The organism is Methylosinus sp. LW3 (genome assembly GCF_000527115.1).
In the GTDB taxonomy this organism is placed as follows: domain Bacteria; phylum Pseudomonadota; class Alphaproteobacteria; order Rhizobiales; family Beijerinckiaceae; genus Methylosinus.
Genome location: NZ_AZUO01000001.1, coordinates 2,133,929 through 2,190,418 on the forward strand (window position 1 = coordinate 2,133,929; position 56,490 = coordinate 2,190,418).

A 56,490-nucleotide genomic window follows, 5' to 3' on the forward strand; every position below is an offset into this window, starting at 1 on the left:
GGGCTTTCTGCGCCGCCGGCCGATCTGGCTGACCCGCAATCTCTCGCTCGAGACGATCCGCAAGGAAGCGGAGGTCATGGAATATGAGAGCGCGCTCTTCTATCAGCGCGCGGCGGAACGGGCGACCGACGTCGGCGTGCGCAAGCTGCTCGGCGATCTCGCCGCGGCGGAGCAGGGGCACGAGACTCTCGCCATGCGTCTCGGCTCGCAAATCCTCACGCCCGGCGCGAAAAAGGAGGAGGATCTCGCCTATCGGCGCTTCTTCATCCTGCAATATGTGCAGCCGGGCCTCGCCGGGCTCATGGACGGCTCGGTCTCGACTCTGGCGCCGCTGTTCGCCGCCGCCTTCGCCACCCATAATAATTGGGAGACCTTTCTCGTCGGCCTCGCCGCCTCCATCGGCGCCGGCATCAGCATGGGCTTCGCCGAGGCGCTCTCGGACGATGGCTCGCTGACCGGCCGTGGCTCGCCGATCCTGCGGGGAAGCGTCTGCGGGCTGATGACGACGCTCGGCGGCCTCGGCCATACGCTGCCTTATCTCGTGCCGGATGCGATCCCCGACAGTTTCGCCATAGCGACGACCATCGCCGGCGCGGTCGTCTTCTTCGAGCTGTGGGCGATCGCCTTCATCCGCGCGCGCTATATGGACACGCCTTTCCTGCAGGCGGTGTTTCAGATCGTGCTCGGCGGCGCGATCGTGCTCGCGGCCGGCATACTCATCGGCGGCGCGTGAGGCTAGCCAATGGCGTTTCTGCTCGCTCATCTCTCCGACGCCCATATCGGGCCGATCCCGCGGCCGAGCCTGCGCGAGCTCGCCGGCAAGCGGCTCACCGGCTACGCCAATTGGATCAATAAGCGGGCGGAGGCGCATGACATGGGCCTGCTCGGCCGGCTCGTCGCGGATATGGAAGCGCAAAAGCCCGACCATGTCGTGATGACCGGCGATATCGTCAATATCGGGCTCGACGCCGAGATAGAGGCGGCGCGGCTCTGGCTCTCGGGCCTCGGCAGCCCGGAGCATGTGAGCTTCACCCCCGGCAATCACGACGCCTATGTTCCCGCCGCCGTGCCCCGTATCGCCGAGACCTTCGCGCCTTGGACGACATCGGAGGAGGGCGCCGGCTTCCCCTATCTGCGGCGGCGCGGCGGGGTGGCGCTCATCGGTCTCGATTCGGCCGTGCCGACGGCGCCTTTCGTGGCCTCCGGTCGGCTCGGCGCCGAGCAGCGCGAGAAATTGGCGGCGCTGCTCGACAAGACCAAGGCCGAAGGGCTGGCGCGGATCGTGCTGCTGCATCATCCGCCGCATCGCGGCGGCGCCAAGCTTTTGCGCGGTCTCGATGACGCCGCCGAGCTGGAGGCGATCATCGCCCGTCACGGCGCCGAGCTGATCCTGCACGGCCATAATCACAAGATCAGCCTGCATCGCCTGCCCGGCGCGCATGGGGAGACGCCGGTCATCGGCGTGGCCTCCGCCTCGGCCAAGGCGGGCGCGCATTATCCTCGCGCCGCTTATAATCTCTATTCCATCGAGCGCGAGGCCGACAAAATCTCCATCGCCGCCCGCTCTCGCGGATTGGGCGCGGACGGCGAGACGATAGAGGAGTTGGACGCGCTCGCTCTTTGAAGCCTCAACGCGGCAAATAGGGGATGGCGTGAACGCCGAGCTGCCACAGCAGAAAGAAGAACGCCGCCGCGCCCGCGCCCTGCGCCAGGAACAAAACCGCACGATAGAGCTTTTCGCCGATTCCGCCCGGGCGGGGCAGGACGGGCAGGCTCGCCTTGGGGGCCGCCAGCTGCTTTTTCTTCGCCGCCTCCTCGGTGAAGGCGCGGGCGCCGCCTTGTCCGGCGAAATCGAAAGCCAGCGCTTTTTCCCGCTCTATCAGCCGATGCGCCATATATTCGGTGATCGCCTCCACCACCGTCGCGATATTTTCGCTTTCGCCTATGGTGACGCGGCCGTTGCGCGTGTCCTGCAGGAAACGATAGGTGCGGCGGTCGCGGCCCATCTCGACGAAGCCGACATGATCGATGAAGAGCCGCGGCCGATCGCCATGTGAGACGCCTATGTCGAAGAGATCGCAATCCTTCGGCGCCTGGGCGAGGACGGGCTCCAAATGGTCCCGCAAAATCTCGAGCCGGGCGATCTCGGCGTCGCGAAGATCGGCGAGAACGCCCGAGCGCTCGGCGTTGGCGAGCCGCGCCCGCCGCATCGCGCCGGTCAGATTGGCGACGCGGGTCTCCTTGGTCTCAACGGCCAGCGCGCGCTGGCCGGAGCCCCGCTCGCCGGGCCGCCTGTCCGTCACCAGCGCCGTCGGGGCGGGCGCATCGCCCGTCGTCGCCGGCTGGCCCTCCCTTTTGGATTCGTCCATCTCACTCATTCGCACGAAAGACCGCATGGCCATCTCATCCATTATACCTTCTCGCGACCGAGTTTCGACCGGAAAGAGCCGCTCACAGCGAAGCTTCGGCCGGGGCTTCGCTCTCATGTAACGAGCCATTATCGGAGGCGAGCGCGTCCTGGTTAGACCGCAAAGGCGGATAAAGCATGGCCGTCGTTACGAACGCGCCAATAGGATATCGGGAATAATACTGATAATTCGACACGAATATTAGACGGCGGCGCCTGTGTTCTGACGATGTTCCTTGCGAGGCGTCTCTCTGGCCGCGACAGTCGCAGCGGCCGCGTCGACGGCCGAGCTTGCGGAAGAGTCGACATTTGCGCCGCCATCCGGCAAATCTCCGGCCGACGAGAGCGGGCGCCCGCAGATTCGCGCGCAGGAGGAGGCCACAGCCCGCTGCTGGCCGCGCGCAAGCTGGAGACCCCTATGGCGCCTCATGAAGCCGGCCTGCCGACGGCAGGCGCGCGATTTGGGCGGGTCGCATTCGGCGCGATCTGCTCGCTCGTTTCGGCCATGGAGGCGGGCGGCGGCCGCGAGCATATGCTCGTCGCCGGCTTTTTCGCCGCGACGGCGCTGCTCCTTTTGCGGCCGGCGCAGGGGCGCATCCGCCAGGGCGTCGATTTCGCCATTGATTTTGCCGCCATAGGCGCGCTGGCCTTGCTCTGCGATCCAGCGGGCGTGCTCTGGCGCGCTCCAGAGACGCTTTCGAGCCTCTTCACGCTGACGCCGATCGGCGCGGGCTCCGCGGTCGGCCTCTATCTCCTCGGCGTCGCCATCCTGCCCGGCTCGCCTTTCGCGCTGCGCGGGGCGCTATTCCTCCTGCCCTTCCTGTTCTGCCTTCTGGTCGCGCTCGGCTCGCGGGTCATCGGCGAATTGGGCGGGCTGCTCTTCCTCGGCCTCGAAGTTCCGCAGACGGCGCGCGTCATCGCGGCGCGGACGATCATCGTTTTTCTCTTGAACGAGGCCGTCATCATCGGCGCGCCGCTGGCGCTCGGCCGCTATCTGCCGCAGCAATGGCGCCCGCATGGCGTGCTGATCCTCGCCGCTCTGATCGCCGCCGTCACGCCGGAGATCGCCAGCCTCGGCGCGCATCCCCATGTCGCCTTGCTGCCGGCGCCGGTCGCGATCGTGATCGCCGCGCTGCTCGCCGCAGCCGCCCAGGCCGGCCTTTGGGGGGAGACCTATCTCGTCACCCAGGCTATGGCGGGAATGCTGCGCGGGACGCCGTCTCTGCCCGTCATCGTGCTCAACGATTGGAAGACGGGCGCCGCCAAGGGCGCCGTCTATGGCTTCGTCTTCATGGCGCTGCTGCTGGTCGCCGGGCTCATCGTGAGCTTCCCTCCGGCGCTCGGACTCGTCGTCGCTGCCGGGCCGGTCGGCGGCGCGCTGATCGGCGCGGGAATTTTTCCGCTGCTGCGCGCCATCGTCGAAAGCACGGATTCGACGCCGCCCTTCTATGCCCGGCTGCGGCACGAATATAAGCGGACCGCCAATTTCCCGCGCGGCCTCGTCGCCGGCGCGGCGGTCGGTCTCGCGCTGCTCTTCGGCCTGCCGGGCGAGGACGGCGGCGCGCGCTTCCTCTTCGGCGCCGGGGCGGGTCTTCTCGCCTATGCGGGCGTCGACATGGGCTTCGACCTCTATGCTCTGCAGCAGAAACGCCGCCAGCATTTGCGCAGCTGGCGCGTCTATGCGCTGGGCGCGTTGCTGGGCGGCCTCGTCGGCGGCGCCGTCGCCTGGTATCTCGACGCCGGCCAGCTCGAGACGATCGCCAAGAAATTCTTCGCCTATATCTCGCTGAGCTACGCCGCCGACGGAAGGCCGGTCGCCGATTATGTGATCCGCCCGCTCTTCTCCAAATGGGGCGCGACAAATCTCGGCTTCGTCGATGGCGGCGTTCGCCTCTTCTTCGACGAGTCGCTGTCGGGCGTCATTCAATGGGTGTTCGCCGCGCCCTTGTTCTCGATCAATCTCTTCTTCCTGACGGCGCTGGTGCGCCGCAGCCTCGCGCCTTTGCGCCAGCTCGCGAGCTGGGAAGGTCTCGACATGCTGGTCGAGAACGCCGTGCGCGTGCTGCGCTGGGGCCTGTGGATGGCGCCAGTCATCTATTCCTTCCTGAAGGCTTCGCCCGATCCCGCTTGGTACAATCAGGACGGTCTCATCCGCACCGGCGTCGCCATATGGATGAATCACGCGCTGCCGGACCAGGATTTCCGCGCCTGGAGCCTCGACATCTTCACGGCTCTGCTCGCCTATGACGCCATCCGCGTGCTGATCTGGTTCGACCATATGGGTCTGCGCGTCGCGACGCTGGTGAATCTCTCCTTCGTGGGCGGCGATGTCGCCGATGAGAAAGCCGCGCGCTTCATCGGCAAGGCGCAGAAAAGCCGCGCCATACCGGAAGGCCTGCGCCGCTTCGCGACCTGGGCGCCGCTGCTGCTGCCCTTCTACATCCCACGCGGCGCGGAATGGGATCAGGCCTGGGGCGCCGCCGAGCGCATGGCGCATCTGCGGCCGCCGTCCTATTCCTATCTCATAGGCGGCTATATGGCCTATGCGGGCGCGCTCTCCATCGCGCTCGTGATCTTCCTGCTGATACAGCTCGCCAAGGCCGGCAAGCTGCCGCTGGAAGGCATTACCGGCGCTGGCGGCGCGCCCGGCTCCAAGCCCTTCGAGCTGACCAATGGCCTCGTCACCAGCCAATGGTTCGAGGATGGGCAAGGCGCGATGCGCGTCGAGGGCGTCGCGCGCGGCGGGCCGCCGATCGACCTAACCCGCCGGCCGGACGATCACGCCCATCCGCGCGGACGCTTTCTGTTCTTCCGCGAGGAGGGCCGCGATCTCTGGTCGCTCGGCTCCGCGCCGACCTGCGTTCGCTGCGAGAAGGTCTCGCTGGAGAGCGAGGGCTGCACTTTCCTCTATTTCCTGATGGAGCAAGGCGGCTTCGCCATAGAGGCGAAGATCGCGCTCGCGCCGGATGAAGCTGTCGAGATCACGCGTCTGCGCCTCGTCGATCTCGAGCAGCGCCCGCGCAAGATCATGCTCGCGACCCTGCGCGAATGGGTGCTGAACGAGACCGGCGTCGAGCAGCGCGACGCCGCCTATAACGCCATTCACATCGGCACATGGTTCGTCGGCGGTCTCAACGCCATCATCGCGCAGAACCGCCTGCTGAAGGGCGGCGCGCGCCGCGACGTCGATCGGCGCCTGTCGCCCGAGGTCGGCTTCCATGCGATCGGCGCCAGCGAAGGAACGCGGCTTCGCCTCATCGGCTATGAGGATGTGAAGGCGCGCTTCTACGGCCTCGGCGCCGCTGGCGCGCCGGACAGTCTCCGAGACGGGGACAAGCCGCGCGATCCGTCCGACGAAGGCCTGCTGTTCGGCTTCGAGCCGATCGCGAGCCTGCGCGCCGAGCTGGAGATCGCGGCCGGCGGTGCGGCGGAGATCATCATCGTCGACGGCTGGGCGCGCGATCTTTCGAGCGCGACACGGACGATCGCCAAGCATCTCTCCCGCGACTTCGATTTCGCGAGCGTGGAAACGGCGCTGGCGCGCAAGCGCACGCTGCTGCACCCACCAGCGCCGACCGAGCATCGCTACGCCTTCGCCGAGGACGGCCGCAGCCTGACGCTACGTCCGGAAACGCCGCGGCTCTACGCCCATGTGATCGCCAATGCAGTGGGGCAGGGCGCCGTGCTCGGCAATCATGGCGATATTTATTCCTTCCACGGCAATTCGCGGCTCAACAGCCTGACGCCCTTCCGCATGGGCGAGGGCCGCATGACGCCGGCGGGCCAGGCCATCTATGTCTACGACCTCGCCCGTCAGGACGCGCATTCGGCGACTTTCGCGCCGCTGCGCCGGCGCGACGCCGAGCATTCCGTCGAATATGGCCTCGGCTATGCGATCTATCGCTCGAGCCGCGACGATCTCGATCTGGAGCTGACCGTCTTCGTCCCGCCGGACCAGCCGGTCGAAATCAAGCTGCTGCGCATCATCAATCGGCGCGATCACGAGCGCCTGCTGCAGATCACGCCAGCGATGGAGATCGTCCTCGCAGAGACGCCGAACGAAAGCCTCGGCCGTGTCGAGGCGGTCGCGGGCGAGAATGACCGCGCGCTCTACTTCCGCAATCCCGATAATAATTTCGTCCAGGGCTGGGCCTTCGTCTCCACCTCGGTTCCGGCGGAATTCGCCGAGACCTCGCGGCGGCGCTTCCTCGGCCATGAGAGCCGCGATCCGGCGCTTCCCTATATGGTGGAGCACGGCCATCCGGACGCCGGCGCGCCGGAGCATCAGCGCAAGGTCGCGAGCTTCTCCGGCGCGATCGACGTTCCCGCCAATGGCGAGTCGCTCGTCGTCGTCTCCATGGGGCAGACGCCGACGCTCGAAAGCTCCAAGATACTCGCCGCCCTCGCCAGCGACCCGGCCTATGCCGCGCGCGCGCTGGAAGAGACCAAGCGCGATTGGGAGCAGCGCCTCGGCGTGCTGCGGGTGAAGACCAATCGGCCGGAGTTCGACCGGCTGGTGAACGACTGGCTGCCCTATCAGCTGCTCGTCTCGCGGCTTTGGGGTCGTTCCGGCCCGGCGCAGCGCTCGGGAGCGACCGGCTATCGCGATCAGCTGCAGGATGTGCTGCCGCTGATTCATCTCGCGCCGGAACTCGCTCGCGCGCAGATTTTGAAGCACGCCGCGCATCAGTTCATCGAGGGCGACGCCGTCAAATGGTGGCATGACGCGCCGGACGGCGGCTGCGGCATCGCCGACCGCACCCACGCCTCCGACCCGCATCTGTGGCTGCCCTATCTGACGATCCGCTATGTGAAGGGAACGGGCGACGACGCCATTCTCGATGCGATCGAGCCTTTCCTCGAGGCCGAGCTGACGCCACCCGACCGGGAAGGAAACGCCAGCGTCCCGCTGACCTCGCGCGACAAGGACAGCCTGCTCGGCCATTGCGCGCGAGCGATCGACTATTCGCTCGAGCGCTTCGGCGTCCACGGCCTGCCGCTGATGGGCACGGGCGATTGGGACGACGGCCTCAATCTGCTCGGCGCGCAAGGGCGCGGCGAGAGCGTCTGGGTCGGCTTCTTCCTGCATGGAATTCTGGCCGATATCGCGCCTTTGTTCGAGGCGCGCGGCGACGCCGAAAGGGCGGTCCGCTATCGCGCGCGCGCCGAGGCGCTGCGCGCCGCGCTCGATTCCTGCTGGCGCGGCGACCGCTTCCTGCGCGCCTACGCGGACGATGGCAGCGAGGTGGCGCCGATGAGCGCCATGACCGCCTCCTGGCCGATCCTCTCCGGCGCGGTGGATTTTTCGCGCGGCAAGGAGACGCTCGACAATGCGCTGGCGGCGCTCGCGCGGCCGGATCGCATATTGCTGGTGACGCCTTTCTTCGACGAGAATTCGCGTCCCTATCCCGGCCGCAGCGCCGAATATCCGCCGGGCGTGCGCGAGAATGGCGGCCAATATTCGCATGGCGTCTCCTGGCTCGTGGACGCGCTGACTCGCCTCGCGCTGCAGGCCGCCGAGCGCGGCGATCGCGCCGAGGCCGATGCGCTGTTCGCGCGCGCCTTCGAGGCTTGGTTCGCCATCTCGCCGTTGTCGCGTCTCACGACGCCGGAGCAGGCCGATATCTACGGCCTCGCGCCGCATCAGCAGCCGGCCGATGTCTATGAGGGCGATGGCTATGAAGGCCGCGGCGGCTGGAGTTGGTACACGGGCGCCGCCGCGCGCATGCTCTCGGCCGCCTATGGGCTTTTGGGGCTGGAGATGAGCGACGGCGAGCTGCGCCTGCGTCCCGACGCCTTCGAGGCCAAGGGCGATCTGAAGCTCGAGAGCGTGAGCTGGCGCGGAAAGACATTCTCGGCCTGATGCGCAGTGGTTCACCATGAATCGGCGCGCGGAGCGGGCGCCGCTTGTGGACAAAGTGATTTCAATTTAGCTTTTCGTAGCTCGAACTGCGCCTTGCGCTCGAGCGTCGATGCGGCGTTTCCTTCATGCGTTTTTCATGGGCGCGTTTCTGCTGCTGCGCCGCGGCTCTGTCGTTTCTGCATTCGACGACGTGCCGCGCCGGCGCATTTCTACAAAAGCCGGGCGAGGGGATCGTTATCCTCTCGACCAGCTTCGCCGACGCCCATAAGGCCTATGACTCGCGCGGCAAGCTCGTCGCCGCGCCCTCCTATGCAAAATTCGAGACGCAAGCCTATGTCGAATATGGCCTCATCGACGAGATCACCTTCGTCGCAGAGTCGAGCTACATGCGCTTCCGCGGCTCGGGCGAGCAGCGCCAGCTCGAGCAATTGCAATATCTGACGGCCGAAGCGATCGCCGGCGCGCCGCTCTATCTGCCGCCCGGCCTCGGCGGCGGCGCACGCTACGAGGGGCTCGGCGCTGGCTGGATCGGCGCCCGCCTGCGGCTGCTCGAATGGGGGGCGACGATTCTCTCCGTGCAAGGGAGCCTGCGCGCCGCGACGCCCGCCGCGCAGACCTATCTCGACATGAAGCGGCGATTGCAGGAGGATGTGCGTCTGCAATTGGGCTGGCCAATCGAGATTTTCGGTCTTTCCGGCTTCAGCGACATGCAGCTCGGCTATCGCTCTCTCGGCCAGAGCGGCGATGAGATACGCGGCGAGATGACCTTCGGTCTGCGGCCGTTCGACGGCGTGCTGCTGCTGGCGCAGAGCTTTCTATCCGTTTCCCCTTGGAATGGCTCCGCGCCCTTCATGTCCTCGCAAAAGGCTCAAGTGAGCGCGGTTTACGACCTCACCCGCGAGGTCGCCGTGCAGCTCGGCGTTCGCGCCTCGCTGCGCGGCGTCAATGATTCCGCCGAGCGCGGCCTGCTCGGCGCCCTATGGTATAGGTTCTGAGGCGGGCCGCTGGGCGAGGGGAAGATGACACGCTGTTTCGGACTCATTCTGGCCGGCGGCCAGGCGCGGCGCATGGGCGGCGTCGCCAAGCCGCTGATATCCGTCGGCGGCGCGCCCATCCTCGAGCATCTCCTCCGCCGGCTCGCGCCGCAATGCGCGCGACTCGCGCTCAATGCCAATGGCGATCCGGCGCGCTACGCCGCCTTCCATCTGCCGATCGTGCCGGACGAGGTGGAGGGGTTTGCAGGGCCGCTCGCCGGCGTGCTCGCCGGGCTCGATCATGTCGCCGCGCATTTACCGGATATTCCACTCATGCTGAGCGTTCCGGCGGATACGCCTTTCGTTCCGCTCGATCTCGCCCAGCGTCTCGCCAGCGGGCGCGCGGAGGCGAAGGCGGAGATCGCCGTCGCCACATCCGGCGATCGCGTGCATCACGCCGTCGCTCTATGGCCGGTCGCGCTGCGCGAGGAACTGCGCCATGCGCTGGTGAAAGAGGATTTGCGCAAAGTCTCGGGCTTCATCGAGCGCTACGCCAATACGCAGGTCGAGTGGAGCGATACGCCCTATGATCCGTTCTTCAACGTCAACCGGCCGGAGGATATAGAGCAGGCCGAGCGTATCGCGGCCGGCCTTGAGACTGCGCGGTCATAAGGGATTGTCGCAGGCGGAAAATCGTCGGCGCAGAGCGAATCTTATGGCTTACAAAGCGCGCGCGCCTCGTCACACGAACCCCGGATCGATCGTCCCCGTCCGCTCGAGCCAAGCCGGCGTCGGCAGATTCTGTCCGCGCAGGAAATCGAGATTGTAGAGCTTGGAGGCGTAGCGCGTGCCGAGATCGGCGAGGATGGTCACGATCGTATGGCCCGGCCCGAGTTCCTTGGCGAGGCGGATCGCGCCCGCCACATTGACGCCCGAGGAGCCGCCGAGAAGCAGGCCTTCATTCTCGGCGAGATCGAAGAGAATGGGCAGCGCCTCAGTGTCCGGGATCTGATAGGCGAGATCGATCGGCGCGCCCTCGAGATTGGCGGTGATGCGCCCTTGGCCGATGCCCTCGGTGATGGAGGAGCCCGAGGCCTTCAGCTCGCCGCTCGTGTAATAGGAATAGAGCGCCGCGCCGAGCGGATCGGCGATGGCGATTTTCACGGAAGGCTTGCGCTCCTTCAACGCAATGCCGATGCCGGCGAGCGTGCCGCCCGTGCCCACCGCGCAGACGAAACCGTCGATCTCGCCCTCCGTCTCGGCGAAAATCTCCGGCCCGGTGCCGCGAATATGGGCGTCGCGATTGGCCACATTGTCGAATTGATTGGCCCAGATCGCCCCTTCCGGCGTCTCCTTCGCCAACCGCTCCGCGAGGCGGCCGGAGAGCTTCACATAATTATTGGGATTGGCGTAGGGGACGGCCGGCACCTCGACCAGCTGTGCGCCTTGAAGGCGCAGCGTGTCCTTCTTCTCCTGGCTCTGTGTCTGCGGAATCACGATGACGGTGCGAAAGCCCAGCGCATTGGCGACCAGCGCGAGGCCGATGCCGGTATTGCCGGCCGTGCCCTCGACGATGGTTCCGCCCGGCTTCAACGAGCCTTCCGCAATAGCGGCCTGGACGATGGAGAGCGCGGCGCGATCCTTCACCGAGCCGCCCGGATTCATGAATTCCGCCTTGCCGAGAATGCGGCAGCCCGTGGCCTTGGACGCCGCCTTCAATTCGATGAGCGGAGTATTGCCGATCGCTTCGATGACATTGGCGGCGAATTTCATGTCGGACCCGTCCTTTACGCGCGAATAATCCGCGCTAGCCGATAGAGTGTGAGGAAGCAAGGATTATTCCTATTCGCTCGCCCGCCGTCTCTCCAAGCGGAATGTAGCGGCATGGGTCGCCCGCTCGCCCGGCGCGAGGATTCGCATGGACGGCTTCTCATAGAGATCGCCTGAAAAATCTTCGGGGTCGCCATGGCCGGTCCAGGCCTCTATGCAGAGGAAAGGGGCCGGAGGTCGCGCCCATAGCGCGATATGAGGAAAATCCTCGAGCTCGACGCAAAGCGCGAGCCCGTCGCCATTGTCGTAAAGGAGACGCCGGCTCGCCGCGTGCAGGAAGCACAGCGCCTCCTGCTCGAGAAGCGCGGCGGAAAGCGGAAGCCGCCGCTCCTCCAGTGGGACGGCGCGGCGGCGGGCGGAGAATAGCCCGCCCGGCGCGATGACCGGGACCTCGCCGCTCTCTTCTGTCTCGAAATGGATCGCATGCGGCTCCGCCGAGCCGTCCAATGGCCAGCGGAACCCCGGATGCAACCCGCAGGCGTAGGGTAGGGGTCGGGCGTCCCGATTGGCGGCGGCGAGGGAGACGCGCAGCTCACCCGGCCGCAGCGCGAAATGCGCCTCGAGGCGGAAGGCGAAGGGAAAAAGCGCGCGGCTCTCCTCGTCCTCCTCGAGGCTCAAAGAAACCGCCGCCTCCGACCGCTCCACCAGAGTGAAGCGCTTGTGGCGCGCGAAACCATGCAGGCCGAGCGGAAAACGGGCGCCGTCGACGCGGATTCCGTCCCGCGTCCAGCCCACCACCGGAAACAGCAGCGGCGCCGTCTGCGGCCAGACATCCGGCTGCGGCTCCCAGACGAGATCGACGCCGCCGGCGCGCCAGGAGACCAGCTCGGCGCCGAGCAGAGAGATTTCGGCCGTATCGCCGGAGCCGGCCGTGAGGCGAATCGTTTCGGTCATGCGCCGATCGTAGCGAGCGCGACCCTGGCCGGGGAGGGCGCAGCCGCCTTTGCGCGAGGGGGAGACCGGAACTGCGAGGGAAACAACGTAAAGACGGGGGACGGCTTCTGCGCCGCATTGACCGGCCGGACCGTGGCCGCGATGCTTTTCCTCCACGATTCGCTTCTCGTCGCCGGACCTTCGATGCTGGACAAAATCGCCGGGAGCGACCGACCGCTGTTTCTAGGGGTTGAGCGCTCGATCGCAGGCCGCGCCTGGCGCGCCCGGCTGCGCCCGCATGACGAGGCCCAGGCGGCGGCCATCGCGCAGATTCACGGCCATGGCGACGCGCTCTCGCGAGTCTTGGCGGGGCGGGGGGTGACGCAGGAGACCGCCGCCGCCTTCCTCGATCCGACGCTACGCGCGCTCATGCCCGATCCGCTGCTGCTGCAGGATATGGAGGCCGCCGTCGAGCGCCTGGCGCGGGCGGTCGAGGCGGGCGAGCAGATCGCGGTCTTCGGCGATTATGACGTGGACGGCGCGACCTCCTCCGCGCTTTTCGTCGAATTTCTGGAGGCGGCGGGCTGCCCGCGGCCATTTCTCCATATTCCCGACCGCATCCTCGAGGGCTATGGCCCCAACGCCGAGGCGATCGCCGAGCTGAGGGCGCGTGGCGCGAGCCTGCTGGTGACGCTCGATTGCGGCACGACCAGCCATGCCGCGCTCGCCTCGGCCCGGGCCTCGGGGCTCGACGTCATCGTCATCGATCATCATCAGGCGCCGGAGGTCCTGCCGGACGCCATCGTCGTCAATCCCAATCGGGCCGACGATCTCTCCGGCCTCGGCCATCTCTGCGCGGCCGGCGTAGCCTTTCTCGCCCTCGCGGCGCTGGCCCGCGAGCTGCGCCGGCGCGGACATTGGACCGACGCGCGGCCGCAGCCCGATCTGCTCGCCGGACTCGATCTCGTCGCTCTGGCGACGATCGCCGATGTCGCGCGGCTGCATGGCCTCAACCGCGCCTTTGTGGTGAAGGGCCTCGCGGTCATGCGGGGCCGCGCGCGCATCGGCCTTTCGGCGCTGCTGGACGCCGCCCGGGTGGACGGACCGCCGCGCGCCTATCACCTCGGCTTCGTGCTGGGGCCGCGCATAAACGCCGGCGGCCGCATCGGCGACGCAGCGCTGGGCGCGCGTCTGCTGACCTTGCGTGATCCCGTCGAGGCAGCGCGCATCGCCGCCGAGCTCGACCGGCTGAACGTCGAACGGCAGGCGCTGGAGAAGGCCACTCTGGAGGAGGCGGAGGCCGAGGCGGACCGCCAGCTCATGCGCTCCAATCGCCTTTCCTGCCTCGTGGTCGCCGGCGAAGGATGGCATCCCGGCATTGTCGGAATCGTCGCCTCGAGGCTAAAGGACAAGTTTAAGATTCCGGCCTTTGTCATTGCGAAGACGGGGGAAATTTGCTCAGGCTCAGGTAGAGGCTCGAGTGGCGTCGATCTCGGCCGCACGGTGCGGCTGGCCGTCGAGGAGGGCCTGCTGCAAAAGGGCGGCGGCCATGCGATGGCGGCCGGCGTCACGGTCGCGAGCGAGCGAATCGACGCCTTCCGCACCTTTATGAACGACGCGCTGGAGGAGGATGTCGAGCGCGCCCGCGACGCCGATGCGCTGCTCGTCGATGGCGCGCTGACGGCGCGCGGCGCGAGCGTCGAATTCATCCGCGCGCTCGAGCGGGCAGGACCTTTCGGCGCCGGCAATCCAGAGCCGCTCTTCGTCCTGCCGGATCAGCGCATCGTCGATGCAGGAGTGGTCGGCTCCGCCCATGTGCGGGCGCGGATCCAATCCGGCGATGGAACGAGGCTCGACGCCATCGCCTTTCGCGCCGTGGGAACGCCGGTCGGCGACGCGCTGCTGGACTGCCGCGGGCGTGTGCTGCATGTCGCCGCGCGGCTGGGCGCCAATGTGTTTCGCGGCTCCGAGCGGGTGGAGACCCGCATCGTCGATCTCGCCCGGCCGGATCGCGAAACATGGTGAATGCGCGAATAATCGTGAAGATATCGGCGCATCTCACGATTCCGGCGCACGGGCGCATTGGGCGAATGTGTGGCGGACGGCGAAGCTCTCGTCGCAATTTGGTCGCAATCGCCCTTTCTCATGGCGAAGCTCGAGGATGCGGGAGAGGGAGCGCGACGCGCGTTAACTCCCGAGTAATTCGGGCGCGAGACATTGAGGCGTGCGGTCGCGCCGAAGCAGCGTGGTTTTCGGGGCTCCCGCATGCGCGGCTCCTCCTGGCCGCGCGAACGAAGCGAACCGTCCCCCATTTCGAGCGAATGCGCGCCTGACATGAGATCGAGATCGAGACTGCCGGAACTTCGCTACTCCTTCGCGCTTCTCGGCCTTTGCGCGCTCGCGGGCTGCTCGTCCGCCCCGCCGGCGGCGCACAATAAGATCGCGCGCTCGCAGGTCGACCCGCGCTATGGCGTCGCGCCGAGCCCGCGCGTTGTCGCCGATGGCGAGGAGGTGCCGCGCGGCGGCGGCTATTACATGGTCGGCAAGCCCTATCAGATCGCCGGCAAGACCTATTACCCGAGCGAGAGAGCCTATACGGCCACAGGCCTCGCCTCCTGGTACGGATCGGATTTTCACGGACGCAAGACGGCCAATGGCGAGGTGTTCGACAGCGCCTCGATCAGCGCCGCGCATCCGACCATGCCGCTGCCGAGCTATGCGCGTGTGACCAATCTGCGCAATCACCGCTCGATGATCGTGCGCGTCAATGATCGTGGCCCCTATCATGGCGGCCGCGTGATGGATGTCTCGCAACGCGTCGCCGAGGCGCTGGAATTCTATCGCGTCGGCACGGCGCGGGTGAAGGTCGATTTCGTCGGCCGCGCCGCGCTTCAGGGCTCGGACGACGCCAAGCTGCTGGCGACGCTGCGCGAGGACGGCCGCCCCGCGACTCTGCCGGGCGGGGCGCCGATCATGGTGGCGACCAATCTGCGCGAGACGCCGAGCCGCGTCGCGCGGCTCGAGCGCTCCGAGGAGACGCCGCAGACGGAACGCGCGTCCTCCGCCCGTGCCGAGGCGCGCGAGGAGGAGAGCGCATCACGGGCGGAAGCGCAGAGCGTAGCGCGCGAGGAGAGGGCGATTTCTCGCGCCGAAGCGCGCGAGGTCCAGAGCCCGCGCCGGGCCGAGGCGCGCGCTATCGAGAAGGAGCCGGTCTCCACCATTCCGACGCCGATCTCTGCCAAGGCGCAGGCCATGGCCAAGAGCGCGCCGCTGCCGCCCTCGCGGCCTTTCGATCTCGGAACGGCGTCGCCGCGCAATCTGCGCTTGCGGCAAGCGCTCAATTAACCTCGACGGCGCTCTGGACGGCCGCGCGCCGCGCGAGGCCGTTGCTTTCTGCGGCCCAACGCGCCACATTTCAGCGGAACTCATTGCGTGAGGCCGTCGACGCGCTTCGACGGCGTATCGAACGAAGGCGAAAGACGCGTGCCTGTCTCCCTTCCCAAAACCCTCGCCAAATCCCTCGCCCGCTTCGGCTTCGTCCTGGCGGCCTCCTTCATCGCGCCGACGGCGGCTTTCGCCGAAGGCTTCCAGACCACCGCGCCGCGCGCCATTCTGGTGGACGCCGGCACCCATACGGTGCTGCTGGAGAAAGCCGCCGACGAATATGTGACGCCGGCCTCCACCGTGAAGATCATGACCGCGGAGGTCGTGTTCCACGAGATCGCCGAAGGACGGCTGAAGCTCGACGACGAATTCACCGTTTCCGAGCACGCCTGGCGGGCCGGCGGCGCGCCGGCCGGCGGCTCGGCAATGTTCCTCGCCGTCAACAGCAAGGTGCGGGTCGAGGATCTGATCCGCGGCCTGGTGATCGATTCCGGCAATGACGCCGCGATCACGCTCGCCGAAGGCGTCGCCGGATCGGAGGAGGCTTTCGTCGGCCGCATGAACAAGCGGGCGTCCGAGCTCGGCCTCACCCGGTCGATCTTCGGCAATCCCTGGGGCCAGGCCGGGCCGGACCAGAAGGTGACGCCGCGCGAGATGGTCCAGCTCTCCGCGCATATCATCAAGACCTATCCGGACCTCTATCGCTATTTCGGCGAGAAGGAGTTCACCTGGAACAAGATCAAGCAGCAGAACCGCAATCCGCTGCTCACCATGAGCATTGGCGCGGATGGGCTGAAGACCGGCAATATCGACGATTCCGGCTTCGGCATGGTCGGCTCCGCCGTGCAGGACGATCGCCGCCTCATCGTGGCCGTCTATGGGCTGCGCACGGCCAAGGACCGCGCCGAGGAGGCGCGCAAGATCCTGCAATGGGGCTTCCGCAATTTCGAGGAGAAATCGCTGTTCAAGGCCAATGAGACCGTCGGTTCGGCGCAGGTCTACGGCGGAACCGCCGGCTCGGTGCCGCTGAGCGCGTCGAGCGACATCAAGGTGCTGCTACAGCGCGGCGGCTCGGAGAAGCTCACCGGCAAGATCGTCTATGAGGGACCGCTGATCGCGCCGGTCGAGGCGGGGACCAAGGTCGCCAAGCTCGAGATCCGCCGCGGCTCGACCGTCGTGCTCGAGCAGCCGCTCGAGGCCGCCGAGACGGTCGACAAGGGCTCGCTCCCGAGCCGCGCCTTCGACGCGGCCTATGAATATGCGGCCGGCGCCATTCACAACAAGCTGTCGAAGAAGCAATGAGCGCAGAGCCGCCGCTCGGCCCGGCGCGTGGGCAGGACAAGGGCCGCGCCGGCAAGTTCATAACGCTGGAGGGCGGCGAGGGGGCCGGCAAGTCGACGCAGATGCGCCGCCTGCAGGAGCGCCTCGCGCAGAGGGGCGTGGAGGCGATCGCGACGCGCGAGCCCGGCGGCTCGCCCCATGCCGAGGCTTTGCGAGAGGCGCTGCTCGGCGGCAAGGCGGCTTCGCTCGGCCCGCTCGGCGAGGCGATCTTGTTCTCGGCAGCGCGCATCGATCATCTCGACCGGCTGATCAAGCCGGCGCTAGCCCGCGGCGCCTGGGTGATCTGCGACCGTTTCGCCGATTCCACCCGAGCCTATCAGGGCGCGCGCGGCGGCGTCGATCCGCGGCTCATCGCCCTGCTCGAGCGCGTCGCGCTGATGGGCTCGGCTCCCGATCTGACCATCATCCTCGATCTGCCGCCCGAGATCGGCCTGGATCGCGCGCATCGGCGCCGACCGCCGAACGAGGCGGCCGATCGTTTCGAGCGCGAGGGGCTGGAGTTTCACCTCGGCCTGCGTCAAGCCTATCTCGACATAGCCGCGAGCGAGCCCGGCCGCTGCTGCGTCGTCGATGCGCTGGCGCCGGAGCAGGAGGTGGCCGAGGCCATCTGGCATGTCGTCGAAGCGCGCTTTTTTCGGCCCGAGATCGTCATTCCCTTGAAGAGCGTGGTGGCGTGAAGCGCGACGCCGAGGCCCCGCCGGAAAGCGATCGTTTCGCCGATTTCCCGCATCCCCGCGAGACCCATGCGCTGCTCGGCCATGACGCCGCGCAGAACGAGCTGCTCGACGCCTTTCGCCGCGGCAAGCTGCCCCAGGCCATTCTCATCGGCGGGCCGGAGGGCATAGGCAAGGCGACGCTGGCCTGGCGGCTCGCGCGATTCCTGCTCGCCCATCCGGACGCCAGCGCGCCCGAGGCGGCGAGCGCACAGTCGCTTTTCGTCGCAGAGGAGAGCTTCGTCAGCCGGCGCATAGCGGCGCTGGCGCTGCCCGATCTCTTCCTGCTGCGCCGCGAGTGGAATGAGAAGACCAAGAAGCACTTCACCGAAATCCGCATCGAGGATGTGCGGCGGCTGATCCATCTCTTTCACCAGAGCTCGGGCGAGGGCGGCTGGCGCGTCGCCATCGTCGACAGCGTGGACGATCTCAACCGCTCCAGCGCCAATGCGCTGCTGAAGCTGATCGAGGAGCCGCCGGCGCGCTCGCTGTTTCTGCTCGTCGCGCACCAGCCGGGCCGGGTGCTGCCGACCATCCGCTCGCGCTGCCGCAAGCTCAATCTCACGCCCTTGGCCGAGCCGGACGTCATCGCCGCGATCCGCGCATTGGGCGCGCCCTGGAGCTCAGCGCAGCAGGAGGCTCTGGCCGGCGCCGCGGCGGGGGCGGAAGGCTCTGTGCGCGAGGCGCTGCGTCTGCTGGACGGCGACGGCGTCGCCTTCGATACGGCGCTGCGGGCGATGTTCGCGCGTCTGCCGCAAGTGGATTGGCTCGCCGTGCATTCGCTGGCCGACCGGCTCGCCGGACGCGACAATGAGCAGGCCTATGAGACCTTCATGAGCGGGCTCTATCGCTTCCTCGATTCCACAGTGCGGACCAAGGCCGGCGAAGGCGCGAGCGCGACGAGCCTCGCCCCTTATGCGCGCGCCTGGGAGCGCATCGGCGAAGCGGCGCGCGAGACGGAAGTGTTCAATTTCGACAAGCGCGGGCTCATTCTGCAGGTGTTCGCCGATCTCGAAGAGGCGGCGCGCCGATAGAGGCTTTCCTTGGACGTCATTCCGACCTCGAAAGGCTTCCCGCCGGTCTCCCGCGCCGACGCGCGCGTGCTGATCCTCGGCTCTTTGCCCGGGCAGGTCTCGCTGGCGCGCGTCCAGTATTATGCGCAGCCGCGCAACGCCTTCTGGCCGATCATGGGGCGGCTGTTCGGCGTCGCGCCGGAACTGCCCTATGAGGAGCGGCTCGCGCAGCTGACGGAGAGGGGTGTCGCTTTGTGGGATGTCTGCGCCGAGGGGCGGCGGCCGGGCAGCCTCGACCAGAAGATCGACGTCGCCAGCGTCGTCGTCAACGACATAGCCGGCTTTCTAGCCGCGCATCCGCAGACCGCTCTCGTCTGCCTCAATGGCGGCAAGGCGGGCGATCTCTATCGCCGGATGGTCGCGCCGACATTGGCCGCATCGGCGCCGCCCAGCGTGACCTTGCCTTCGACCAGCCCGGCCCATGCGGCCATGAGCTTCGATCGCAAGCTCGAACATTGGCGCGCGGCGCTCGCGCGAATGATCTAGCCAGGAATTTTGCTGCGCCGCACGCCTTCCGCTTCCCCGCCGCGGCAAAGCGCGCTAGACCCTTGGCCCATGGCTGAACGTCCGACCTTCATGATCACCACCGCCATTCCCTATGCGAATGGCGCCCCGCATATCGGTCATGCGTATGAACGCATCGCGACCGACGCTTTCGCGCGCTTCAAGCGGCTCGACGGCTTCGACGTGCTGTTCGTGACCGGAATGGACGAGCACGGCCAGAAGATGCAACGCACCGCCGAGCGCGAGGGGCTGACCCCGCAGCAGCTCGCCGATCGCACCGCCGGCCAGTTCCAGACCATGGGCGAGACGCTGAACGCGCTCGCCGACGATGTCGTGCGCACGACGCAGCCGCGCCACGCGGAGGCGGCGCTCGAGATTTGGAAGCGCATGGAGGCGGCGGGCGATATCTATCTCGCCAAATATTCCGGCTGGTACTCGGTGCGCGACGAGGCCTATTACGACGAAGGCGAGATCACCGAGATCGAGGGCAGGAAGCTCGCGCCGACGGGCACGCCGGTCGAATGGGTGGAGGAGGAGAGCTGGTTCTTCAAGCTCTCGGCCTATCAGGAGAGACTGCTCGCTCTCTATGAGGCGCATCCGGATTTCATCACGCCGGAGAAATACAGAAACGAGATCGTCTCCTTCGTGAAGCGCGGCCTCACCGATCTCTCGATCAGCCGCACCACTTTCGACTGGGGCATTCCTGTTCCGCCCAAGCCGGAGACCAATTCGCCGCATGTGATGTATGTGTGGGTGGACGCGCTCACCAATTACATCACCGCGACCGGCTTTTTGACCGGGGAGGGGGAGCGCGCCCGCTTCTGGCCGGCGAACGCCCATGTCATTGGCAAGGACATCACACGCTTTCACGCGATCTATTGGCCGGCCTTTCTGATGTCGGCCGGCGTGGCTCTGCCGAAGCAGATCGTCGTGCATGGCTTTTTGTTCAGCCGCGGCGAGAAAATGTCGAAGTCGGTCGGCAATGTCATCGATCCGATCGATCTCGCGCAGCGCTATGGCGTCGATCAGCTGCGCTATTTCTTTTTGCGCGAGGTGCCCTTTGGCCAGGACGGCAATTATTCGCATGAGGCGATCGTCAATCGCATCAACGCCGATCTCGCCAATGACCTCGGCAATCTGGCGCAGCGCTCGCTGTCGATGATCGCCAAGAATTGCGGCGGCGCCGTCCCTACGCCGGGCGAGTTGACCGAGGCTGACCGCGCGCTGCTCGCCGACGCCTTCGCCGCTCTCGGCAAGGCGCGCGAGGCTATGGACGCCTATGCGCCGCATCTGGCGCTGGCGGAGCTGTTCCGCGTCGTCGGGGACGCCAATCGCTATTTCGCCGGCGAGGAGCCCTGGGCCAAAAAGAAGACCGACCCCAAGCGCATGGAGACGATCCTCTATGTGACGGCGGAGGCTCTGCGGCGGCTCGCCATTCCGTTGCAGCCTTTCATTCCGGCCGCGGCCTCGGGCCTGCTCGATCTGCTCGCCGTTCCCGCCGATGCGCGCGATTTCGTCCATGCCGGCGAGGCGCATGCGCTGAGCCCCGGCGCGCCGCTGCCAGCGCCCGCTCCGGTCTTTCCGCGCTATGTGGAGGAGGGCGAGGCGCAAGGCGCCAAGAGCTGACGGGGAGGCGCAAATGGAACGGTCGCGAGCGAGCCTCATTTTGATGACGGCGACCGTCGCGGCCCTGCTCTGCGCCGGCCCTCTGCACGCCGAAGCCTGGCTCGCCTATCGCAACGCCCGCTTCGGCACGACGGCCGATGTCCCCAAGGGCTGGACCATGGGCGAGGCGCCGGAGAATGACGACGGCCGCGTCTTCACCTCGCCGGACAAGCAGGCCGAGATCGCCATCTATGGCGGCTATCGCGCTTTTCAGAAGGACCAGGAATTCGCCGACCGTCTCGCGCCCGGCGAGGGCGAGACCGTGACCTACGCCAAGAAAGGCAAGGATTGGGTCGTCGTCTCGGGTGTGAAAGGCGACCGCATTTTCTATCGTCGCTCGCTGCTCTCCTGCAGAGGCGAGATATGGAACAATGCCTCCATCGAATATCCCGCATCGCAAAAGAAGAAGTTCGATCCGCTGGTGACGCGCGTCTCGCGCTCACTGCGGGCCGGACGCAGCGACGGTCTCGTCACCGGATGCTCGTGAGGCGGCGTCACGCCTCCTTCTTCGGCTTCTCCCAGGCGAGCTTGACCTTGAATTCTGCCTTGCCCTCGCCGGAGACGACCCAGAGATCGCAGTCGCCGGTCAGCGACGCGCCGAACTCGATCTCGACTTTCTGCGGCCTGTCGGGAATCGCCTCGACCGCGCTGCGCAAATGCTCGACCAGCACGGAGAGCGAGCCCATGGCCTTGGCGAATTGATCGGCCGAGGCCTTCGCCGCGCGATCGAGCGCGCCCACGGATTCGAGGCCTTCCGGCCCCTCCGCTCCGCCGAAATATATCTTCCGGCCTTCGCCGGCCTCGATTATGATGTTCGCGCTCATAATATTCCTTTCGCCGATGCCTAAACGTGAAACCGCGCTCATTTATATCTTCACAGCCGACGAGCGAAAAGCATTCGTCGGCTGCGGCGCGTTGATCGAAGGCGATCTCATCGTCACCTGCGCCCATGTCGTCGAGGATGCGCGCGCCCATGCGCCGGGCGAAGAGCGCTTGCGCATAGAGTTTCCTTTCCTGCCCGGGGCAAATCGCGACCCGCGTCACGCGACGCTGGCCAGCACCGCCGGCGGCCGCCGCCAAACGCCCGATTTGGCCTTTCTGCGCGCCGACGCCACGCCCGAGGAAGCGCTGCGTCTGCCCTTGGCGCTCGAGAGCTACGAGGCCGGCAGAGCGGAATTGCTGGCCTATCTCCCGACGCGAAACACCGATGATTTGATTGAAGGCGAGATCGAGGATCGGACGAATTCGAAGAGCTGGCGCAAATTCACTGCCGAGCGAGACAATCCCTATTTCGCAGAGAAAGGCTCCAGCGGCTCGCCGCTGTTCACGCCCAATGCGCCCAATCTCATGGGCGTTCTGACTCAGGTCGATTTCGGCGGCAAAGGGCAGGGCGAGGATCTGCGCGTCGGCTATATCGTCCCCGCCTCGCTCATTCGCGCGAATTTGCCGGGGGCCGAGCGCGCTTCCAGCCGGCTCGCGAAACTATCGCCGCTGCAAATGACGAAGACGCCGGAGCCGCCCGTCCCGCAGCGGCCGGCGATCGACAAATTTGCGCCGGCATCGGGCTATGTCGCGCTCGGCCAGGGGCGCGCCGCCGAGAGCGAGGACGCCAAGGACATCTTCTCCGTCATCTGCCGGGTGACGTTCCGCGGCGAGATGCGGGCGACGAGCGAGAAGGGCCATATTACTTTCGGCTACCGCAGCGCGGAGCTTTTCGTGAATTGCGAGAATGGCCGCATGACGCAGCCGGCCTTTGCGACGCCGGCCGCCGATCCGACGCCGCAATTGATCAGCGCCGCCGGCCGCGCCGAGGGCGGCGAGAGCTGGCTTATCGCCGCCGCCGGCGGCGGCTTTCTGAAGGGCGACATTTTCGCCGTCGCCTATGGCGGCGAGGTGGACGGACGCATCGCTTCCGTCGAGGTCGCGAAAGGCGAGCGGCCGCGAATGCGCGGGCGCGTCGATCTCGGCCTGCAAGTGTCGGAGATGGATTTCGGCGCCTGCAGCCTGTTCACGAAGAGCCAGGAAAAGCAGAAGCACGCGCTGCTGACGGCGCTGTTGACCAAGCATGGCGACAGGCTGCTCGGAGTCGATCTCGACAGCGAATAGGATTTTTCCAAAATGGCTTTAGGCCTATCCGGTTTCTTCGGTCCCCTGCCATTCGGCGCCGTCGTGCAGACCGATCCGAATTCGCATTCACAATTCACATTGACCACCGATGTCGCGGCGCGCGCCGAAAAGATCATAGCGGCCGGCCCCATGTCTTTCGCAGCGATGGCGCGGCTCGGCGATCTCGATCCGCTCACCGATTTCCGCGGCCTGACGCTGGCGGGGATCGACCTTGGCGGGGAGGATTTGTGCGGCGTCGATTTTTCGGGCGCGGATTTGCGCGGCTGCAATATCAGGGGCACGACGATCGATGCGACGACGCGCTTCGATGACGCGCGGCTCGATGAGGAGGATGCGGCGTTTTTGGCTCAGATTGTCATCGTCTCTCCGTAAACTTCAGCCTGTGTTCACTGGCGCGCAGAACGACCCTCGACTGGTCGAAGACTTGCATCGCCGCATTCGCGAAGCGGAATCCCTCTCCGAATAGAATCGTTCCAATTCCCGGCCGGGCGCGTTAAGGGTTCGGCGCTGACACGCCGAGAGTTCAGGCCGAGCCCATGCTGATCGACACACATTGCCATCTCGACTTCCCCGATTTCGCTCCTGAGCAGGAGGAGGTCGTGGCGCGCGCTCGGGCGCAGGGCGTCGCGCGTTTCGTCACCATCTCGACCCATGTCGAGAAGTTCGCTGCGATCGCCGCCATAGCCGAGCGTTACGAGGATGTGTTCTGCACGGTCGGCACGCATCCCAACCACGCCCATGAGGAGCGCGAGGCGAGCGTCGCCGAGCTCGTCGCGCTGGCGCGCCATGAGAAATGCGTGGGGCTGGGTGAGGCGGGGCTCGACTACCACTATGACAAAGCCCCGCGCGAGCTGGCGCATCGCGTCTTCCGCACCCATATCGAAGCCGCGCGCGAGAGCGGGCTGCCGCTCGTCATTCACTCGCGCGACGCCGACGCCGATTGCGCCGAAATTCTGCGCGAGGAAATGGGGAAGGGGGCTTTCAAGGCCCTGCTCCATTGCTTCACCAGCTCGCGCGCGCTGGCCGAGACGGCTGTGGAACTCGGGCTCTACATCTCCTTTTCCGGCGTGGTGACGTTCAAGAATTCCGGGGAGCTGCGCGAGATCGCGCGCGACGTGCCGCTGGAGCGTCTCCTGGTGGAGACCGACGCGCCTTTCCTGGCGCCCGTGCCGCATCGCGGCAAGCGCAATGAGCCGGCCTATGTCGCCGATACGGCGCGCACGCTCGCGGCGGCCAAAGGCGTCTCCTTCGAGGAGATGGCCGCGCAGACGACAGCCAATGCGCTGGCGCTTTTCTCCAAAATGACGCCAATCGAAACACGGCGAGCCGCCGAATGAGCCTCGCCGTCACCATATTGGGCTGCGGCTCCTCCGGCGGCGTTCCGCGCGTCGGCCAGGGCTGGGGCGCCTGCGATCCCGCCAATCCGCGGAATCGCCGCCGGCGCTGCTCGATATTGGCGACGCGGACCGAGGGCGACGCGCGGACCAATGTGCTGATCGACACCTCGCCCGATCTGCGCGAGCAATTGATCGACGCGAAGGTCGACCATCTCGACGCGATACTCTTCACCCATCCGCACGCCGATCACACACATGGCGTCGATGATGTGCGCGGCCTGGTGCTGGAGAGCGGAAGGCGCATTCCGGCCTATCTGGACGAGCCGACGGCCAGAATGCTGACGGATCGCTTCGACTATATCTTCGAGACGCCGCCCGGCAGCTATTATCCGCCGCTGCTCGACGAGCATCGCATTCATCTCGGCCGCGAGGTGACGGTGGAAGGTCCCGGCGGAACCATCGAGGCCATGCCGTTCCGGCTCGACCATGGCGATATGGACGCGCTCGGCTTTCGCATCGGCGGGCTGGCCTATACGCCGGACCTCAATTCCGTGCCCAAAGAGAGCTTCCGCCATCTCGAGGGGCTCGACGTCTGGATCATCGACGCGCTGCGCCAGAAGCGCCATGGCACGCATCTCTCGGTCGGCGAGGCGCTGGAATGGGTCGCCCATTTCAAGCCGCGTCGCGCGATTCTGACCGATCTGCATGTCGATCTCGACTATGACGCGCTGGCCGCGACTCTGCCGGAGAATGTGACGCCGGCCTTCGACGGAATGCGGATCGATCTGGCCTGAGCCACGCGTCCGAAACAGCCGCATTATCCATGAACCGAGCGACCCAGCGCGCGCTGATATGCGCGTGCTAATCTGCGCGCCGTCCGATCGCCATCGCCGACCGGAGCCATTTCCTGCCCCAAGGCGAATGGATTTTAGGTTCCATAATATCGATTATGCGATTTTCATTTTTCCGATCTTCCGTGATTTCAGTCCATTGCGCGTCGAGCGTCCGGCCCCTCGCCTTCGAGGCCCCGCGCCGCTGTTGTGCGCCGAGTGCGGATGCGCGGCGTTCTTGCCGCGCTCGCGCCACTTTTCCACGCTTCGATCTGCGTGTTCTCACCCTGTGATTCGTCGCATGGTGAGCGGCGGCCTCGGGTTTTTTCGAAAACGCTGGCGAATTCATCTAGCCAGACTGGGCCGCTTCCTGGTAAAAAGGCGATTGCGCGGGACTATATGGCATTCAACTGGCACACTTACGAACGCACCAAAACCGGCTCTCCGCGAGACGCCGGCGGACGCGTGCGTCGTCGGCGCTTTTGCGCCCGGCGAGAGGCCGTGCATGTGGCTATAGCGGTCTTTTGGCGGTTGGCGGAGACGAGTACCAAGACATGAGCAGCAAAGGTCGAGACTTCCGGGGACCCAGAAAACGTGGGTTCGACGACGACCCCCCATACGGCTACGACAGCCCGCGGCCCAGCCGGCCGCCGAGGTCGCCTTTCGGCGGAGGTGGTGGATTTGGCGATGCGCCGCCCCCGTCCTCGAACGAGCCCGCGATCGACGCGGTCGTCAAATGGTTCAAGCCCGAAAAAGGCTTCGGCTTCGTGGAGCTCGGCAATGGCACGGGCGACGCGTTCCTGCATATCGGCGCCGTTCAGGCTGCGGGCTATGACGCCCTGCCGCCCGGAGCGAAGCTGAAGGTGCAGGTGTCGAGCTCGGTCAAGGGCCAGCAGGTCACTCGCGTGCTCGAGGTCGATCTTTCGACTGCGACCGCAGAGCGTCCGCGAAGCAGCAGCGGCGGCGGCAGCGGCGGCTTCGATCGGCCGCCGCGTCGTCAGGCTCCTGATCCGTCGACGGCTGTGCCGGTCTCCGGCAAGGTCAAATGGTTCGACGAGACCAAGGGCTTCGGCTTCGTGCAGTCGAATGATGGCGGGAAGGACGTCTTCGTCCATATCTCGATCCTCGGTCCCTCCGGCGTCACTCATCTCGCCGAAGGCCAGCCTGTGACGATGCAGGTCGTCGACACGGCGAAGGGTCGCGAAGCTCTGTCGATCACGCTCGACTGAGGCGCTGAAAAACAGTGGGCCGCAAGTCGTTCCCGGCTTGCGGCTGCACGCCGAAAGGCGACGACGATCTCACCTCGGATGCGCAAGTCGGGTCCGAGGCGCTGTCGGTTGCAAGGCGTACTATGGCCCCGGACCCTCGGATCGACTGCGGAGGGCGGTAGACCAAGGGCGCAGTCGAGATCCGGCACTCATGTTAGAGCAAAGCGTCTCGGATTCCTCGCTTTTTTTGCCACGCGCCGCTGCGTCAAAACAACGCGCCGCTCGCGCTTTTCAATGCTCGTTCCGCCTCTTAGAGGCCTGTAGATGACGCAGGACGCGATCACGCGCCTCCTCGGCATAATGGCGGCCCTGCGCACCCCCGGAACCGGCTGCCCCTGGGACCTCGAGCAGGACTTCGCCAGCATCGCTCCCTATACACTCGAGGAGGCCTATGAGGTCGTCGACGCGATCGAGCGGGGCGATCTCGGCGATCTTCGCGACGAGCTCGGCGATCTGCTGCTGCAGGTGGTCTTTCACGCCCGTCTGGCCGAGGAGGGCGGCGCTTTCGCCTTCGCCGATGTGGCCGAGGCGATCTCGGACAAGCTCATCCGCCGCCATCCGCATGTGTTCGGTGACAAATCCGCGGCCTCGCCTGAGGATGTCGCCGTCCAATGGGCCGAGATCAAAGCGCAGGAGAAGAAGGCCCGCGCCGAGCGTCGCGGCATAGAAGAGCCCGCCGGCCTGCTCAATGGTGTTCCGCCTGCCCTGCCCGCTCTGACGCGCGCGGTGAAGCTTCAGGAAAAGGCCGGCAGGGTCGGCTTCGACTGGGCCGACGCGCGTCTCGTGCTGGAGAAGATCCGCGAGGAGACGCGGGAGGTGGAAGCGGAGCTGGGCATCGATGGCGCGCCTCACGCGCCCGCCGTCGTGGAGGAGATCGGCGATCTTCTCTTCGCCGTCGCCAATCTCGCTCGCCATGTCGGCGCCGATCCGGAGCAGGCGTTGCGCGGCGCCAACGCAAAATTCGAGCGGCGTTTCGGTTTCATCGAGCGCGCGCTCGCCGAACAGGGCAAGAGCCCGAAACAATCGACGCTCGACGAGATGGAAGCGTTATGGCAGGCCGCCAAAGCTGCGGAGCGCGAGTGATCGCCCGCTCCTGACAGCGGGCGTTCTATCTGCGCTTCCCGCGCGAGATTACTTCTCGAATTTCTCGAGGACCCAGGGCTCGGCGCGGCCGCTCTCCACCCATTCCCGATAGGCCGGCAGCGCCTCGATCGCGCGCATATAATCCTGCGCTTGCGGCGAGACGTCGAGCCTATAGGTCGAGAATCGGCAAACGACCGGCGCGAACATGGCGTCAGCGGCCGAGAATTCGCCGAAGAGAAACGGCCCCTGCCCGCCGAAGCGCGCGCGCGCATCGCGCCAGGCGGCGTCTATGCGGGCGATATCGGCGGCCGCCGCCGCGCTCGGCGCTGCAATGGAGCGCGGCGAGCGACGGAAATTGGTGGGATATTCGCCGCGCAACGCCGTGAAGCCGGAATGCATTTCCGCCGAGAGCGAGCGCGCCAGAGCCCGCGCCGCCGGATCGTGCGGCCATACCGGGAGATCGGGAAAGCGCGCGGCGATGAATTCGACGATGGCGAGTGATTCCCAAACCAGAATATCGTCGGCGCGCAGCGCGGGAACCTTGCCCGCGGGCGAGAAGGCGAGGAGCTTTGCCTTGGATTCTGGCTGATAGAGCGGAACCAATATCTCGTCGAAGTCGATTCCGAGCTGCTTCAGCAGCAGCCAGGCGCGCAGCGACCAGGACGAATAGCCCTTATTGCCGATGAGCAAGGTGAGCGGCATCGAAACATCCTCAATGAGCGGTCTGCGAAAAAAGGCTCAGCACGACGACGCCAGCGATGATGAGGCCCATGCCGGCCATCTCGCCGGCGTTGAGCCTCTGATGGAAAGCGAACCACGCGACGACGGCGATCAGCGCCTGACCGACCCCGGACCATATCGCATAGGCGACGGCGACCGGAATGCTGCGCAGCGCGAGCGACAGCAGAAAAAAGGACACGCCATAGCCGATGACGACGATGACCGACGGCAGCGGCTTGGAAAAAGCCTCGCTCGCCTTGAGCGCGGAGGTGCCGACCACCTCGGAGAGAATAGCGACGATCAGATAAATTCGATCCATGGCTCGATCCGCATGTTCGAGCGCCTCGGGACTCGAGGCGCGCCGAGAGGGAATTAGCGCGCGCGCCGCTTGGATGACGCGCGAGCGCGCACTTCCGCCTGCGGATAGCGGCGCGTCACCCCGTCGAATCGCTCCGGCGCGACGCGCACGATGAGGCGCGCGCGGCCATCGGCCAGCGTCTGGCGATCCAGAACCTCCGTATGGGCGTGCAGCCACGCAATGCCGGCGCCGTCGGCGGGGTCGAGCTCGACCTCGAGCTGAATGCGTCCCTCGGCGAGCCGCGTCTCTATGCGGCCGAGCAGGGCGTCGAGCCCTTCCCCGGTCAGCGCCGAGACGAGAGACGGCCGATCGACGATCTTCTTCCCACGCGCGGCGATCTTCATCGCGGCGACGATGTCGTCGTCCAGCGCGTCGATCTTGTTCCAGACTTCGAGAATGCGCGTTCCCGCCTCACCGGAAAGTCCGAGCTCACCGAGAATGGATTCGACGTCGGCGGCCTGCGCCTCCCAATCGGGATGCGAGACGTCGCGCACATGCAGGATCACATCGGCGAGCGTCACTTCCTCCAGCGTCGCGCGGAAGGCGGAGATCAGCATGGTCGGCAGATCGGAGATGAAGCCGACCGTGTCGGAGAGCAGCACCTTCGCGCCGTGCGGCAGACGAATCTGGCGAAGCGTCGGATCGAGCGTCGCGAACAGCATGTCCTCGGCCAGCACGCCGGCCTTGGTCAGGCGGTTGAACAGTGTCGATTTGCCGGCGTTGGTGTAGCCGACCAGAGCGACGACCGGATAGGGAACCTCGCGCCGCTTCTTGCGATGGAGGCCGCGCGTGCGCTTGACCTGATCGAGATCGCGCTCGATGCGCGCCATGCGCTCCTCGATCAGGCGGCGGTCGGTCTCGATCTGTGTCTCGCCGGGGCCGCCGAGAAAGCCGAAGCCGCCGCGCTGGCGCTCGAGATGGGTCCAGCTGCGCACGAGCCGCGATTTCTGATAGGCGAGATGGGCGAGCTCGACCTGCAGCGAGCCCTCCTTCGTGCGGGCGCGGCGGCCGAAAATCTCGAGGATCAGCCCGGTGCGGTCGATGACCTTGGCGCCCCAAGCTTTCTCGAGATTGCGCTGCTGAACGGGCGAGAGCTGGCAGTCCATCGTCACCAGCTCCGCCTCGGTCGCTTTCACCGTCTCGGCGATCTCCTCGACCTTGCCCTTGCCGAGATAGGTCGCGGGCCGGACGTCGTGCAGGGAAACGGCGATTTCGCCGACAATGTCGAGCTCGATCGCCTCCGCCAGGCCGACAGCCTCCGCGAGCCTCGAGACCGGGTCGCGCTCCGCCCCCTGCCCCGCGCTGCTCTCCGAGGGCCGCGCCCGCGTGGGATAAGGACCCACCACGAGCGCTTTCGTGGACATGTCCGCCGTCCGGTCCTCGGACGCTGATGTTTTTTCGCTCAACCCGACCTCGGCCCGCTGAGCGGAGCGCGTCGGCGGATTGCCGCGCGCCTTGCCAGCGTCTGTTGTATTTGCGGGAACTTCAACGGAAAACCAGGGCCGATCTTCCGAAATCCCGCTCAGCGGTGACGTTGCTCCGGCGCGGGCTCCGCGCCCTCTTCGCCCGGCTCGAACATATGGATCGGATGGCCGGGCATGATCGTCGAGATCGCATGCTTATAAACGAGCTGCGAGTGCCCATCGCGGCGCAGCAAGAGGCAGAAATTGTCGAACCAGGTCACGATGCCCTGCAATTTGACGCCATTGACCAGAAAAATCGTGAGCGGGACTTTGTTCTTCCTCACGTAATTCAAAAACGTATCTTGCAGATTCTGCGCGCGTTCGGAGGACATCGGCTATCCTGTTCTGTTTTTCGTTATCGGGGCGATTTGCGTCGCTCTTATCGGTCCATAGCCATCCGACCGCACATTAGAGCCCGCGTCGGCGCAATGCGCAAGACGCAACTCCTTCATGCGGCGAAAGGCCTCCACTTACGGTTCTGTAACCCGCTGTTTCGACGAGTTTACGACGAGACGAAACGCATCAACTAGAGCCAAACCGTCGCAGAGCCAATAGGAAATTTTCGCAAGATCTTGTATCGGCGAGATTTGTCGCTCACTCGATGGCGAGCGACTTCAGCTTGCGATGGAGCGCCGATCGCTCCATTCCAATGAATTCCGCGGTTCGCGAAATATTGTTGCTGAAGCGATTGAGCTGGGCGATCAGATATTCTCTCTCGAACACTTCGCGCGCCTCGCGCAGCGGCAGGCTCATCAGCTTCTCGCCGCGCACGCCGGCCGGAGTCGCGGGGACGAGCTGGCCGATCTCGGACGGCAGCATTTCGGCGGAAATCTCCGCCGTGGCGTCGCCGGCGGTCAGAATCATCAGCCGCTCCACATTGTTGCGCAGCTGGCGGATATTGCCCGGCCAATCGTGCAATTGCATCACGGCGAGCGCATCCTCGCTGATTTTGCGGCGCGGCATGCCGGAGGTCGCCGAGACCTGCTCCATGAAATATTCGATGAGTTCTGGGATATCCTCGCGCCGCTCGGCGAGCGAGGGGATGCGAATCGGCACCACGGACAGGCGATGGAAGAGATCCTCGCGCAGAGCGCCCTCCTCTATCGCCGAGGCGAGATCGCGCGCCGATGAGGAGATGATCCGCACATCGACCTCGACGCGCGCCGTTCCGCCGACGCGCTGAAAATTCTGCTCGACGAGGACGCGCAGGATTTTCGACTGGGTGTCCTTCGGCATGTCGGCGATCTCGTCGAGGAAGAGCGTGCCGCCATGGGCCTCCTCCAGCGCGCCGATCTTGCGCGCGCCCTCGCCGCCCTCGCTGCCGAACAGCTCTATTTCCATATTCTCCGGCGTGATCGTCGCCGCATTGATGACGACGAAGGGACCGACGGCGCGTTGCGAGGCCGCATGGATGCAGCGCGCCGCGAGCTCCTTCCCCGAGCCGGGCTGGCCGGTGATGAGCACGCGCGAATTGACCGGCGCGACGCGCGCGATCACCTGCTGCAGCTGATGCGCGGGGAAGGAACTGCCAACGATGCGATCCGAGGCGCCGGCGCGCTGGCGCAGCGCGCTGATCTCGCGGCGCAGATGCGAGGCCTCGAGAGCGCGCTCGGCGACGAGCACGAGACGGTCCGCCTTGAAGGGCTTTTCTATGAAGTCATAGGCTCCGAGCTTTATGGCGCTGACCGCAGTCTCGATATTGCCGTGGCCGGAGATCATCACCACCGGCAGGTCCTTGTGCTGCTTCTGGACGATCTCCAGCACCTGCATGCCGTCGAGGCGCGAACCCTGCAGCCAAATATCGAGGAAAACGAGATGTGGGCGGCGCTGCTCGATCGCGGCCAGCGCGCCGTCGGCGTCCTTGGCGGTGCGCACGCCATGGCCCTCGTCGCCGAGAATGCCGGCGACCAGCTCCCTTATGTCTTCTTCATCGTCGACGATGAGAATGTCGCTGACCATGTTCCTCACCATTCACGAAATCCGCGCCTGCGCCTGCGTTTCCTCCGCCGCCGTCTCGGCGAGCGGAATGAGCAGGCGCACGCAGGCGCCCGTCCCGGAGGGGGCGTCGAGCAATTCGAGTCGGCCGCCATGGTCCTCGATGATCTTGGCGACAATAGGCAGGCCGAGCCCCGTGCCCTCGGCGCGCGTCGTCATATAAGGCTCGAGCAGCCGCTGCCGGTTGAAGGCGGGGAAACCCTTGCCATTGTCGACGACGTCGATCTCGGCCATGCGGTCGCGCACGCCGAGGCTGATGTCGATGCGCTTGGCGGCGAGCGGGGCGGCGTCCTCGCGCGCTTCTATGCCCTCGGCGGCGTTCTTCACTATGTTGGTGAGCGCCTGCGACAGCAGCCTTCGATCGAAGACCGCGTAGACCGGCGCCTCCGGCAGATTGAGCGTCATCTCGACGTCGTTATGCGCGACGCGCGTCAGAAAAAAGGCCTGACGCATGCAGTCGCAGAGATCGTCGCGCACCGGCCGCGCCTTGGGCATGCGGGCGAAGGAGGCGAATTCGTCGACCATGCGCTTGATGTCGTCGACCTGACGCACGATCGTGTCGGTGCATTGGTCGAAGACGTCGCGCTCGAAGGTGATGTGCTTGCCGTATTTGCGTTTCAGCCGCTCGGCGGAGAGCTGGATCGGCGTCAGCGGATTTTTGATCTCATGGGCGATTCGCCGCGCCACATCGGCCCAGGCGGAGGTGCGCTGAGCGGTGACGAGATCGGTGATGTCGTCCAGCGTGACGACGAAATGCGCGCCGCCCTTTTGCGTGCTCGCCGAGGTGACGCGGACGGCGAGCGTCAGCTCCTTGACGCCGCGCCTTATATTGATCTGCGTCTGAATGGCGCGCGGAAACGCTTCCACTGCGTCGGCGAGAATGGGCGCGATCTCGGGGAGAGCCTCGGCCGCCCGCGCGCCGATCGCCGCCGCCGCGCCGTCCTTATCGGCCACGCCCTGCCCCGCCCCTCCGACGAGAAGCTCCTCCGCCGAGCGGTTCAGCACATTGATCCGCCCTTCCGCATCGACGCCGATGACGGCCGCCGGCACGCCGGAGAGCACCGCCTCGGTGAAGAGGCGACGTTCCTCATTCTGGTGATTGGCGGCGAGCAGGCGGCTCTGCTGCTGCTCGATCTCGCTGGTCATATTGTTGAAGACGGAGCCGAGCCGCGCGAGATCGCCATGCGAGCGCTCGACATCGACGCGCACGTCGAGATTGCCAGCCGAAACCTGATCGGTGGCGGCGATGAGCGCGCGAATCGGCGCGACGAGCCGATCGACGAAATCGAGCCCGACCCACACCGCCGACAGCAGCATTATGGTGGCGAGCAGCGCATACATGACGGTGAAGGCTTTTTTCACCGCGCCGCGATAGGTCTCGAAAGCGTCATAGGTGGCGATGAGGCTGGCCGCCTGCTCCGGAAACTGCACGCCGAAAGGATCGACCGGACGCGTCACATAGAGGAATGTGTCCGGAAAGCTGGACAGCGGCCGCAGCGCGACGAAGGTGAGCCCATCGTCGATGACGAGGCAGAGCGGCTCGCCCTTGCGCGCATCCTCGAAATCCGAGGCCGGCGGCGCGATGACGATGGCCGAGCCGTCGGCCGTCACATCGACGCGCTCCAATATCTGCCCGTCGGTCTTGACGATCGCCGCCACGGAAAAGCCGAGGAAGCGCGCCCGCGAGACGAAGAATTCATGGAACAGGCCGCGATCGGCGTTGAACATGGCGCGGGCGCGATCGAGATCCGAGGCCGAGAGCTGCGCTTCTTGTAGCAGCGAGCGGCATTGCGTCTCGCGGAACACGCGCGCCGCCTCCGCCGTGCTGTGAACAGACGTCTTCACCATGGCGAGGAATTGCGGGTTCAGCGCGCGCTCGAGCGTCACCGAGCCGACGATGGCGAGAGTGATCGCCGGCGTCAGCGCCAAGGCGGAAAAGAAGGCGAGGATGCGAATATGCAGCCCCGCCGCCGCGGCGCCGCGCCGCCAGGAGCCGATGAGCGTGCCCGCCTTGACGAGCACCAGAGCGACCAGAAGAACCAGCGCGACGGCGTCGGCGAAGAAGAGCGGATAGACGACGTCGCTGGTCGGCGCCACCGGCGCTAGCTCGGCCATGACGAAGAAGGTGGCGAGCGCGCAGGCGACGGCGGCGACCACCGCGATCGGCCCGAACCACAGCCGCCAGGATCGCTTCCTGGGCGCGGCTGGCGGCTCGGGCGCCTGAATGTCTCCCGCCATGGACATGCGCCTGTATAGGTCGTGGCGCCGGTAGAGGCAATGCGGGCCGGCGACTCGCCTCAGCCGATCGGCGACCGTGCGGCGTGGCGGAAACGCAAGATCGCGATCTCTTCGCCGTTCGCCCGATAATCCACGAGGTAGGGATAGGGCGAAACGGAAATTCGCCGCACCGACGGGACGCTGGTTCGACGGCCCGCGAGCGGACGCTCTTGCAGCAGCGCCAGAACCGTCTGCAGCCTAATTCGGATATTTCGCGCGCCTTGTGGAGAGCGCTCCGCCACAAAGGCGAGCGCGGCGTCGATCTGCTGCGCCACCCGAGCAGTATAGCGGAGCCGCATCACTCATATTTGGCCCAAATGGCGCGGATCGTCTCGTCGGCGGCGAATTCTCCCCGCTCGACCTCCGCCAGCGCCTCCGCCAAATCGCTTTCCTCGTCCGACGTCAGCGCGACGCATTGCGTCTCGCCGTCGGCGATCTCGAGGAGAAACCGCGCGAGATCGTCTTGCACCGGGTCGGGCAGCTTCCGAATGGTTTCGAAAGCCTGTTCCAGCAACCGAGTCATGTGCGAATCTCCGGAAACGCGAGCCTACCGCGGCGAGCGCATCAAGCGGATGTCGAGATCATTGACCTTCTTGCGCAGCGTGTTGCGGTTGAGGCCCAGAAGCTCCGCCGCCTTGATCTGATTGCCCCGCGTCGCGGCGAGCGCGGCGGAGATCAGCGGCACCTCTATCTCGCGAATCACGCGGTGATAGAGGCCCGGCGGCGGCAGGCGATCGCCATGGTCGCGGAACAGCTTGGCGAGATGCTGCTCGACCGAGGTGGAGAGCGTCAAATCCTTATCGGAGGGCATATCCGCCATAATGGACGTCGCCGGCTGCAGCCGGTCGCCGGGCGAGGCCTGACGCATCTCATGCTCGAGCTCTAGCTCTACCACCGCCTCGGTGATGACCTCCTGCGGATGCAGGGCGGCGAGTCGGCGAATGAGATTTTCCAGCTCGCGGATATTGCCCGGCCAGCGATAGCGCTTCATGCGGTCGAGCGCCGCCTGCTCGATATATTTCTGCGGCAGGCCCTCGCTCGCCGCCACTTTGAAGAAGTGATGCACGAGGTCGGCGATATCCTCGGAGCGCTCGCGCAGCGGCGGCAGGCGCAGCGGCACGACGTTGAGGCGGAAATAGAGGTCTTCGCGGAACAGGCCCTGCTGAATCAGCGCGCGCAGATCCTTATTGGTCGCGGCGATGATGCGGACATTGGTCTTGATCGGCGTGCGGCCGCCGACGGTCGTATATTCGCCCTGCTGCAGCACGCGCAAAAGCCGCGTCTGCGCCTCCATCGGCATGTCGCCGATCTCGTCGAGGAACAGCGTTCCCCCTTCGGCCTGCTCGAAACGGCCGATAGAGCGCTGATTGGCGCCGGTGAAGGAGCCCTTCTCATGGCCGAACAGCTCGCTCTCGATGAGATCGCGCGGGATGGCGGCCATGTTGATGGCGACGAAGGGACCTTTCTTGCGCTTGCCATAGTCGTGCAGCGCGCGGGCGACCAGCTCCTTGCCCGTGCCCGACTCGCCGTTGATCATGACGGTGAGATCGGTCTGCATCAGCCGCGCCAGCGAGCGATAAATCTCCTGCATCGCCTGCGAGCGGCCGACGAGGGGCATGCCCTCCATATCGTCCGGGCCGTCGATCTCGTTCTTCTTGCGCGGCTCGGCCATGGCGCGGCCGACGATGCCGACCAGCTCCTTCAGATCGAAGGGCTTGGGCAGATAATCATAAGCGCCGCGCTCGGAGGCGCGGATCGCGGTCATGAAAGTGTTCTGCGCGCTCATCACGATGATGGGCAGATCGGGGCGCAGCTTCTTTATGCGCGGCAGCAGCTCGAAAGCGTTTTCGTCCGGCATCACCACATCGGTGACGACGAGATCGCCCTCGCCCGATTGCACCCAGCGCCACAAGGTCGCGGCCGTTCCGGTGGTGCGCACCTCATAGCCGGCGCGTGAGAGCGCCTGCGCCACCACAGTTCTGATCGCGGCGTCGTCGTCGGCGACCAGAATCTCGCCGTGGGTCATCGGATTTTTCTCCAGCAGATCGTTCTCACGAGCGGCGCTCTCTCGGCGCAGGCTCTGTTCCCTCGGCGGCGGAATGTTGTCGTCTGGCTCGTCGCTCGTCCGCTCGCTTCTCCTCGTCCTTGTTGCGATACATCGGCATCAAAATACGGAAAGTAGTACGCCTCGGGTGAGATTCGCATTCGACGATGCCGCCGTGGTCATTGACGATCTTAGCCACCAGTGCAAGTCCGAGGCCAGTTCCAGAAGTCTTCGTGGTGATGAAGGGATCGAACAAATGCGCGGCTATGTCCTCGGGCACGCCGCGGCCATTGTCGCGCACGCAGAACTCCAGCGGCAGCCCCACCGGGCGCTTGTCGCCGGCGGTGCGCAGGCTGACTCCCGGCCGGAAGGCGGTGGAAAGCTCGATCTCGCCGTCTATGGAGTCGCCGATCGCCTCGGCCGCATTCTTGACCAGATTGAGAAAGACCTGGACCAGCTGGTCACGATTGGCGGCGACCGGCGGCAGCGAGGGGTCGTAATTCTCGATGAAGCGAATGTGGCGGGCGAAGCCGCTGCGGGCGACCCGCTTCACATGGTCCAGCACCACATGAATATTGACCTTCTCGCGCTCCGGCGGCCGCGAGTCGGAGAACACCTCCATGCGGTCGACGAGGCGGACGATGCGGTCGGTCTCCTCGCAGATCAGCCGCGTCAGCGCCCGATCGGCGTCTCCCACAGAGCTTTCCAGCAGTTGCGCGGCGCCGCGAATGCCCGACAGCGGGTTTTTGATCTCATGGGCGAGCATCGCCGCGAGCCCGGAAACCGTGCGCGCCGCCCCCCTATGGGTCAGCTGCCTGTCTATTTTATCGGCAATTGTGCGCTCTTGCAGCACCACGAGAACGCCGCCGTCGCTGTCCGGCAGCGGCGCGCAATGCACATCGACGCGTCTTTCCCCCTCCGCTCCGGGCCGGCCGAGGTCGATGCGATATTCATTGATCGCCGAGCCGCGCTCGCGCACCTGCTCGATAAGGGCGATCAAGGGCGAGCCGAAGGGCACGAGACGGCTCAGCTCCTGGCCGATGAGGATCGGCTTGCCGATCTCGAAGAACGACTCCGCCGCGGCGTTGGCGTCGACGATCACCCCATCCGGCCGGATCGCCAGGATCACATTGGGCAAAGCTTCGAGAATGCAGGCGCGATTATTTTCGGCGATCACGCGCAGCCGCGCGCCGACGGGCGTCGTGAGCGCGTTCTTGCGCCGGTGCGGGTTGGATTCGGCGGTCATCTCGACACCTCGGAACTCCTCTGGCGCGGAGCGCGCGCCGATCCTGTACGGGACATACGCGTCAGCAATATGCCGGAGCCGGCTCCCCTCGCGCCGGCTCGAGCGAGAACAAAAGGCGAAGAAGCCCGCGAACCTCCTCGGCCGAGGAAGAGGCGAGCATCGCCCGTCGGAGACCGGCGCGCGCCTCGGCGTCTCCCTCCGCCTGCTCGGCATAGGCGGAGAGATGCTTGCGCGCATGGCGCAGGCCCAAATTCGCGCCCATGGCGGTCAGCAGACCGTCCAAATGCTCGAGCGCGGCCTCCAGCCGCATTGTGGCGGAGGGCGTCGCGCGACGGCGCCCGGTGGCGAGAAAATGAGCGATATCGCCGACGAGCCAGGGCCGCCCCATCGCCGCGCGACCGACCATCACCGCATCGGCGCCGGAGGCCGCGAGCATTGCGGCGGCGTCCTGCGGGGAGGCGCAATCGCCATTGGCCACGACCGGAATTTTTATAGCGGACTTGACCGCGGCGATCGCTCGCCAATCCGCCCTGCCCTCATAGAATTGCGCGCGGGTGCGGCCATGCACCGTCACCATGACGGCGCCCTCGGCCTCGACCAGACGCGCCAGCTCGGCGGCGTTGCGGTTGGCATCGTCCCAGCCGAGCCGCATTTTGACGCTCACCGGAACCGAGACCACGCCCACAGCCGCGCGGACCAGCTCGGCGGCGAGCGCCGGCTCGCGCATCAGCGCTGCGCCGGCGAGGCCGCCGGTCACGCGCTTGCAGGGACAGCCCATGTTGATGTCGATCAGCCTCGCTCCCGCGGCCTCGGCCTGGCGCGCCGTCTCGGCTATGCCCGCCGGATCGCGCGCCGCGATCTGCACGATATGGGCGTCTATGCCGGAGCCGTCCAGACGCTGGCGGGCCTCGACGTCGCCGCGCGCCAGCGCGCTCGCCCCGACCATCTCGCCGACCGCCGCGGACGCGCCGAAACGCAATGCGATCCGCCGCATGGCGAGATCGGTCACGCCGGCCATAGGCGCCAGAAAGGCGCGCCCCGTAAGATGAAGCGAACCGATGCGCAAAGGCGTGGCTCCTATGGTCTCGCCTATAAATTCATCAGTTGTCATCGTGCCTACACTATATGCAGATGGCCATACGTACGCAATGCGTACATCCCCGAGAATAGTGAAAATTGACGCGAAGCCGAAAAAGCGGGAGAGGAACCTTCTATGAGCTCATCCTCGACCATTGCGATCCTCACTGTCGCCGGCGGCCGCGGCGTGCGGGCGGGCGACGGCCTTCCGAAACAATATCGTGCGCTTCTCGGCAAGTCTGTGCTGGCGCGCACGCTCGAAGCGATGCACCGGGCTGCGCCGCAGGCTTCGCTTATCGTCGCCATCCATGCCGACGACGCGGAGCTCTACGCGCGCGGCGTCGCCGAGCTTTCGGATAGCGCGCGCGCGCAGCTGCTGGAGCCGGCGATCGGCGGCGCGACGCGCCAGCAGAGCGTGCGCAATGGGCTGGAGGCGCTGGCGGCACTCTCTCCCGCCCCGGAGATCGTGCTGATCCAGGACGCAGCGCGTCCCTTCGCCGATCCTGCTCTCGTGGCCAGGGCGACGGAGGCGGCGCGCGCCCATGGCGCGGCCGTGCCGGGCCTGCCGCTCGCCGATACGGTGAAGCAGATCGACGCCGAGGGCGTGGTGATCGCCACTCCCGACCGCGCGAGCCTGCGCTTCGTGCAGACGCCGCAGTCTTTCGCCTTTCCGCTGATTCTCGCGGCGCATCGTAAGGTCGCGAGCGGCGGCGCCGAGCTCACCGACGACGGCATGGTCGCCGAGGCCGCCGGCCATAAGGTCCATGTGTTTCCGGGCGACGCCGCTAATTTCAAGCTCACCACGCCGGAGGATTTCTTGCGCGCGCAAAACGCTCTGCTGGGCGACCTCTCCGACATTCGCACCGGCCAGGGCTATGACGTCCACGCTTTCGGCGAGGGCGACAAGGTCTGGCTCGGCGGCGTTCCTGTGCCGCACAGCCACGGCCTCGCCGGCCATTCCGACGCCGATGTGCTCGCCCACGCGATCACCGACGCGCTGCTCGGCGCGCTGGCCGATGGCGACATCGGCAAGCATTTCCCGCCCTCGGACCAGCAATGGAGAGGCGCGCCCTCCTCCATCTTCCTGGCTTTCGCGGCCAAGCGCGTGCGCGAGCGTGGCGGGATCATCTCCCATGTCGACGCGACCATAGTCTGCGAGGCGCCCAAGATTGGACCGCACCGCGACGCCATTCGCGAGAGCCTCGCCAAGATCATGGAGGTCGACATCGGCCGCGTGGCGGTGAAGGCCACGACCTCGGAGCGCCTCGGCTTCACTGGCCGGCAGGAGGGCATGGCGGCGCTGGCGCTGGCGACGGTGCGGCTGCCTGCGATTGAGTCCGAGCGTTGAGAGCCATTTCTAGAAAACCGTCACAGAACCGTCATATAAAATAACGACGTATCGATCTCGGAGTTAGCTGTTTCGAAACGGGAGCTCGGGCATTGTGCCGCGTCTTTCCTCCACGCGGCTTGTCGAACAGATGAAATCGAGCATCGCACGCAAGCTCGGCGGCGTCATCACGCTGCTCGGCGCTCTCGCTTTATGCCTCTCCCTCTTCGCCTTCTGGCAATCGCGTCTCCACGCGCGACAGGCGAATGCGATCGAGGCGGATTATGCCTATGTCCTCGAGGTGCGTGGGCTCGCGCAATCCGTGCAGCATGTGGCGATCCTCGCCAATGCGGTCTTCTCCTCGGACGACAAGAGCGAGGTGCAGAAGAAGCTGGGGGTTCTGCGTCGGGCGCTCGATGATCTCGGTCAGTCGGCCGACGCTCTCGCCTCCCGCGCCGGCGGCCGGATGTCGGAGCAGCAGAAGACGAAGCTCTCCCTCGCCATACGAGAATTCATCGCCTATCAGAACGACACGATCGAGCTCGGACTGACGATCTCGCCAAAGGCCGCGCTGGTCCAGGCGAATGACGAGGCGACGATCGCCAATCGCGGCCAGATGATCGCAGAAATGGACGCCTTCGTCGGCGACACGCTCGGGCGCCTCTCGGCCAATCGCCGAGCGGAAGAAGAGCGCCGGCCCCGGGACGAAGCGTTGACGCTGGCCGTCCCGGCCACCGCCACCGCGCTCGCCATAATCGTCGCTTTCTGGATCGTCGCGACACAGATTCGCGCGCCGCTGGAAACGATCGCTCTGGCTCTGAAGCGTGCGGCGGAAGACGATTTCGACGAGAACATCCCTTTCGTCGATCAGCGCGACGAGATCGGCGACATGGCGCGGGCGCTCCGCGCTTTCGAGGCGGCCGCGCAAGAGAAGCGGCGTCTCGAGCGCGAGGCCGAGTCCCAGCGCCGCTTGACGGCCGAGCTGCGCGAGACCGGCGACGGCGAACGCCGTCGCGCCGCCGACGAGCAGGCGGCGGTGGTCGCCGCTCTCGCGCATGGGCTCGAGCGGCTCTCCGGCGGCGACTTCACCTCGAGGCTCGACACGCCCTTCGCGCCGCAATACGAGTCGCTTCGCGCCGATTTCAATCAGGCCGTCGAGAAGCTGAGGCGCGCCATGATCGCCGTGGCGAAGAATTCCCAGGCTGTTCTCGAGCGGACGACGGAAGGGGCGCGCGTCGCCGACAGCCTCGCCGAGCGCAGTGAGCAGCAGGCGCTCGAGCTCGCCAAGGCGGCCGTGGATCTCGGCGCCTCGACCTCCGCGATCGAGCGCACTGCGGACACGACAGCCGAGGTTCGCGAATTCGTCAACCGCGCCAGCGAGGCCGCGCGGCGCGGCGGCGAGGTCCTTCGCGACACGATCGCGGCGATGAGCGCGATCGAGGATTCATCCGGCCAGATCGGCCGGATCGTCGATCTCATCGACGAAATCGCCTTTCAGACCAATCTTCTCGCGCTCAACGCCGGCATCGAGGCGGCGCGTAGCGGCGAGGCTGGTCGTGGCTTCGCGGTGGTCGCCTCCGAAGTGCGCGCGCTGGCGCAACGCGCGCTCGAAGCGGCCAAGGAAATCGGGGCGCTCGTCGAAACCGCGCAACGGCAGGTCGGGATCGGCGTCGGTCTCGTGAGCGAGACGAGCCGCACATTGAGCGAGGTCGTCCAGCTGACATCCTCGACCGATGCGCTCGTCGCCAATGTCGCGGCCGCGGCGAAAGAACAATCCGCCAGCCTCGGCGAAATATGCATCACCGTCGGCAAAATCGACAAAGCGACGCGGGAAAACGCGGCGATCGCAGCCCGCTCTTCCGGCGCGAGCGCCGATCTCGCCGAGCGGACGCGCGAATTGATCGATCAGGTCGCGCGGCTGCGCGTCGTCGCGCACGCCGAGGCGCGTGCGGCCTGAGGCGCGCCGCTGTTTCGAATGGAAAACAGGGAATTATGTCAATAGCCGAGCGTCGCACGGGGCTCTCTCCCCGCGCCATGCGCGGGGAGAGAGCTGTGCGTCAAGACTTGTGCAAGTCGAAGCGGTCCAGATTCATCACCTTGACCCATGCGGCGACGAAGTCGCGCACGAGCTTCTCCTTCGCATCGTCAGAGGCGTAGACTTCCGCGACGGCGCGCAGCTCTGAATTGGAGCCGAAAATCAGATCGACGGCGCTCGCCGTCCATTTGAGCTCGCCGCTCTTGCGGTCGCGGCCTTCGTAGACGCCTTCCGTCTCGGCCGACTTTTTCCATTGCGTGGACATGTCGAGCAGATTGACGAAAAACTCGTTGCTCAGCACGCCCGGCCGCGAGGTGAGGACGCCGAGCCGCGAATTCCCCTCATTCGCGCCGAGGACCCGCATTCCACCGACGAGAACGGTGGTCTCGGGGACGGTGAGCTCCAGCAGGCTCGCGCGATCGACCAAGGCCTCCGCCGGCGATTTCTCGCCGCCTTTGGCGAAGTAGTTGCGAAAGCCGTCGGCCTTCGGCTCGAGAACCGCGAAGGATTCGACATCCGTCTGCGCCTGCGTCGCATCCGCGCGCCCTGTCGAGACCGGAACCTCGATCGTGACGCCGGCCTTTTTGGCGGCGTCCTCGATCGCGGCGCCGCCGCCGAGCACGATGAGATCGGCGATCGACACGCGCTTGCCGTCGGCGCGGCCCTTGTCGAAGCCGGCCTTCACCTCCTCCAGCGTCTTCACGACCTTCGCCAGCTCGGCGGGGTCGTTGACGGCCCAATCCTTTTCCGGCGCGAGGCGAATGCGCGCGCCATTGGCGCCGCCGCGCTTATCCGTGCCGCGGAACGAAGCCGCCGAGGCCCAAGCCGTGCGGATCAGCTCGGCGTCGGTGAGGCCCGAAGCGAGGATTTTCGACTTCAATCCGGCGATATCCGCGGCCTCGATCGGCTTGTAGTCGATCGCGGGAACGGGATCCTGCCAGATCAGCTCGTCCTTCGGAACCAACGCGCCGAGATAGCGCGCGCGCGGCCCCATATCCCTGTGCGTCAGCTTGAACCAAGCCTTGGCGAAAGCCAGCTTGAACGCATTCGGATCGTCATGGAAGCGCTTGGCGATCTTGGCGTATTCGGGGTCGAATTTCAGCGCCAGATCGGTTGTGAACATCATCAGAGGATGCGCCTTGCCGGGCTCGTGCGCATCGGGGACGATGTCGTCGGCATCCTTGGGCTTCCACTGCGTCGCGCCGGCCGGGCTCTTGGTCTTGACCCACTCATGGCCGAAGAGATTGTCCAAATATTGCGTGGTGAAGGAGACCGGATCGACCGACCAGGCGCCTTCCAGCCCGCTGGTGATCGTATCCGCGCCCTTGCCGGAGCCGCAACGATTGGCCCAGCCGAGGCCTTGCGCCTCGATCTTCTCTCCCGCCGGCGCCGGGCCGACGCATTTGGCCGGCGATTTGACGCCATGCGCCTTGCCAAAAGTGTGGCCGCCGGCGATCAGCGCGACAGTCTCCTCGTCGTTCATCGCCATGCGGCCGAAGGCTTCTCTTATGTCCTTGGCCGCGGCGAGCGGGTCCGGCACGCCATTCGGCCCCTCGGGATTGACATAGATCAGGCCCATTTGGACGGCGCCCAAGGGCTTTGCGAGCGCGCCGCTCTTGTCGCGATTATTGCCCATGAATTTGGGCGCCCCCCAATAGACGAGATCAGGCTCCCAATCATCGCTGCGGCCGCCGCCGAAGCCGAAGGTCGCAAAGCCCATCTTCTCCATGGCGACATTGCCGGTCAGCACCATGAGATCGCCCCAGGAGAGCTTCTGGCCGTATTTCTTCTTCACCGGCCACAGCAGCCGACGCGCCTTGTCGAGATTGGCGTTGTCCGGCCAGCTGTTGAGCGGCTCGAAGCGCTGCTGCGCCCCGCTCGCGCCGCCGCGGCCGTCGTGGATGCGATAGGTTCCCGCGCCGTGCCAGGCCATGCGGATGAAGAATGGGCCGTAATTGCCATAGTCGGCCGGCCACCAGTCCTGCGACGTCGTCAAGACCGCCTCAATGTCCTTCTTCACCGCGGCGAGATCGAGCGTCTGAAACGACTTAGCATAGTCGAAATCCTTGCCCAGCGGGTTCGATTCCGCGGCGTTGCGGCGCAAGGGCGAGAGATCGAGCTGGTCCGGCCACCAGAATTGATTGGAATGTGGCGCGCCCTCGGCCGAGGCGGCCAGCGTCGCGCCGACGACGATCGCCATCGCCGCGGCGGTCGTCCGCAGAAATCGCCGTAAGTCAGCGTGAGAACGTGACTTTCCAGCGCTCGTCACCATCTTTTCCGTTGCATTCGGCATTGCTTTCCTCCTCGTCGACGCCCCCGCTGAGCTTGCTATAAGACGCGAAATCGATTAGGTAAAATTCGAAATTCTTCGTCATCGATCAGGAAAACTGATGATCACGACCAAGCAGCTCCGCTATTTCGAGGCCCTCGCCCGCACCGAGCATTTCGGCAAAGCGGCCGATCTCTGCGCCGTGACGCAGCCGGCGCTCTCCATGCAGATCAAGGAGCTGGAGGTCGAGCTCGGCACGCAATTGGTCGAGCGGCGCGGCAAGCTGGTCATATTGACCGCTGCGGGCGGGGAGATCGCCAAGGTCGCCCGCCGAATCCTCGCCGATATTTCGGAGCTGGAGACGATGGCGGATCAGAATTTCTGTCCGCTTCGCCTCGGCGTCATCCCGACCGTCGCGCCCTATATTCTGCCGACCTTGTTCGACGCGCTCGGCGGCGGCGCGGCGGATCTGCGACCTCTGCATATTCGCGAGGCGCAGACGGCCACATTGCTGGCCGAGTTGGACGACGGCCTTCTGGACCTCGTCATGCTGGCGACGCCCGTCGATCCAGAACTCGACTCCATGCCGCTCTTCGAGGATCGTTTCTTTCTCGTCGCTCCTTTGAACGGATTGCCGGAGGAAGCCGGCTCCGTCAGCGCGGAAACGCTGAAAGCGCAAAGGCTTTTGCTGCTCGAGGACGGCCATTGCCTGCGCGATCAGGCGCTCAGCTATTGCGAGAGCCGCAATGTGCTGAACATCGACACTTTCGGCATGACCAATCTGACGACGCTGGTTCAGATGGTCTCGGCGGGCATGGGCTGCACGCTGCTCCCGGAGATGAGCCTGCCGATCGAAACGGCGAGAGGAAGCGTCCGCGTGCTGCGGATCGAGCAGCCGGAGCCGCGCCGGATCATCGGGCTCGTCTGGCGCAGATCCTCGCGCCGCGGCGACGAGTTTCGCGCCCTCGGCCGCATGATCGTGGCCTCGCGAAACGCGGCGCTCGAGGGCGCAGCGGCTCTGTCGGAGACCTAGCCTGTCGGCTCGACGGCGGAGTCCGATCCGGCCTATCTATGGGCTGGACGCCTCATCACACCGAGCGAGCCTGCTCATGACCGCCCCCGATCTCTCTCGCCTCGCCGAGCGCCTCCTCGATCTCTGCCGCGCGCAGTCTCTGCGCCTCGCGACCGCCGAATCCTGCACCGGCGGGCTCGTCGCCGGGGCGATCACCGATATCGCCGGCTCCTCGGACGCCTTCGATCGCGGCTTCGTCACCTATTCCAACGCGGCCAAGGAGGAGATGCTCGGCGTCCCGCACGAGATTCTCGAGCGCTATGGCGCCGTCAGCGCCGAGACGGCGCGGGCCATGGCGAGCGGCGCGGTGGAGCGCTCCTTCGCCGATATCGCCGTCTCGATCACCGGCATAGCCGGCCCGGGCGGCGGCAGCGCGGAGAAGCCCGTGGGCCTCGTCCATTTCGCCTGCCTGCGCAAGGGCTTTGGGGTGGAGCATATCGAGCGCCGCTTCGGCCCCGAGACGCGCGAGGCGATAAGGGAAGCCTCGGTCGCCCAAGCGCTGGAGCTGATGATCGCTGCCGCTCAGCGGCGGCCGTAGACCTCGCCGGCGCGCTTGACGAAAGCGTCCGAATATTTGTGGAAGGCGGAGTCGAACATCGCCCCCATCACCAGCCCCAGCGTGCGGCTGCGGAACTCGTAATTAATGTAGAAATCGACGACCGAGCGCGCGCCGCCCTCCGGCCCGCCCGGCTCGTCGGTGAAGGTCCAGCGGTTCTCGAGCTTCTTGAACGGGCCGTCGACATATTCGACGAGGATCTCGCGCTTGTTCGGGTCACAGGTCACGCGACTGGTGAAGCGCTCGCACACCGCCTTGAAGCCCACCTGCATCTCCGCGAGGATGACCTCCACCCCCTCCTCCGTCGTGCTGCGGCGGCGCACGCGCAGCGCCTCGCAGAGCGGCACGAATTTCGGATAGGATTCGACATCCCTGACCAGGGCGAACATGTCGTCGGCGCGGAAATTCACGCGGCGGCGGTTGCGGAAGCTCTTCATGGGCGAAGCTATTACCACTATTGCGGAAGGCGCGAAAACGGCCTTTTCGTCCGCGCGACGCGAGCGCCTCGCGCCCTATGTCGCTCCCCAGGGGGCTTCGACCCTGAGGAAAAGCATGTTCAAGATCAAGCGCGCCTATGAGCCGGCGAGCGCTGCGGACGGCAAGCGCATCCTCGTCGACCGCCTGTGGCCGCGCGGACTCTCGAAAGCGAAGGCCGCGCTCGACGAATGGGATCGACTCGTCGCGCCGAGCGACGCTCTGCGCCGCTGGTACGCCCATGCGCCGCAGCGCTGGCGGGAGTTCAAGACCCGCTACGCCAGCGAGCTGCGCGAGACCTGCCCGCAGGAGCTGAAACGTCTGCGTGCGCTCGGACGGGGCCACGTCGTGACGCTTCTCTTCGCCTCCCGCGCGCCGGAGATGAACAACGCCGCCGCGCTGAAGGAGATCATCGAGACGCGGCGAGCCTCTTCTCTCGCAGCCGCTCGAAATCCGCGCCCGCATGGTGCGAGGAGCGGGTGAGCGGCGAAGCCGAAACCATCGAGAAGCCTTTGGCGTAGGCGATCGTCGTGAAAGCCTCGAATTCCTGCGGCGTCACGAAGCGAACGACCTCGTGATGCTTGCGGGTCGGCTGCAGATATTGGCCGATGGTGAGGAAGTCCACATCGGCCACGCGCAGATCGTCCATCACCTGGAGGATCTCGTTGCGTCCTTCGCCGAGCCCGACCATCAGTCCGGATTTGGTGAAGATCGTGGGATCGAGCTCCTTGACCCGCTGCAGCAGCCGAAGCGAATGGAAATAACGAGCGCCCGGCCGCACCGTCACATAGAGCGACGGCACGGTCTCGAGATTGTGGTTGAACACATCCGGCCGCGCGGCGACGACTTTTTCCAGCGCGCCGTCCTTGCGCAGAAAGTCCGGCGTCAGCACCTCGATCGTCGTCGTCGGACAGGCGACGCGTATGGCGCGGATCGTCTCCGCTATATGCCCCGCCCCGCCGTCCTCGAGATCGTCGCGGTCGACCGAAGTGACCACCACATGGGAGAGGCCGAGCTTGGCGGTCGCCTCCGCCACCCGCTCCGGCTCGGTGGGATCGAGCGCGGACGGCAGGCCGGTCGCGACATTGCAGAAAGCGCAGGCGCGCGTGCACACCGACCCCATGACGAGGAAGGTCGCGTGCTTTTTCTCCCAGCACTCGCCGATATTCGGGCAGGAGGCCTCCTGGCAGACGGTGGAGAGTCCGCCGCCGCGCAGGATCGCCCCGGTCTCGCGCCAGGCCGCCGAGCCCGGCGCCTTGACCCTGATCCACTCCGGCTTGCGCGCCAGCGGCGTATCCGGCCGATGCGCTTTTTCCGGATGGCGGACGGCGGCCGCTTCACGCTTGCGCGGGTCGTCGTTGAGAAGATCGAGAAGGACGGTCATGGCTTGCCTAATGTCTCGGCCTTTGGTCCGGCCGGAGGGGAGTTCCGCCGTCGACTCGCGCCCAGAGCGAGACGCTGATTATGGACCCGAGCAGGCCGGCGAGGAAATGGCCGAGCGAGGCATCGAGAGCGAGCCCGCAGAACTCGGCGAATTGCGCTCCGAGCCACGCGCCGACGACGCCGATCGCCATATCGGCGAAGAGCTGATCGGAGCTGCGCAGCAGGGCGCCGACGAGCCAGCCGCCGAGCGCGCCGATGACGACGAGGGGCAGAAAGCCCGCGTCGAGCCTTCCGAGAAAAGCGATCGCAGCGTCCATTTCCGCCATCCCGATCGACCGGGCGCCGCATCACGCGGTCCCTGTTCCAAGATAGGAGCCTCGCGCCCCGACAAGAAGAGGCGCGGCGTCGCAGGCTGCGGCCAGATCGCCCAGGCGAAGCTTCATATCAGATATATTACTTAGTTATCTCAATAAATAAGCACTAATACCTAATGCCTTAGATGAGCTATATCCCACGCCTCACACATGCTCCACGGCGAGCACGCCGGGGATTGTCTTCAGCGCCCCGGCGACATCGGCCGAGACCGAATATCCGCCCGGCAGCTTGATCTCCACCTCGCTCGCCATGCGCTCCAGCGCCACGACGATCGACACCTCGCCCTCGCCGCGCGTCGTCAGCCGCGACTTCAGCGCATCGAGCGGCGCGGCGTCCTGAAGGAAGATGCGCAGCCCTTTTTGCGCCTTGGCGGCTGCCGCCGCGAGCGGCTGCACCTCGGTGATGCGCGCCCGCACATCCTCGCCCTCGAGCGCGGCGGAGAGCGTCACCAGCACGGTCGCGCCCTTCTCCAAAAGGTCACGATACTGGTTGAGCCCTTCCTGAAACAGGATCGCCTCATATTGCCCGCTGTCGTCCGAGAGCTGGACCACGCCCATTTTCGAGCCCGATTTGGTGCGCCGCTCGGCGCGGTCGAGCACCACCGCGGCGAGCCGCCCGGCGCTCGCGCCGCGCTTCACCGCGATGATGAACTCCGCCCAGCGCGTCAGCCGCAGCCGGCCGAGCACGCTCGCATAGGCGTCGAGCGGATGGCCGGAGAGGAAGAAGCCGGCGGCGTCGAATTCGCGCTTCAGCTTTTCCGACGCGGTCCAGGGCTGGCTCTTGGGCAGGACCAGATCCTCCTCCGCCTCCGCGCCGCCGAACAGCGCGTTCTGCCCGGCCTGCCTATCCTCGGCGCAGCGATTGGCGCAGGCGAGCACAGTCTCGATCGCGCCGACGACGCGGGCGCGGTCGGCGTCCAGCTCGTCGAAGGCGCCGCAGCAGGCGAGATTCTCCAGCACCTTCTTATTGACCTCGCGCGGATTGATCCGTCGCGCGAACTCCGAGAGATTGCGGAAAGGCGCGGCGCCGCGCGTGCGCACGATCGACTCGGCCTGCCCCTCGCCGACGCCCTTCACGGCGGAGAGCGCATAGCGAATGGCGAGATTGCCGTCGGCGCCGGGCGCGACGTCGAAATCGACGCCCGAGCGGCGGATGGAAGGCGGCTCCACCGCAATGCCGAGCCGCCGCGCCTCATTGCGGAATTCGGCCAGCTTGTCGGTGTTGCCCTTGTCCAGCGTCATGGAGGCGGCCAAAAACTCCACCGGATAATGCGCCTTGAACCAGGCCGTCTGATAGGCGATCAGCGCATAGGCCGCCGCATGGCTCTTGTTGAAGCCGTAATCGGCGAATTTCGCCAGCAGGTCGAAGATATCGCTGGCCTTTTGCGCCGTGAGCCCGCGCTCCACCGCGCCGGTGACGAAGCGCTCGCGCTGGGCGTCCATCTCGGCCTTGATCTTCTTGCCCATGGCGCGGCGGAGCAGATCGGCCTCGCCCAGCGAATAGCCGGAGAGCACCTGAGCGATCTGCATCACCTGCTCCTGGTAGATGATGACACCGAATGTCTCCTTTAAGATGTGCTCGATCTTGGGATGGATGTAATCGGGCTCCTCATCGCCGAGCTTCACCGCGCAATAGGTCGGGATATTGGCCATAGGACCCGGCCGGTAGAGGGCGACGAGAGCGATGATGTCCTCGAAATGATCGGCGTGCATCTCGACCAGCGCCTTGCGCATGCCCGCGCTTTCCAGCTGGAACACGCCCACCGTCTCGCCGCGCCCGAGCATTTCGTAGGTCTCTTTGTCGTCGAGCGGGATGCCGGCGAGATCGAAATCCGGCGCGCGCCGGCGCACCAGATCGACGGCGGTGGCCAGCACGGTCAGCGTCTTGAGGCCGAGGAAGTCGAATTTGATGAGGCCGGCCGGCTCCACCCATTTCATATTGAACTGGGTGGCCGGCATATCGGATTTGGGATCGCGATAGAGCGGCACCAGCGCGTCGAGCGGCCGGTCGCCGATGACGACGCCAGCGGCATGGGTCGAGGCGTTGGAATAGAGCCCTTCGAGCGCCGCCGCGATTTTGAACAGGCGGGCGACCTTTCCGTCCTCGTCGATCGCCTCGCGCAATTTCTGCTCGCCGGCGACGGCCTCGGCCAAAGTCACCGGCTTGGCGGGGTTCTGCGGCACCAGCTTGGCGAGCTTATCGACCTGCCCCAGCGGCATTTCCAGCACGCGGCCGACGCTGCGCAGCACGCCGCGCGCGAGGAACGAGCCGAAGGTGATGATCTGCGCCACCTTCTCGGCGCCATAGCGCTCGCGGACATAATCGATGACCTCGCCGCGTCGCGTTTGGCAGAAGTCGATGTCGAAATCCGGCATCGACATGCGTTCGGGATTGAGGAAGCGCTCGAAGAAGAGGCCGAAGCGCAGAGGATCGAGATCGGTGATGGTCAGCGCATAGGCGACCAGCGATCCGGCGCCCGAGCCGCGCCCCGGCCCGACCGGAATCCCTTGTGATTTCGCATATTTGATGAAGTCCGAGACGATCAGGAAGTAGCCGGGAAAGCGCATCTTCTCGATCGTGTCGAGCTCGAATTCGAGGCGCGCGTCATAGGTCTCGCGCGTCTGCCCCGGCGCGGGCGGCTGCACGAGGAGGCGCGCCTCGAGGCCTTCCTTCGCCTGCCGGCGCAATTCGCGCGCCTCTATATCCTCGAGGGATTCCCCGCCCCCTTCCCCGTCCAGCATGAAGCGCGGCATGATGGGCTTACGCGTCAGCGGGCGGAAGGCCGCACGGCGCGCGATCTCGACCGTCGAATCCGTCGCCTCGCGGAGATCGGCGAAGAGCTCGCGCATCTCCTTGCGCGTCTTGAAATAGTGCTGTGGCGAGAGCCGCCGGCGCTCGGCGACGCTGGTCACTGTGCCCTCGGCGATGCAGAGCAGCGCGTCATGCGCCTCGAAATCCGCCGCCGTGGCGAAAAAGGGCTCGTTGGTGGCGACCAGAGGCAGGCCGCGCCGATAGGCGAGATCGAGCAATTGCGGCTCGACGCGCCGCTGCTGATCGAGGCCGTGGCGCTGAATCTCGACATAGAGCCGGCCGTCGAAGAGCGGCAGCAGCGCCTCGAGACGGGCGAGCGCCTGCTCCGCCCTGCCCTTGGCGAAGAGCGTGTCGATCCCGCCCTCCGAGCCGCCGGTGAGGGCGATCAGTCCCTCGCTGCTCGCAGCGAGGCTCGCCAGCGAGACATGGGAGGCCTCGCCCTGCTCCGGCTCGAGATAGGCGCGCGAGGCGAGCCGCATCAGATTGGAATAGCCCTGCTCCGACTGCGCGATCAGCACGATATGGCCGCGCCCGTCGGAGCCGCCCGCCACGTTCTGAGTTCCGTCGCCGAAATCGACATTGAGCTGCACGCCGGGGATCGGCTGCACGCCGGCTTTGGCGGCCTTTTCCGAAAACTCCAGCGCGCCGAAGAGATTATCGGTGTCGGTGACGGCCAGCGCCGGCATCTGGTCCTTCTGGGCCAGATCGATGACGCGCGAGAGGGTCAGCGCGCCCTCGCGCAGCGAGAAAGCGGTGTGAAGATGTAGATGAACGAAGCCGACTGCGTCGATCGCGCTCATTTCGACCGCCTCCTGCGACGCCTCTCGCGTCCCCGGCGATCATATCGCGCCGCAGCGCCGGGATTCGCAACTCGCGCGTCGCGCCCCCTGGATTTTACGCACAGGCTTGGTGATTCTACTGCGGCGCCGCAGAGCCGATAAATGAAAAGCCGGGCGGAGGAGGTCCACCCGGCTTTTCCGAGACTCTTGTCGAGGACGCGTCTGGCCGGCGATTACTCGCCCGCGGAATAGACTTTCGTCGCCGCCGCTTCGACCGGCTTGAACGCTTCCTTCGCGAGGCTGGAATAGAGCTCGCCGAGCTTGGTCGCCTCGGCCACGAAATCCTCGTACGCGCCCTTGGCGTAATCCGACTGCAACTGGAGGGCTTCGTCGATCTTCTTGACGCCAATCAGCTTTTCAGCGAGGAGGCGGCTCTTTTCGAAGGACTTCTTCGAATAGTCGGTCGTCTCCGCCGCAATGGTCTGCCAGCCCTTGGTGAGGGCCGCCGTCGCCGCGGACACGGCTTCGAATTGCTCCTTGCCCAGCTGCTGAACGCTTTCGAAAGTGGCAACCATCGGTCTCGTCCTCGTATCGAGCGCCTTTCGGCCTTCGCCCCGTGGCGGACTCCATGCGCTCAGTTGACAGGATAAACTTATATGCATTGCACAATCGAAGTCAACGACAATGTTGCGATGCAAAACCACAATCCCGAACGCCTTTCGCCTTAACCAGGGGGTAACCTCGCATCGGTAAGATTGTAATCATGTGACTTTTCGGCAACGCCCACGCTGACCGGGCCGCCGCGAGCGCATGATGGGGCAAGTGAGCGGGATCAGGATAGATGACGAAGCGTGGCGTCGCCGGCGGGCTCGAGCGTTGGAAGTGGGTAGCGGCTCTGACGGCTCTGGCCGCCCTATCGGCGCTTTTCGCATTTCCGGCGGAGGCCAGACGTCATCATCATTCCGGCCGCGCCTATCACGCGCGTCACTCCTTCATCCATCACGCGGCGCACCATCGCCGCGGCGGCGCGCATCTCGCCCATGCGGCGCGGCGCGGCCATTCTGAGGCCGGCGGCGGTCCCGCCTTCGCCGCGATCGTGGTCGACGCCAATAGCGGTCGCACGCTCTATGCGCGCAATGAGCACGAGCTGCGCCATCCCGCCTCCGTCACCAAAGTGATGACGCTCTATCTTCTGTTCGAGCAGCTCGAGAAGGGAAGGCTGCGGCTCGACTCGCCGCTCGTCATTTCCGCCCATGCTGCGTCGCAGGCGCCGACCAAGCTCGGCCTCGCGCCCGGCCAGACGATCGACGTCGAGAGCGCCATCAAGGCCGTCGTCACCAAATCGGCGAACGACATCGCAGCGGCCATCGCCGAGAATATCGCCGGGGACGAGGAGAGCTTCGCCGAGATGATGACGCATAAGGCGCATCAGCTCGGCATGGGCCGCACGCATTACGCCAACGCCTCCGGCCTGCCCAATGACGAGCAGATCACCACGGCGCATGATCTCTCCGTGCTCGGCCGCGCGATCCAGGACCGCTTCCCGCGCTATTATCACTATTTCTCCACCCACGCCTTCGTCTGGCGCGGCCAGTCGCACCGCAATCACAATCATCTGCTCGGGCAGATTCGCGGCGTCGACGGCATCAAGACCGGCTACACTCACGCCTCGGGCTTCAATCTGCTGACCTCGGTGCGGCGCGACGGACATCATATCGTCGCCGTCGTCATGGGCGGCCGCACCGCCGCCTCCCGCGACCGCGTGATGGCCGGCCTCATCTCCGAGCATATCGACGACGGCGCCCCTGTCCGCACGGCGCGCGCCATCACCGAGGGCGAGCCCGCTCCGGCTCCGATCGCTCGCGTCGAGGCCGCCGAGGAGGAGAAGGACGAGGCGCCTGTCGTCGCGGCCGCCGTCACCGCTCCTGCTGCGCCCGCCCCGCGCGTTGCGCCGGCGATGGCGCTCGCCTCGGCGCCGCCGCTTCTCGCCGTTCCGACGCCCGTGCGCGGCGATAAGATTCGTCCGGCTTTCGTCGCCGGCGGCCAAAAGGCTGCGGAGCCGGCGCAAGAACGCGGCGCTCGCCATCAGCCCGAACCGACCCGGCGTGACGGCGTTCATGCGACGGCCGATGGATCGACCGCCGCCAAGGCCGGTCATGGAACGAAGGTCGCCTCGGCGACGACGCCGACCGCTCTGCCGGCGCGCATGTCCGACGCCGATCGCACGCTGGTCGCCCGCAGCGATCGCGCGGAATTGTCCAAGGCCGATCAGGCGCGTCCGATTCACTCGGGCTGGATGATTCAGATCGGCGCCACCGACGACGCCGAAAAGGCGCAGCAGCTGCTCTCGCGCGCCCGCGCCAAGGGCGTGCCGGCCACGGCGAAGGCCTTCACCGAGAAGGTGCAGAAAGGAAGAGGGACGCTCTATCGCGCCCGTTTCGCCGGGCTCGAGGAGAAAAGCGCGGAGACCGCCTGTCGCGCTCTGAAGCGCTCGGGCTTCTCCTGTTTCGCGACGAAGAATTGATCGACGGACCTTATTTTTTCCAAAAAGCGACGCGCATTGAGCGAACAAGGCCGAGCTTCAATGATGATGACGACGCATGAGGACATCTTTGGCTTCGTTCACCCGAGCCGCGAGATCAGTCGTCCCGCCATGGTCCGGATGAAGCTTCTTCATCAGATCGCGATGCGCCCGCGCGATGTCCTCGCGCGCCGCTCCCTTTTTGAGGCCCAGAATTTCATAGGCCTCATCTTCCGAAATCGTGCCGCCGCGGCGGCCTGGTCCGACGCCGCCCGTATCCGCTCCCCGCGAGTCGCGTCCACCGTCTCGTGTCTGACGCCAGCCGGCAAACCGGCGGTCGAGATACACCTCTAGAAGACGCGCGCCCTCAGGATCGACGCTGCGGCAGTGGCGGTAGAGCTCCATCACCGCCGTCCGCGTCAGCGCGTCGAGCCTTTTGCCTTCGTCCTTGCCGGCGAGAATGGCGCCGCGAATGGCGCCGCTCGCATGATCGAGCTCCATCTCGATCATGGCCGAGCGCACGCGCGAGACGCCGGCCCCGGCAGTGCCGTGACCAAAACGCTTCACCCCGCGCGAGAAAGCGCCATAGAGCCACATGCCGGCCGAGGCCAGCAGCAGGCCTATGTCGATGCGCCCGCGCAGAATGAAGAACAGGCCGAGCGCGATCGTCGCCGCGCCGCCCCCCTTGCGAATGATGCGGGCCATGGCCGCCGGCGAAGCGCGCGTGAACATGCGCAATCCGTAGAGCGCGAGCACCAATGCGAGAAATCCGATCAGAACCGGCATGAAGCGGGCTCCTCACCCCATTTGTGACAAAAGAAGACGTGCAGCGTCTTCGCCTTTTGTAGCGCGCCGTTCGAGCTCGGCCAGCCCGCCCGCCGCATAAGCCGCCGCAGCGGACAAAAGCTCGGCGAGACGGCGCGGCGCCGAGGCGTCGAAAGCGGCGTAGGCTCCGCCGGTCAGCCGCGCGATCTCGCGAAAGGCGGCGCCGGCCTGCGCATCGGCGCCCTCGTGGAACATGAAGGCCTTCACGCCGAGAAGGCCAAGCCTGCCGGCGAGCTCACAGAGCTCGTCGGCATTTTCCTCCATCGCGTCGCCGACGAAGACGAGAGCGCCGATGCGACGCGCGCTCGTCTCCTCGAGCGCATGGCGAAACACTTTGCCGATCTGCGTGCGGCCGCCGCGGCAAGAGATTTTCGCCATCAGCGCCGCGAGCCCCTGCCCGCCGCCGACGAAGCCCGATGCGCGGCACTCGCCGAAGCCGCGAAAGAACACGAGCTGGACATCGAGCCCGCCGAGCGCCGCCGTCTCCTCGAACATGCGGCCCTGCAGCGATTGCGCGAGATCCCATGTCGGCTGGCGGCTCATGGTGGCGTCGAGCGCGAAGATCAGCCGGCCCCGCTCGGCCGCAGCGCCGACGCGCCGCGCCTCCCGAATGAACGCTTCCACCGCCTGCGCCCGCGCAGAGGGAGAAAGCGGCGCATTGCCTCGTTCATCGCTCACGGCTGTTCACGTCGCGTCCCTGACCGTTTATATCAGATCGGTCGCCGCCCCGGAATGACAAGAGGCGCGAGCCTCGCCGAGCAAGGCCGGCCCGCTCCGCCGATCACGCGAGGATAGGCGAGTCCGCCGCGTCTTTCGACAGAAATCGCGACGTGAGGCCCTTACCGGAAAACCCGAAATGACCCTTTATGCTTCCTTGCCTGCAACGGCGCCGATCGCCGCCCTTCCCGGCGAGCCGAGCGCTCAGGCGCAGGCGCTGATCGCCGATTTCGCGCAGCGTCTCGCCGAGAGCGGAGCGCGCGTCGCCGGCGTCACTCAGGCGCGCATCCTCGACGAAGCGACCGGCCGCAGCCGCATCGTGCTGCGTGACGTCGCCGATGGCGCGCTCTATGCGATCTCGCAGGATTTGGGGGCCGGCTCGGTCGCCTGCAATCTCGACTCGAGTGAATTGGCGCTCGCTTGCGCATCGATAGAGCGGCGCGTCGCCGAGGGCGTCGATCTCGTCGTCATCAGCAAGTTCAGCAAGCAGGAGGCTTCGCGCGGCGGCCTCGCCGACGCATTCCGCGCTTCCATGCTGGCCAAGGTTCCCGTGGTGACGGCGGTGTCGCCGCATTACGTCGAGGAGTGGCGCCAATTCGCCGGCCCTCTGGCGGAGTTCCTCGCGCATGATCTCGATGCGCTCTTCGCCTGGTGGGAGCGCGCGCAAAAGGCTCAGCTCACAGGCGCGGAATGATCCGCCAAGCGGCGGCGATGACGCTCGCGTGAAAGCTCCAGCGGCTCGGCGTCCGGCTCGCGCGGCTGCTTGACCGCGATGACCAGCGCATAGCTCACGATCTGCAACAAGAACCATGAGCCGAGCTTGGCCGCGCCGACCGGCGACCAGACCGCGAGCTGGCTCGGATAGAGCCATGTGCGCGTGAAGGTTCCGATATT

General features: G+C 66.1%; 50 protein-coding genes (2 of these 50 only partly in view). 26 read left to right on the forward strand and 24 right to left on the reverse strand.

Translation table 11 applies throughout. The features are described 5' to 3' along the window. Window positions 1-733 carry the 3' portion of an iron exporter MbfA gene (mbfA, locus tag METLW3_RS0110865; protein ID WP_024879937.1) on the forward strand. 239 nt of this gene lie to the left of the window's left edge, so the window shows 733 of its 972 coding nt (coding positions 240-972); the start codon falls outside the window, past its left edge; its stop codon occupies window positions 731-733. A gap of 9 nt (window positions 734-742) precedes the next feature. Next, entirely contained in the window at window positions 743-1,624 is an 882-nt protein-coding gene (locus tag METLW3_RS0110870; protein WP_024879938.1) for a metallophosphoesterase, read from the forward strand. A gap of 4 nt (window positions 1,625-1,628) precedes the next feature. On the opposite strand, the gene METLW3_RS0110875 is transcribed toward METLW3_RS0110870, so the two are convergent. Further along, window positions 1,629-2,369 (reverse strand): hypothetical protein, encoded by a 741-nt coding sequence (locus tag METLW3_RS0110875; protein WP_245267309.1) that lies wholly within the window; start codon window positions 2,367-2,369, stop codon window positions 1,629-1,631. Window positions 2,370-2,825: 456 nt separating this feature from the next. On the opposite strand from METLW3_RS0110875, the gene METLW3_RS0110885 reads away from it, so the two are divergent. From METLW3_RS0110885 to mobA, 3 genes are all read left to right on the forward strand, one after another. Continuing rightward, complete coding sequence (locus METLW3_RS0110885; RefSeq protein ID WP_024879941.1) at window positions 2,826-8,270, forward strand: glycosyl transferase family 36; 5,445 nt, start codon at window positions 2,826-2,828, stop codon at window positions 8,268-8,270. A gap of 125 nt (window positions 8,271-8,395) precedes the next feature. Continuing rightward, window positions 8,396-9,265, forward strand: a complete 870-nt coding sequence (locus tag METLW3_RS0110890) for a hypothetical protein (RefSeq protein WP_024879942.1) — start codon at window positions 8,396-8,398, stop codon at window positions 9,263-9,265. Between the two features lie 24 nt (window positions 9,266-9,289). After that, the gene (gene mobA, locus METLW3_RS0110895; RefSeq protein WP_024879943.1) at window positions 9,290-9,916 is read left to right on the forward strand and encodes a molybdenum cofactor guanylyltransferase MobA; all 627 of its coding nucleotides are present in this window, start codon (window positions 9,290-9,292) and stop codon (window positions 9,914-9,916) included. A gap of 69 nt (window positions 9,917-9,985) precedes the next feature. Here the strand turns inward: mobA and METLW3_RS0110900 are convergent, their stop codons facing one another. Together METLW3_RS0110900 and METLW3_RS0110905 are read right to left on the reverse strand one after the other, a co-directional pair. Further along, window positions 9,986-11,017, reverse strand: a complete 1,032-nt coding sequence (locus tag METLW3_RS0110900) for a cysteine synthase A (protein ID WP_024879944.1) — start codon at window positions 11,015-11,017, stop codon at window positions 9,986-9,988. Between the two features lie 69 nt (window positions 11,018-11,086). Further along, window positions 11,087-11,968, reverse strand: a complete 882-nt coding sequence (locus METLW3_RS0110905; protein WP_024879945.1) for an aldose epimerase — start codon at window positions 11,966-11,968, stop codon at window positions 11,087-11,089. Window positions 11,969-12,151: 183 nt separating this feature from the next. Between METLW3_RS0110905 and recJ the strand changes: the two genes are divergently transcribed. The 8 genes from recJ to METLW3_RS0110945 all read left to right on the forward strand — a co-directional run bounded on the left by recJ (window position 12,152) and on the right by METLW3_RS0110945 (window position 21,114). After that, window positions 12,152-13,972 (forward strand): single-stranded-DNA-specific exonuclease RecJ, encoded by a 1,821-nt coding sequence (gene recJ, locus METLW3_RS0110910; protein WP_024879946.1) that lies wholly within the window; start codon window positions 12,152-12,154, stop codon window positions 13,970-13,972. A gap of 309 nt (window positions 13,973-14,281) precedes the next feature. Next, window positions 14,282-15,292 (forward strand): septal ring lytic transglycosylase RlpA family protein, encoded by a 1,011-nt coding sequence (locus tag METLW3_RS0110915; protein ID WP_024879947.1) that lies wholly within the window; start codon window positions 14,282-14,284, stop codon window positions 15,290-15,292. Between the two features lie 138 nt (window positions 15,293-15,430). After that, on the forward strand, window positions 15,431-16,633 hold the full coding sequence (locus tag METLW3_RS0110920; RefSeq protein ID WP_024879948.1) for a D-alanyl-D-alanine carboxypeptidase family protein: 1,203 nt from the start codon (window positions 15,431-15,433) through the stop codon (window positions 16,631-16,633). After that, entirely contained in the window at window positions 16,630-17,349 is a 720-nt protein-coding gene (gene tmk, locus METLW3_RS0110925; RefSeq protein WP_024879949.1) for a dTMP kinase, read from the forward strand. Before METLW3_RS0110920 ends, tmk begins: the two co-directional genes overlap by 4 nt. Next, entirely contained in the window at window positions 17,346-18,419 is a 1,074-nt protein-coding gene (locus tag METLW3_RS0110930) for a DNA polymerase III subunit delta' (protein ID WP_024879950.1), read from the forward strand. The genes tmk and METLW3_RS0110930 overlap by 4 nt, the downstream gene beginning before the upstream one ends. A gap of 9 nt (window positions 18,420-18,428) precedes the next feature. Next, window positions 18,429-18,944 (forward strand): DNA-deoxyinosine glycosylase, encoded by a 516-nt coding sequence (locus tag METLW3_RS0110935; RefSeq protein WP_024879951.1) that lies wholly within the window; start codon window positions 18,429-18,431, stop codon window positions 18,942-18,944. A gap of 69 nt (window positions 18,945-19,013) precedes the next feature. Then, a complete protein-coding gene (gene metG, locus METLW3_RS0110940) occupies window positions 19,014-20,588 on the forward strand; it encodes a methionine--tRNA ligase (RefSeq protein WP_256388638.1) in 1,575 nt (524 codons plus the stop codon). 13 nt (window positions 20,589-20,601) lie between these two features. Beyond that, window positions 20,602-21,114: a hypothetical protein gene (locus METLW3_RS0110945; RefSeq protein ID WP_024879953.1), complete on the forward strand. Its 513-nt coding sequence runs from the start codon at window positions 20,602-20,604 to the stop codon at window positions 21,112-21,114. A gap of 7 nt (window positions 21,115-21,121) precedes the next feature. Here METLW3_RS0110945 and METLW3_RS0110950 read toward each other — a convergent pair whose 3' ends face one another. Continuing rightward, window positions 21,122-21,451: a CU044_2847 family protein gene (locus METLW3_RS0110950; protein ID WP_024879954.1), complete on the reverse strand. Its 330-nt coding sequence runs from the start codon at window positions 21,449-21,451 to the stop codon at window positions 21,122-21,124. Between the two features lie 16 nt (window positions 21,452-21,467). Between METLW3_RS0110950 and METLW3_RS0110955 the strand changes: the two genes are divergently transcribed. The 6 genes from METLW3_RS0110955 to mazG all read left to right on the forward strand — a co-directional run bounded on the left by METLW3_RS0110955 (window position 21,468) and on the right by mazG (window position 27,272). After that, complete coding sequence (locus tag METLW3_RS0110955; protein ID WP_024879955.1) at window positions 21,468-22,733, forward strand: serine protease; 1,266 nt, start codon at window positions 21,468-21,470, stop codon at window positions 22,731-22,733. 12 nt (window positions 22,734-22,745) lie between these two features. Then, window positions 22,746-23,126: a pentapeptide repeat-containing protein gene (locus METLW3_RS28805; RefSeq protein WP_024879956.1), complete on the forward strand. Its 381-nt coding sequence runs from the start codon at window positions 22,746-22,748 to the stop codon at window positions 23,124-23,126. Window positions 23,127-23,290: 164 nt separating this feature from the next. Beyond that, window positions 23,291-24,091, forward strand: coding sequence for a TatD family hydrolase (locus METLW3_RS0110965; protein ID WP_024879957.1), 801 nt, complete (start codon window positions 23,291-23,293; stop codon window positions 24,089-24,091). Continuing rightward, on the forward strand, window positions 24,088-24,885 hold the full coding sequence (locus METLW3_RS0110970; RefSeq protein WP_024879958.1) for an MBL fold metallo-hydrolase: 798 nt from the start codon (window positions 24,088-24,090) through the stop codon (window positions 24,883-24,885). The genes METLW3_RS0110965 and METLW3_RS0110970 overlap by 4 nt, the downstream gene beginning before the upstream one ends. A gap of 590 nt (window positions 24,886-25,475) precedes the next feature. Next, window positions 25,476-26,150, forward strand: coding sequence for a cold shock domain-containing protein (locus tag METLW3_RS0110975; protein WP_024879959.1), 675 nt, complete (start codon window positions 25,476-25,478; stop codon window positions 26,148-26,150). Between the two features lie 303 nt (window positions 26,151-26,453). Continuing rightward, window positions 26,454-27,272 (forward strand): nucleoside triphosphate pyrophosphohydrolase, encoded by an 819-nt coding sequence (mazG, locus tag METLW3_RS0110980; RefSeq protein WP_024879960.1) that lies wholly within the window; start codon window positions 26,454-26,456, stop codon window positions 27,270-27,272. Between the two features lie 48 nt (window positions 27,273-27,320). Here the strand turns inward: mazG and METLW3_RS0110985 are convergent, their stop codons facing one another. From METLW3_RS0110985 to dusB, 11 genes are all read right to left on the reverse strand, one after another. Further along, on the reverse strand, window positions 27,321-27,974 hold the full coding sequence (locus METLW3_RS0110985) for a glutathione S-transferase family protein (protein ID WP_024879961.1): 654 nt from the start codon (window positions 27,972-27,974) through the stop codon (window positions 27,321-27,323). A 10-nt stretch (window positions 27,975-27,984) separates the two neighbouring features. Continuing rightward, window positions 27,985-28,311: a multidrug efflux SMR transporter gene (locus METLW3_RS0110990; protein WP_018265373.1), complete on the reverse strand. Its 327-nt coding sequence runs from the start codon at window positions 28,309-28,311 to the stop codon at window positions 27,985-27,987. Window positions 28,312-28,364: 53 nt separating this feature from the next. After that, the gene (gene hflX / locus METLW3_RS0110995) at window positions 28,365-29,714 is read right to left on the reverse strand and encodes a GTPase HflX (RefSeq protein ID WP_051465405.1); all 1,350 of its coding nucleotides are present in this window, start codon (window positions 29,712-29,714) and stop codon (window positions 28,365-28,367) included. Window positions 29,715-29,872: 158 nt separating this feature from the next. After that, entirely contained in the window at window positions 29,873-30,145 is a 273-nt protein-coding gene (gene hfq / locus METLW3_RS0111000) for an RNA chaperone Hfq (RefSeq protein WP_024879963.1), read from the reverse strand. Between the two features lie 262 nt (window positions 30,146-30,407). Further along, entirely contained in the window at window positions 30,408-31,772 is a 1,365-nt protein-coding gene (locus tag METLW3_RS0111005; protein WP_024879964.1) for a sigma-54 dependent transcriptional regulator, read from the reverse strand. Window positions 31,773-31,784: 12 nt separating this feature from the next. Beyond that, window positions 31,785-34,046 carry a PAS domain-containing sensor histidine kinase gene (locus METLW3_RS0111010; RefSeq protein WP_024879965.1) on the reverse strand — a complete coding sequence of 754 codons (2,262 nt, stop codon included), beginning with the start codon at window positions 34,044-34,046 and terminating at the stop codon, window positions 31,785-31,787. A 59-nt stretch (window positions 34,047-34,105) separates the two neighbouring features. After that, window positions 34,106-34,384, reverse strand: coding sequence for a type II toxin-antitoxin system RelE/ParE family toxin (locus tag METLW3_RS0111015; protein WP_024879966.1), 279 nt, complete (start codon window positions 34,382-34,384; stop codon window positions 34,106-34,108). Further along, window positions 34,384-34,608, reverse strand: a complete 225-nt coding sequence (locus METLW3_RS0111020) for a hypothetical protein (RefSeq protein WP_024879967.1) — start codon at window positions 34,606-34,608, stop codon at window positions 34,384-34,386. The genes METLW3_RS0111015 and METLW3_RS0111020 overlap by 1 nt, the downstream gene beginning before the upstream one ends. A 24-nt stretch (window positions 34,609-34,632) precedes the next feature. Next, entirely contained in the window at window positions 34,633-36,111 is a 1,479-nt protein-coding gene (ntrC, locus tag METLW3_RS0111025) for a nitrogen regulation protein NR(I) (protein ID WP_024879968.1), read from the reverse strand. 25 nt (window positions 36,112-36,136) lie between these two features. Next, window positions 36,137-37,375, reverse strand: coding sequence for an ATP-binding protein (locus tag METLW3_RS0111030; RefSeq protein WP_024879969.1), 1,239 nt, complete (start codon window positions 37,373-37,375; stop codon window positions 36,137-36,139). A gap of 61 nt (window positions 37,376-37,436) precedes the next feature. Beyond that, entirely contained in the window at window positions 37,437-38,441 is a 1,005-nt protein-coding gene (gene dusB, locus METLW3_RS0111035) for a tRNA dihydrouridine synthase DusB (protein ID WP_024879970.1), read from the reverse strand. Between the two features lie 147 nt (window positions 38,442-38,588). On the opposite strand from dusB, the gene METLW3_RS0111040 reads away from it, so the two are divergent. Beyond that, window positions 38,589-39,800 carry a bifunctional 2-C-methyl-D-erythritol 4-phosphate cytidylyltransferase/2-C-methyl-D-erythritol 2,4-cyclodiphosphate synthase gene (locus METLW3_RS0111040; RefSeq protein WP_024879971.1) on the forward strand — a complete coding sequence of 404 codons (1,212 nt, stop codon included), beginning with the start codon at window positions 38,589-38,591 and terminating at the stop codon, window positions 39,798-39,800. A 130-nt stretch (window positions 39,801-39,930) separates the two neighbouring features. Next, the gene (locus tag METLW3_RS0111045; protein WP_024879972.1) at window positions 39,931-41,736 is read left to right on the forward strand and encodes a methyl-accepting chemotaxis protein; all 1,806 of its coding nucleotides are present in this window, start codon (window positions 39,931-39,933) and stop codon (window positions 41,734-41,736) included. A 100-nt stretch (window positions 41,737-41,836) separates the two neighbouring features. Here METLW3_RS0111045 and katG read toward each other — a convergent pair whose 3' ends face one another. Continuing rightward, window positions 41,837-44,014 carry a catalase/peroxidase HPI gene (gene katG / locus METLW3_RS0111050; protein ID WP_036308832.1) on the reverse strand — a complete coding sequence of 726 codons (2,178 nt, stop codon included), beginning with the start codon at window positions 44,012-44,014 and terminating at the stop codon, window positions 41,837-41,839. Between the two features lie 190 nt (window positions 44,015-44,204). Here katG and METLW3_RS0111055 point away from each other — a divergent pair, with 190 nt between their 5' ends. Then, window positions 44,205-45,116: a hydrogen peroxide-inducible genes activator gene (locus METLW3_RS0111055; protein WP_024879974.1), complete on the forward strand. Its 912-nt coding sequence runs from the start codon at window positions 44,205-44,207 to the stop codon at window positions 45,114-45,116. A gap of 76 nt (window positions 45,117-45,192) precedes the next feature. Continuing rightward, on the forward strand, window positions 45,193-45,693 hold the full coding sequence (locus METLW3_RS25455) for a CinA family protein (protein ID WP_036290872.1): 501 nt from the start codon (window positions 45,193-45,195) through the stop codon (window positions 45,691-45,693). Here the strand turns inward: METLW3_RS25455 and METLW3_RS0111070 are convergent. Continuing rightward, window positions 45,678-46,148, reverse strand: a complete 471-nt coding sequence (locus METLW3_RS0111070) for an SRPBCC family protein (protein WP_024879976.1) — start codon at window positions 46,146-46,148, stop codon at window positions 45,678-45,680. The two genes, METLW3_RS25455 and METLW3_RS0111070, sit on opposite strands and share 16 nt — an antisense overlap. A 115-nt stretch (window positions 46,149-46,263) precedes the next feature. On the opposite strand from METLW3_RS0111070, the gene METLW3_RS0111075 reads away from it, so the two are divergent. Beyond that, the gene (locus METLW3_RS0111075) at window positions 46,264-46,668 is read left to right on the forward strand and encodes a DUF488 family protein (protein WP_024879977.1); all 405 of its coding nucleotides are present in this window, start codon (window positions 46,264-46,266) and stop codon (window positions 46,666-46,668) included. Here METLW3_RS0111075 and lipA read toward each other — a convergent pair. The 4 genes from lipA to METLW3_RS0111095 all read right to left on the reverse strand — a co-directional run bounded on the left by lipA (window position 46,595) and on the right by METLW3_RS0111095 (window position 52,108). Next, the gene (gene lipA / locus METLW3_RS0111080) at window positions 46,595-47,569 is read right to left on the reverse strand and encodes a lipoyl synthase (RefSeq protein WP_024879978.1); all 975 of its coding nucleotides are present in this window, start codon (window positions 47,567-47,569) and stop codon (window positions 46,595-46,597) included. The genes METLW3_RS0111075 and lipA overlap by 74 nt on opposite strands. 7 nt (window positions 47,570-47,576) lie before the next feature. Beyond that, entirely contained in the window at window positions 47,577-47,885 is a 309-nt protein-coding gene (locus METLW3_RS0111085) for a hypothetical protein (protein ID WP_157096050.1), read from the reverse strand. A gap of 201 nt (window positions 47,886-48,086) precedes the next feature. Continuing rightward, on the reverse strand, window positions 48,087-51,554 hold the full coding sequence (dnaE, locus tag METLW3_RS0111090) for a DNA polymerase III subunit alpha (protein ID WP_024879980.1): 3,468 nt from the start codon (window positions 51,552-51,554) through the stop codon (window positions 48,087-48,089). Between the two features lie 212 nt (window positions 51,555-51,766). Further along, window positions 51,767-52,108, reverse strand: a complete 342-nt coding sequence (locus tag METLW3_RS0111095; RefSeq protein WP_024879981.1) for a phasin family protein — start codon at window positions 52,106-52,108, stop codon at window positions 51,767-51,769. Window positions 52,109-52,374: 266 nt separating this feature from the next. On the opposite strand from METLW3_RS0111095, the gene METLW3_RS0111100 reads away from it, so the two are divergent. After that, on the forward strand, window positions 52,375-54,057 hold the full coding sequence (locus tag METLW3_RS0111100) for an SPOR domain-containing protein (RefSeq protein ID WP_024879982.1): 1,683 nt from the start codon (window positions 52,375-52,377) through the stop codon (window positions 54,055-54,057). Between the two features lie 57 nt (window positions 54,058-54,114). On the opposite strand, the gene METLW3_RS0111105 is transcribed toward METLW3_RS0111100, so the two are convergent. Continuing rightward, the gene (locus METLW3_RS0111105; RefSeq protein WP_024879983.1) at window positions 54,115-54,840 is read right to left on the reverse strand and encodes a DnaJ domain-containing protein; all 726 of its coding nucleotides are present in this window, start codon (window positions 54,838-54,840) and stop codon (window positions 54,115-54,117) included. Window positions 54,841-54,852: 12 nt separating this feature from the next. After that, on the reverse strand, window positions 54,853-55,557 hold the full coding sequence (locus tag METLW3_RS0111110; protein ID WP_036290878.1) for a hypothetical protein: 705 nt from the start codon (window positions 55,555-55,557) through the stop codon (window positions 54,853-54,855). A gap of 178 nt (window positions 55,558-55,735) precedes the next feature. Between METLW3_RS0111110 and METLW3_RS0111115 the strand changes: the two genes are divergently transcribed. Next, complete coding sequence (locus tag METLW3_RS0111115; protein WP_024879985.1) at window positions 55,736-56,290, forward strand: DUF2478 domain-containing protein; 555 nt, start codon at window positions 55,736-55,738, stop codon at window positions 56,288-56,290. Here the strand turns inward: METLW3_RS0111115 and METLW3_RS0111120 are convergent. Next, window positions 56,269-56,490, reverse strand: partial view of a DUF817 domain-containing protein gene (locus METLW3_RS0111120; RefSeq protein WP_024879986.1) — the 3' end only. It continues 729 nt past the right edge of the window; the window shows 222 of its 951 coding nt (coding positions 730-951); its start codon lies beyond the right edge, outside the window — the gene reads right to left on this strand; its stop codon occupies window positions 56,269-56,271. The genes METLW3_RS0111115 and METLW3_RS0111120 overlap by 22 nt on opposite strands.

Excerpts from the sequence above, each read along its gene's own strand:
- METLW3_RS0110870 (WP_024879938.1), top strand. The coding sequence starts at position 743 with ATGGCGTTTCTGCTCGCTCATCTCTCCGACGCCCATATCGGGCCGATC.
- METLW3_RS0110875 (WP_245267309.1), bottom strand. The coding sequence starts at position 2,369 with ATGGACGAATCCAAAAGGGAGGGCCAGCCGGCGACGACGGGCGATGCG.
- METLW3_RS0110885 (WP_024879941.1), top strand. The coding sequence starts at position 2,826 with ATGGCGCCTCATGAAGCCGGCCTGCCGACGGCAGGCGCGCGATTTGGG.
- METLW3_RS0110890 (WP_024879942.1), top strand. The coding sequence starts at position 8,396 with ATGCGTTTTTCATGGGCGCGTTTCTGCTGCTGCGCCGCGGCTCTGTCG.
- mobA (WP_024879943.1), top strand. The coding sequence starts at position 9,290 with ATGACACGCTGTTTCGGACTCATTCTGGCCGGCGGCCAGGCGCGGCGC.
- METLW3_RS0110900 (WP_024879944.1), bottom strand. The coding sequence starts at position 11,017 with ATGAAATTCGCCGCCAATGTCATCGAAGCGATCGGCAATACTCCGCTC.
- METLW3_RS0110905 (WP_024879945.1), bottom strand. The coding sequence starts at position 11,968 with ATGACCGAAACGATTCGCCTCACGGCCGGCTCCGGCGATACGGCCGAA.
- recJ (WP_024879946.1), top strand. The coding sequence starts at position 12,152 with ATGCTGGACAAAATCGCCGGGAGCGACCGACCGCTGTTTCTAGGGGTT.
- METLW3_RS0110915 (WP_024879947.1), top strand. The coding sequence starts at position 14,282 with ATGAGATCGAGATCGAGACTGCCGGAACTTCGCTACTCCTTCGCGCTT.
- tmk (WP_024879949.1), top strand. The coding sequence starts at position 16,630 with ATGAGCGCAGAGCCGCCGCTCGGCCCGGCGCGTGGGCAGGACAAGGGC.
- metG (WP_256388638.1), top strand. The coding sequence starts at position 19,014 with ATGGCTGAACGTCCGACCTTCATGATCACCACCGCCATTCCCTATGCG.
- METLW3_RS0110945 (WP_024879953.1), top strand. The coding sequence starts at position 20,602 with ATGGAACGGTCGCGAGCGAGCCTCATTTTGATGACGGCGACCGTCGCG.
- METLW3_RS0110950 (WP_024879954.1), bottom strand. The coding sequence starts at position 21,451 with ATGAGCGCGAACATCATAATCGAGGCCGGCGAAGGCCGGAAGATATAT.
- METLW3_RS0110955 (WP_024879955.1), top strand. The coding sequence starts at position 21,468 with ATGCCTAAACGTGAAACCGCGCTCATTTATATCTTCACAGCCGACGAG.
- METLW3_RS28805 (WP_024879956.1), top strand. The coding sequence starts at position 22,746 with ATGGCTTTAGGCCTATCCGGTTTCTTCGGTCCCCTGCCATTCGGCGCC.
- METLW3_RS0110965 (WP_024879957.1), top strand. The coding sequence starts at position 23,291 with ATGCTGATCGACACACATTGCCATCTCGACTTCCCCGATTTCGCTCCT.
- METLW3_RS0110970 (WP_024879958.1), top strand. The coding sequence starts at position 24,088 with ATGAGCCTCGCCGTCACCATATTGGGCTGCGGCTCCTCCGGCGGCGTT.
- METLW3_RS0110975 (WP_024879959.1), top strand. The coding sequence starts at position 25,476 with ATGAGCAGCAAAGGTCGAGACTTCCGGGGACCCAGAAAACGTGGGTTC.
- mazG (WP_024879960.1), top strand. The coding sequence starts at position 26,454 with ATGACGCAGGACGCGATCACGCGCCTCCTCGGCATAATGGCGGCCCTG.
- METLW3_RS0110985 (WP_024879961.1), bottom strand. The coding sequence starts at position 27,974 with ATGCCGCTCACCTTGCTCATCGGCAATAAGGGCTATTCGTCCTGGTCG.
- METLW3_RS0110990 (WP_018265373.1), bottom strand. The coding sequence starts at position 28,311 with ATGGATCGAATTTATCTGATCGTCGCTATTCTCTCCGAGGTGGTCGGC.
- hflX (WP_051465405.1), bottom strand. The coding sequence starts at position 29,714 with ATGTCCACGAAAGCGCTCGTGGTGGGTCCTTATCCCACGCGGGCGCGG.
- hfq (WP_024879963.1), bottom strand. The coding sequence starts at position 30,145 with ATGTCCTCCGAACGCGCGCAGAATCTGCAAGATACGTTTTTGAATTAC.
- METLW3_RS0111005 (WP_024879964.1), bottom strand. The coding sequence starts at position 31,772 with ATGGTCAGCGACATTCTCATCGTCGACGATGAAGAAGACATAAGGGAG.
- METLW3_RS0111010 (WP_024879965.1), bottom strand. The coding sequence starts at position 34,046 with ATGGCGGGAGACATTCAGGCGCCCGAGCCGCCAGCCGCGCCCAGGAAG.
- METLW3_RS0111015 (WP_024879966.1), bottom strand. The coding sequence starts at position 34,384 with ATGCGGCTCCGCTATACTGCTCGGGTGGCGCAGCAGATCGACGCCGCG.
- METLW3_RS0111020 (WP_024879967.1), bottom strand. The coding sequence starts at position 34,608 with ATGACTCGGTTGCTGGAACAGGCTTTCGAAACCATTCGGAAGCTGCCC.
- ntrC (WP_024879968.1), bottom strand. The coding sequence starts at position 36,111 with ATGACCCACGGCGAGATTCTGGTCGCCGACGACGACGCCGCGATCAGA.
- METLW3_RS0111030 (WP_024879969.1), bottom strand. The coding sequence starts at position 37,375 with ATGACCGCCGAATCCAACCCGCACCGGCGCAAGAACGCGCTCACGACG.
- METLW3_RS0111040 (WP_024879971.1), top strand. The coding sequence starts at position 38,589 with ATGAGCTCATCCTCGACCATTGCGATCCTCACTGTCGCCGGCGGCCGC.
- METLW3_RS0111045 (WP_024879972.1), top strand. The coding sequence starts at position 39,931 with ATGAAATCGAGCATCGCACGCAAGCTCGGCGGCGTCATCACGCTGCTC.
- katG (WP_036308832.1), bottom strand. The coding sequence starts at position 44,014 with ATGGCGATCGTCGTCGGCGCGACGCTGGCCGCCTCGGCCGAGGGCGCG.
- METLW3_RS0111055 (WP_024879974.1), top strand. The coding sequence starts at position 44,205 with ATGATCACGACCAAGCAGCTCCGCTATTTCGAGGCCCTCGCCCGCACC.
- METLW3_RS25455 (WP_036290872.1), top strand. The coding sequence starts at position 45,193 with ATGACCGCCCCCGATCTCTCTCGCCTCGCCGAGCGCCTCCTCGATCTC.
- METLW3_RS0111070 (WP_024879976.1), bottom strand. The coding sequence starts at position 46,148 with ATGAAGAGCTTCCGCAACCGCCGCCGCGTGAATTTCCGCGCCGACGAC.
- METLW3_RS0111075 (WP_024879977.1), top strand. The coding sequence starts at position 46,264 with ATGTTCAAGATCAAGCGCGCCTATGAGCCGGCGAGCGCTGCGGACGGC.
- lipA (WP_024879978.1), bottom strand. The coding sequence starts at position 47,569 with ATGACCGTCCTTCTCGATCTTCTCAACGACGACCCGCGCAAGCGTGAA.
- METLW3_RS0111085 (WP_157096050.1), bottom strand. The coding sequence starts at position 47,885 with ATGGACGCTGCGATCGCTTTTCTCGGAAGGCTCGACGCGGGCTTTCTG.
- dnaE (WP_024879980.1), bottom strand. The coding sequence starts at position 51,554 with ATGAGCGCGATCGACGCAGTCGGCTTCGTTCATCTACATCTTCACACC.
- METLW3_RS0111095 (WP_024879981.1), bottom strand. The coding sequence starts at position 52,108 with ATGGTTGCCACTTTCGAAAGCGTTCAGCAGCTGGGCAAGGAGCAATTC.
- METLW3_RS0111100 (WP_024879982.1), top strand. The coding sequence starts at position 52,375 with ATGACGAAGCGTGGCGTCGCCGGCGGGCTCGAGCGTTGGAAGTGGGTA.
- METLW3_RS0111105 (WP_024879983.1), bottom strand. The coding sequence starts at position 54,840 with ATGCCGGTTCTGATCGGATTTCTCGCATTGGTGCTCGCGCTCTACGGA.
- METLW3_RS0111115 (WP_024879985.1), top strand. The coding sequence starts at position 55,736 with ATGACCCTTTATGCTTCCTTGCCTGCAACGGCGCCGATCGCCGCCCTT.